Annotated in this window: 42 protein-coding genes and 3 pseudogenes (1 of these 45 running past the window's edge); 25 read left to right on the forward strand and 20 right to left on the reverse strand. The window is 67.7% G+C overall.

What is annotated here, in order from left to right:
* The first annotated feature begins 100 nt into the window (after positions 1-100).
* The 4 genes from AB0C22_RS25975 (at position 101) to AB0C22_RS25990 (ending at position 2975) form a co-directional block, all read left to right on the forward strand.
* On the forward strand, positions 101-796 hold the full coding sequence (locus AB0C22_RS25975) for a C40 family peptidase (protein ID WP_357537551.1): 696 nt from the start codon (positions 101-103) through the stop codon (positions 794-796).
* A 102-nt stretch (positions 797-898) separates the two neighbouring features.
* Positions 899-1876, forward strand: coding sequence for a hypothetical protein (locus AB0C22_RS25980; protein ID WP_357537553.1), 978 nt, complete (start codon positions 899-901; stop codon positions 1874-1876).
* A 275-nt stretch (positions 1877-2151) separates the two neighbouring features.
* Entirely contained in the window at positions 2152-2334 is a 183-nt protein-coding gene (locus AB0C22_RS25985; protein ID WP_357537555.1) for a hypothetical protein, read from the forward strand.
* Positions 2335-2447: 113 nt separating this feature from the next.
* Entirely contained in the window at positions 2448-2975 is a 528-nt protein-coding gene (locus AB0C22_RS25990; RefSeq protein ID WP_357537704.1) for an HAD domain-containing protein, read from the forward strand.
* A 92-nt stretch (positions 2976-3067) separates the two neighbouring features.
* Here the strand turns inward: AB0C22_RS25990 and AB0C22_RS25995 are convergent, their stop codons facing one another.
* From AB0C22_RS25995 to AB0C22_RS26020, 6 genes are all read right to left on the reverse strand, one after another.
* Positions 3068-3331, reverse strand: coding sequence for a DUF1883 domain-containing protein (locus AB0C22_RS25995; protein WP_357537557.1), 264 nt, complete (start codon positions 3329-3331; stop codon positions 3068-3070).
* 279 nt (positions 3332-3610) lie between these two features.
* Positions 3611-4177: a hypothetical protein gene (locus AB0C22_RS26000; RefSeq protein WP_357537559.1), complete on the reverse strand. Its 567-nt coding sequence runs from the start codon at positions 4175-4177 to the stop codon at positions 3611-3613.
* Positions 4178-4189: 12 nt separating this feature from the next.
* A complete protein-coding gene (locus AB0C22_RS26005; protein WP_357537561.1) occupies positions 4190-4384 on the reverse strand; it encodes a hypothetical protein in 195 nt (64 codons plus the stop codon).
* Entirely contained in the window at positions 4381-4821 is a 441-nt protein-coding gene (locus AB0C22_RS26010) for a hypothetical protein (RefSeq protein ID WP_357537563.1), read from the reverse strand. Before AB0C22_RS26010 ends, AB0C22_RS26005 begins: the two co-directional genes overlap by 4 nt.
* A gap of 200 nt (positions 4822-5021) precedes the next feature.
* Positions 5022-5831: a DUF5984 family protein gene (locus tag AB0C22_RS26015; protein WP_357537565.1), complete on the reverse strand. Its 810-nt coding sequence runs from the start codon at positions 5829-5831 to the stop codon at positions 5022-5024.
* A gap of 189 nt (positions 5832-6020) precedes the next feature.
* Positions 6021-8615, reverse strand: coding sequence for a transcriptional regulator (locus AB0C22_RS26020; RefSeq protein WP_357537567.1), 2595 nt, complete (start codon positions 8613-8615; stop codon positions 6021-6023).
* Between the two features lie 291 nt (positions 8616-8906).
* Between AB0C22_RS26020 and AB0C22_RS26025 the strand changes: the two genes are divergently transcribed.
* The 5 genes from AB0C22_RS26025 to AB0C22_RS26045 all read left to right on the forward strand — a co-directional run bounded on the left by AB0C22_RS26025 (position 8907) and on the right by AB0C22_RS26045 (position 15904).
* Complete coding sequence (locus tag AB0C22_RS26025; protein ID WP_357537569.1) at positions 8907-10838, forward strand: Hsp70 family protein; 1932 nt, start codon at positions 8907-8909, stop codon at positions 10836-10838.
* A 152-nt stretch (positions 10839-10990) separates the two neighbouring features.
* On the forward strand, positions 10991-11806 hold the full coding sequence (locus tag AB0C22_RS26030; protein ID WP_357537571.1) for a hypothetical protein: 816 nt from the start codon (positions 10991-10993) through the stop codon (positions 11804-11806).
* A gap of 1232 nt (positions 11807-13038) precedes the next feature.
* Complete coding sequence (locus AB0C22_RS26035) at positions 13039-13248, forward strand: helix-turn-helix domain-containing protein (protein ID WP_357537573.1); 210 nt, start codon at positions 13039-13041, stop codon at positions 13246-13248.
* 3 nt (positions 13249-13251) lie between these two features.
* Complete coding sequence (locus tag AB0C22_RS26040; RefSeq protein ID WP_357537576.1) at positions 13252-14463, forward strand: tyrosine-type recombinase/integrase; 1212 nt, start codon at positions 13252-13254, stop codon at positions 14461-14463.
* A gap of 493 nt (positions 14464-14956) precedes the next feature.
* Positions 14957-15904 (forward strand): HNH endonuclease signature motif containing protein, encoded by a 948-nt coding sequence (locus AB0C22_RS26045; protein WP_357537578.1) that lies wholly within the window; start codon positions 14957-14959, stop codon positions 15902-15904.
* Between the two features lie 74 nt (positions 15905-15978).
* On the opposite strand, the gene AB0C22_RS26050 is transcribed toward AB0C22_RS26045, so the two are convergent.
* The 4 genes from AB0C22_RS26050 to AB0C22_RS26065 are packed head-to-tail and all read right to left on the reverse strand — an operon-like array spanning position 15979 to position 23616.
* Positions 15979-17088: an AAA family ATPase gene (locus AB0C22_RS26050; RefSeq protein WP_357537580.1), complete on the reverse strand. Its 1110-nt coding sequence runs from the start codon at positions 17086-17088 to the stop codon at positions 15979-15981.
* On the reverse strand, positions 17085-18893 hold the full coding sequence (locus AB0C22_RS26055) for a DUF1998 domain-containing protein (RefSeq protein ID WP_357537582.1): 1809 nt from the start codon (positions 18891-18893) through the stop codon (positions 17085-17087). Before AB0C22_RS26055 ends, AB0C22_RS26050 begins: the two co-directional genes overlap by 4 nt.
* Positions 18890-22033: a helicase-related protein gene (locus AB0C22_RS26060; RefSeq protein WP_357537584.1), complete on the reverse strand. Its 3144-nt coding sequence runs from the start codon at positions 22031-22033 to the stop codon at positions 18890-18892. The genes AB0C22_RS26055 and AB0C22_RS26060 overlap by 4 nt, the downstream gene beginning before the upstream one ends.
* Entirely contained in the window at positions 22030-23616 is a 1587-nt protein-coding gene (locus tag AB0C22_RS26065) for an NERD domain-containing protein/DEAD/DEAH box helicase (RefSeq protein WP_357537706.1), read from the reverse strand. The genes AB0C22_RS26060 and AB0C22_RS26065 overlap by 4 nt, the downstream gene beginning before the upstream one ends.
* A 79-nt stretch (positions 23617-23695) precedes the next feature.
* On the opposite strand from AB0C22_RS26065, the gene AB0C22_RS26070 reads away from it, so the two are divergent.
* The 3 genes from AB0C22_RS26070 to AB0C22_RS26080 all read left to right on the forward strand — a co-directional run bounded on the left by AB0C22_RS26070 (position 23696) and on the right by AB0C22_RS26080 (position 26954).
* On the forward strand, positions 23696-24868 hold the full coding sequence (locus tag AB0C22_RS26070) for a sigma-70 family RNA polymerase sigma factor (protein WP_357537586.1): 1173 nt from the start codon (positions 23696-23698) through the stop codon (positions 24866-24868).
* 283 nt (positions 24869-25151) lie between these two features.
* Positions 25152-25592 (forward strand): very short patch repair endonuclease, encoded by a 441-nt coding sequence (locus AB0C22_RS26075; RefSeq protein ID WP_357537588.1) that lies wholly within the window; start codon positions 25152-25154, stop codon positions 25590-25592.
* Between the two features lie 78 nt (positions 25593-25670).
* Entirely contained in the window at positions 25671-26954 is a 1284-nt protein-coding gene (locus tag AB0C22_RS26080; RefSeq protein ID WP_357537590.1) for an ATP-binding protein, read from the forward strand.
* 19 nt (positions 26955-26973) lie between these two features.
* Here the strand turns inward: AB0C22_RS26080 and dcm are convergent, their stop codons facing one another.
* Positions 26974-28938: a DNA (cytosine-5-)-methyltransferase gene (gene dcm / locus AB0C22_RS26085; RefSeq protein ID WP_357537592.1), complete on the reverse strand. Its 1965-nt coding sequence runs from the start codon at positions 28936-28938 to the stop codon at positions 26974-26976.
* Positions 28939-29162: 224 nt separating this feature from the next.
* Here dcm and AB0C22_RS26090 point away from each other — a divergent pair, with 224 nt between their 5' ends.
* The 5 genes from AB0C22_RS26090 to AB0C22_RS26110 are packed head-to-tail and all read left to right on the forward strand — an operon-like array spanning position 29163 to position 36448.
* Positions 29163-31874, forward strand: a complete 2712-nt coding sequence (locus AB0C22_RS26090; RefSeq protein WP_357537594.1) for a Z1 domain-containing protein — start codon at positions 29163-29165, stop codon at positions 31872-31874.
* Positions 31871-32863: a PD-(D/E)XK motif protein gene (locus AB0C22_RS26095; RefSeq protein WP_357537596.1), complete on the forward strand. Its 993-nt coding sequence runs from the start codon at positions 31871-31873 to the stop codon at positions 32861-32863. The genes AB0C22_RS26090 and AB0C22_RS26095 overlap by 4 nt, the downstream gene beginning before the upstream one ends.
* A 59-nt stretch (positions 32864-32922) precedes the next feature.
* The gene (locus AB0C22_RS26100) at positions 32923-34758 is read left to right on the forward strand and encodes a hypothetical protein (RefSeq protein ID WP_357537598.1); all 1836 of its coding nucleotides are present in this window, start codon (positions 32923-32925) and stop codon (positions 34756-34758) included.
* The gene (locus AB0C22_RS26105) at positions 34755-35645 is read left to right on the forward strand and encodes a hypothetical protein (RefSeq protein WP_357537600.1); all 891 of its coding nucleotides are present in this window, start codon (positions 34755-34757) and stop codon (positions 35643-35645) included. The genes AB0C22_RS26100 and AB0C22_RS26105 overlap by 4 nt, the downstream gene beginning before the upstream one ends.
* Positions 35642-36448 carry a hypothetical protein gene (locus tag AB0C22_RS26110; RefSeq protein ID WP_357537602.1) on the forward strand — a complete coding sequence of 269 codons (807 nt, stop codon included), beginning with the start codon at positions 35642-35644 and terminating at the stop codon, positions 36446-36448. The genes AB0C22_RS26105 and AB0C22_RS26110 overlap by 4 nt, the downstream gene beginning before the upstream one ends.
* A gap of 981 nt (positions 36449-37429) precedes the next feature.
* Here AB0C22_RS26110 and AB0C22_RS26115 read toward each other — a convergent pair.
* Genes AB0C22_RS26115 through AB0C22_RS26130 form a run of 4 tightly spaced genes read right to left on the reverse strand, consistent with a single transcriptional unit; the run spans position 37430 to position 44880 of the window.
* A complete protein-coding gene (locus AB0C22_RS26115; protein ID WP_357537605.1) occupies positions 37430-40363 on the reverse strand; it encodes a Z1 domain-containing protein in 2934 nt (977 codons plus the stop codon).
* Positions 40360-41346, reverse strand: coding sequence for a PD-(D/E)XK motif protein (locus AB0C22_RS26120; protein WP_357537607.1), 987 nt, complete (start codon positions 41344-41346; stop codon positions 40360-40362). The genes AB0C22_RS26115 and AB0C22_RS26120 overlap by 4 nt, the downstream gene beginning before the upstream one ends.
* On the reverse strand, positions 41343-42854 hold the full coding sequence (locus tag AB0C22_RS26125) for an ATP-binding protein (protein WP_357537609.1): 1512 nt from the start codon (positions 42852-42854) through the stop codon (positions 41343-41345). The genes AB0C22_RS26120 and AB0C22_RS26125 overlap by 4 nt, the downstream gene beginning before the upstream one ends.
* A 4-nt stretch (positions 42855-42858) precedes the next feature.
* Positions 42859-44880: an AIPR family protein gene (locus AB0C22_RS26130; RefSeq protein WP_357537611.1), complete on the reverse strand. Its 2022-nt coding sequence runs from the start codon at positions 44878-44880 to the stop codon at positions 42859-42861.
* A gap of 887 nt (positions 44881-45767) precedes the next feature.
* Between AB0C22_RS26130 and AB0C22_RS26135 the strand changes: the two genes are divergently transcribed.
* Positions 45768-47000 (forward strand): IS110 family transposase, encoded by a 1233-nt coding sequence (locus AB0C22_RS26135; RefSeq protein ID WP_357537613.1) that lies wholly within the window; start codon positions 45768-45770, stop codon positions 46998-47000.
* 2 nt (positions 47001-47002) lie between these two features.
* On the opposite strand, the gene AB0C22_RS26140 is transcribed toward AB0C22_RS26135, so the two are convergent.
* On the reverse strand, positions 47003-47425 hold the full coding sequence (locus AB0C22_RS26140) for a hypothetical protein (protein ID WP_357537615.1): 423 nt from the start codon (positions 47423-47425) through the stop codon (positions 47003-47005).
* A 278-nt stretch (positions 47426-47703) separates the two neighbouring features.
* On the opposite strand from AB0C22_RS26140, the gene AB0C22_RS26145 reads away from it, so the two are divergent.
* Positions 47704-48657, forward strand: coding sequence for an IS110 family transposase (locus tag AB0C22_RS26145; RefSeq protein ID WP_357537617.1), 954 nt, complete (start codon positions 47704-47706; stop codon positions 48655-48657).
* Between the two features lie 264 nt (positions 48658-48921).
* Here the strand turns inward: AB0C22_RS26145 and AB0C22_RS26150 are convergent, their stop codons facing one another.
* Positions 48922-50079, reverse strand: coding sequence for a poly(3-hydroxybutyrate) depolymerase (locus AB0C22_RS26150; RefSeq protein ID WP_357537619.1), 1158 nt, complete (start codon positions 50077-50079; stop codon positions 48922-48924).
* Between the two features lie 528 nt (positions 50080-50607).
* On the opposite strand from AB0C22_RS26150, the pseudogene AB0C22_RS26155 reads away from it, so the two are divergent.
* Positions 50608-50964 (forward strand): annotated as a pseudogene (locus tag AB0C22_RS26155) (transposase family protein); the annotation flags it as partial.
* On the opposite strand, the gene AB0C22_RS26160 reads toward AB0C22_RS26155, so the two are convergent.
* Positions 50956-51297: a hypothetical protein gene (locus AB0C22_RS26160; RefSeq protein ID WP_357537708.1), complete on the reverse strand. Its 342-nt coding sequence runs from the start codon at positions 51295-51297 to the stop codon at positions 50956-50958. The pseudogene AB0C22_RS26155 and the gene AB0C22_RS26160 sit on opposite strands and share 9 nt — an antisense overlap.
* A 118-nt stretch (positions 51298-51415) precedes the next feature.
* On the opposite strand from AB0C22_RS26160, the gene AB0C22_RS26165 reads away from it, so the two are divergent.
* Together AB0C22_RS26165 and AB0C22_RS26170 are read left to right on the forward strand one after the other, a co-directional pair.
* Positions 51416-52246, forward strand: a complete 831-nt coding sequence (locus tag AB0C22_RS26165) for an IS5 family transposase (protein ID WP_219463508.1) — start codon at positions 51416-51418, stop codon at positions 52244-52246.
* The gene (locus AB0C22_RS26170) at positions 52243-52650 is read left to right on the forward strand and encodes a hypothetical protein (protein WP_357537621.1); all 408 of its coding nucleotides are present in this window, start codon (positions 52243-52245) and stop codon (positions 52648-52650) included. The genes AB0C22_RS26165 and AB0C22_RS26170 overlap by 4 nt, the downstream gene beginning before the upstream one ends.
* Positions 52651-53021: 371 nt before the next feature.
* On the opposite strand, the gene AB0C22_RS26175 is transcribed toward AB0C22_RS26170, so the two are convergent.
* Positions 53022-53624 carry a helix-turn-helix domain-containing protein gene (locus AB0C22_RS26175; RefSeq protein WP_357537623.1) on the reverse strand — a complete coding sequence of 201 codons (603 nt, stop codon included), beginning with the start codon at positions 53622-53624 and terminating at the stop codon, positions 53022-53024.
* Between the two features lie 349 nt (positions 53625-53973).
* On the opposite strand from AB0C22_RS26175, the pseudogene AB0C22_RS26180 reads away from it, so the two are divergent.
* The 3 genes and pseudogenes from AB0C22_RS26180 to AB0C22_RS26190 all read left to right on the forward strand — a co-directional run.
* Positions 53974-54999: pseudogene (locus AB0C22_RS26180) on the forward strand (MMPL family transporter); the annotation flags it as partial.
* Between the two features lie 132 nt (positions 55000-55131).
* Complete coding sequence (locus AB0C22_RS26185) at positions 55132-56127, forward strand: MMPL family transporter (RefSeq protein WP_357537710.1); 996 nt, start codon at positions 55132-55134, stop codon at positions 56125-56127.
* A gap of 94 nt (positions 56128-56221) precedes the next feature.
* Positions 56222-56864 (forward strand): annotated as a pseudogene (locus tag AB0C22_RS26190) (Tn3 family transposase); the annotation flags it as partial.
* A gap of 425 nt (positions 56865-57289) precedes the next feature.
* On the opposite strand, the gene AB0C22_RS26195 reads toward AB0C22_RS26190, so the two are convergent.
* On the reverse strand, positions 57290-57671 hold the 3' portion of the coding sequence (locus AB0C22_RS26195) for an SDR family NAD(P)-dependent oxidoreductase (protein WP_219463516.1). It continues 302 nt past the right edge of the window; only the last 382 of its 684 coding nucleotides appear in the window; the start codon falls outside the window, past its right edge; the stop codon is at positions 57290-57292.

Raw genomic sequence — 57671 nt, forward strand, 5'->3', positions numbered from 1 at the left:
CACCCGCCAGACGCAACCAGCCGAACCACCTATCGCCGCCCCTGCACCAGCCGGGAGCAGGTAACCACCGCTCCATCAAAGCGGGGGGAACTCAATCGGCGTGTTCCAACAACGCCCCAGCCAAGGCTGGGGCAGCCCAGCACAACTATCCGACCCCGCCTACCAGGCCAACGCCTTCTACCACAAACTGCTCACCATCCCCGGCTGGGAAACGATGCCACTCACCCGGGCAGCCCAAGCAGTCCAGGTCTCCGCCTTCCCCAACGCCTACACCAAATGGGCCGACGACGCCTCCCACCTGGTACAACGCCTCACCAGCACACTGACCGACTGCGCCGCCGTCGGATTCCCCGCGCTCCCGCCCGGCTTCACGGTGCCCGCCGACACCCCACCGGCAGTCGCGACTGCTATCACCTGGGCCATCCGCCAACTCAGCACCCCGTACCGCTTCGGCGGTTCCTGCACCGACCCGCACTCCGGCGACCCCGCCAAGCAGTGCGACTGCTCATCCCTCATGCAGGCTGCGTATCGTGCAGCCGGCATCACCATCCCCCGCACCACCCACGACCAACTCCACACCGGCACCCCCGTCACCGGCCCGACACACCTCCGTCCCGGCGATCTGATCCTCATCCCCGGCAGTCACGGCACCCGAACCGCACCTCGCCACATCGGCATGTACCTCGGCAGCGGAGTCGTCATCCACGCCCCGAGCACCGGAGACGTCGTCAAGATCGCGTCGCTGAACAGCTGGACCAACCAGATCACAGCGATCCGTCGCATCCTCCCGCAGTGACGACCAAGCCCCAATAGCGCTCCGACCCGATCCTCACACCTGCTGGTGTGGTTGAAACGGACCCTGCCATCATCGGTGTCTTCTCGTTCAAGCGGAGAGTCGATGATGACGGTTGACTGGTGGCAGTTGCGGCACGCCTACGGCCGGGCGACAGATACTCCGGAGCATCTGCGCGCGCTGGAGTGTGGCGATGCCCAGGCCCGTGAGGCGGCGCTGGGTCATCTCCAGGTGGCGGTTCTGCATCAGGGTTTTCCCGAGACCGCGACTGCGCCGGCCGTCCGGGCCGTGACCGCCCTGCTCGCCGAAGGCCGGGCGCATCCGGACACGGTCGATTCGCTCGTAGAGTTTCTGGGTGACGCAGCCTCGTCCGTAGCCTTCCTAGCGGGGAATTCTCACTTCGCCGAGAAACTCCCCGACGTCGCCGATGCCGTGGCAGCGGCATATCCGGTGGTGCTAGCGCTGTTGAAAACGGCGGTGCCTGACCGCGCCTTGTTCTATGCGGAGCAGCTCGCGGCGATCGCCCGGCTGGCACCACTGGTGGACCAGCGCGAGGACCTCGCTGCCATCGTCAGAGATCAGCTGCAACACGGTCCCGGACCGCGAGCTCTCTGGGTCCGTTGCCTCGGCCAGCTAGGCGTGGATCTGCGCGACCTACTCTCCGATCCAGACCCCGCGGTCCGCCTGCGGGCCGCGCTGGCCCACGAGGACGACCCACGGAGCCAACAGCTGATCCTCGCTGCGCTGGCGGAGCCGCCGCCTCCAAGCCTGCACCAGTTCGAACTCGTCCCCGCAGCGATCCGCGTCGCGCCCGACTTCGACACGATCGCAACGGCCGCTTGCGCGGTTGCCAGGCGGGACGGCTGGACCGGATTCGACGACGTGTGGGGCGCTGTGGTGCGCTTTGCCTTCGCCGAGCCGTACGGCCCGCGCCAGCCATTGACCGACTCCCAGCGTGCGCTCCTTCGAGCTCTCGTCGTCAACGACCAGCTCTGGGATCCGAAGAACGGAGACTGCGGGCTGGTATTCAAGGAGGCCGGGCTACCACGCGACCGGGATGCCTGCCGCCAGCTTGCCCAGTGATGAACTCTCATGACCTGGACGTCCTGATCGGGCACCACGACCGCCCGCGAGGCGGCGGGGCTTTGTAACCTTGCGTAGTGACAGGAAGGCCAACTGGACGCCCAAGCATCGGGCCGGCGGGCGCCGACGTGATGCTGGTTGGCTTGTTCTCCGCCAAGGATAAACAGGTTGAGGCGAAACTTGACCTTCTGGCGGCTTCAGTGGAAGCACGTGGTGGACGAGTGGTTGGCCGGCAGGTCCAGAGGCGGGGTATCTCCCGCGGCGGTGCGAGCAGGATGACGTCGCCGTTCTCCCGGCGCACGCTGCTCAGCTCGGGCAAGGCCCACGAAGTCGCCGACGCATGCCGGTCAGCCGCGGTCGCCATGGCCGTCTTCGTCAACCCGTTGACCGACCATCAGCGGACAGTTCTCAGTGATCTGTTCGGTTGCCCGGTGGTCAGCGGCGACGACCTCACCTGAACATCCGCTCATGCCGTTCTCGCGCCGCTGAAGGTCACCGGCCGCTGGCGTCAGCGGCCCGGACCCGCCGATCGCGGTACGGTTCCGCAGTGCCTGCCAGCGTCAAACAACCGTTGATCTTTGTCGACATCGATGGCGTGTTGATCCCGCTACGGGCTCGACCGCACCAGGTTGGTACTCGTTGGAGCGGCACAGCGGTGGGCGGTGCCGACCACCACGGCAATCCTCTGTTGGACCGTCTCGATCCCGCCGACGGTCAACGGCTACTCGCCCTGCCAGGTGAGCTGGCCTGGGCCAGCACCTGGATGGCCGAAGCCAACGAGGTCGTGGCACCCCGGATCGGTCTTCCCGCCCTCCCCGTCATCGACTGGCCCGACGACGACGGGGAACCACCGCGTGGAGTGCACTGGAAGACAAGACCGTTGGTGCGCTGGGCGGCAGAACGCCCATTCGTCTGGCTCGACGACGAAACCACCGACGCTGACCGGCGATGGGTCGCCGTACATCACCCACAACCGGCACTTCTGCACCACGTCGACCCACACGACGGACTGACCCACATCGACCTCACGGCAGTACGCCGATGGCTGAACCACCACGACATCGGCTGCTACCGCGAGTCGAGCGGTCCGGCCGACTGACCGGACCGCCGACAAGCGATCAACGTGCCGCCAAGCGACCCAGGCGTGGGGATCTCGCGTTAGCGTGCCGACCGAGGACTACGGCCCGCGGCTCAGTCGAAGATCTGGTTGACCGTGACCTTGATGTTGTCGGGGTTGCTGTCGACGATGATCCACCAGTGGTCGTCGTAGGGGACCTCTAGGACCACGGGGGTGCGGTCGTAGAAGCCGCCGAAGAACTCGTACTCGTCGCCGTCGACGTACGCCTGGTACTCGTCGTCGTCCATGAGGCAGACCCGGGCGGTCGACCCGCGTAACCCGATCTCGAACGCGGCACCGCCCGCGCACGTGCCGAGGTTCCAGTAGAGGTGGTCCACACGCTATGTGTAGTGGATGATGACGCCCGGTAGGAAGCGCGAGCCAACGAGAAATATCCGCGCGGCAGAGATCCTGCGGCGCGTCACTGACGTTGCGGGGCGCAGAGAATGCAGGGGGTGTGTCCCCTGTAAGAGCACATCGTGCCGATAGCCTGCGGGAACAGCGGTCAGCCCTGAACAGTCCTGCCTCGGTCGGATAGGGATCCCGGGGAATCACGCGGGATTAGCGAACCGGGCTCGACGACCGGACGGCAGCGCGGTAGCACCTGGCGCGGCAGCTCAATGGCCGGGTTGGCCGGGTGGGGGCAAGGCCGCCTTGCGCCCAGCGATGAGACGGTCGCAGATGGCGGTGAGCCGATCGTCGAGGGTGGGCACCTGGTCGCGCTGTTCGTAGGGCAATGGGGTGCTGGTGTCGCGGTGCGGGCACTGTTCGCCGGCGCGCCAGTCGGGGCCGGTGGGGTCGGGGCGGGGGTAGGCGATCCCGCAGGTGTCGCAGACGAGCAGGTGCTCGCGGTCGTGGTCGTCGCCGAGGTGGGTGGAGTTGGGCCCGCCAACCCATCCTGGACCACACCGCGGCGACCTGGTTGTCGCGGCGGCCCGATAGTCCTCGAGTGCCGCCTGTTGGATCTGCGCCCAGGTGACCCCGGGCGGCTGGTGCAGCACGTGCAGGAGGTGCCTGTCGACGAGCCGGCCGGCGGTCAGCGCGGTGGCGGCAGGGCGCAGCCTCGGGCGTTCGCCGTCGTGATAGGTGACGTCGAGCAGCTGCGAGGTCTTAATGTCGACGGTCGAAGCATGCTGGTTGTGTACGAAGCGGTCCGTCCGGCTGGCCGGCGATATCAACGTCAACAGGCGGCCCGTTCAGGCTGCCTGGCTGCGGGCGGCGCTGGTGCGGAACGGGTGGGTGTACTCGGTGCCACAGCCGGCGCACCAGGCTCGGAACAGCAGACTGGTTGCGGTGTCGACGGGACTCGGTATCACCTCGTAGCGGGTGCCTTCGATCAGGGTGTAGAGGCCCCGCCAGTGGATCGGGCAGAGGCAGGCCGCCGTGCTCATGCCGTAGCCTGCCCGGTGTCCTCGGAGTCGAGGGCTCGCCACTCTCGTGGCTTGGCGCCGGTGGCTTCGGCTACTTGGGCGACGTCGCGGTGGTGGTAGGCGGTGCGGGCGCCGGAGATGGACATCCCGGCGGCTGCGGCCAGGTCGCCCAGCGTGTAGGGGCGGGGCTGGACGAACTCGCGCCCGTAGGCGATCAGCTCGCGGATCCGCTGTTCGGCTTCCTCTTTCGCGCGGCGGGCGCTGGCCAGCGCACCGATCAGCGGGTCCTGATCGCCGTCGTCCCACGCGGCCCGCAGGTTCTCGAGAGCATGTTCCTGGTCTTCGGCGGCTTCGTCTCGCGCGGCGAGGAAGCCGTCATCGTGTTCCTCGCCGGGTTCGGGTTGCGGAATCGGGTAGAGGATCGCGGCCACGTCGGTGAAGATGTCTCGTCGCGTCATGCCCTACATTCTGCACAATCTTTTGCGATGATCGCAAGAGGTTGCGCAACCCGCAATGAAGTCCGGCTTGATTGTTCGATCTTGTCCGAGAAACGACCGCTCTTCGAACAAGATCGAAAACACCCGACTGGCCCGGTCAACGCCGCGCAGACCGACGGAAGGCGGGTTGCGACCGTGGCTCTATGGGGCAAAGGGGGTGCTCAACCCGTTGCGGTGCAGACGCGCCCATCGTCGCCGAGCAACAGTTGGGCACCCTGGCGGACTGCGTTCCAGTCGGTCGTCGGGGAGCGGTCCAGGTTCATGGCCAGCCAATGCCGCCGTTGTTCGTGTTCTCGCCGCAGATGGGCGAGGTCAAGGTCAACCTGAGGTAAGCCGCCGCAGCGTTCCAGCTCGTCGACCCGCTGCCCCATGATGTTCATCAGCTCATGGTGCAGAGCGTGTACGGCCTCAAGGTATGCGGCGGTCGGAACGCTGACCCGGAGGGTGGGGCCTGCGGTGAAGCCGAACTCGCCGTCGTCCTCGTGCCGCCAGTCGATGGTGACCTCGTCGCGGTCGCTGCGGGTGGTGCGCCAGAACCGGAGCTTGGGAGGATGTCGCAGGTATCCGAAGTCCAGGTGGTGCGTCCCGTGCCAGATCGCGGCGGTGACGACGGGGTGGTCGGGCGCGTCCGGGGTTCCGTTGCCCGTCCGTTCATCACCCGGCTCGGCTACGAACTCGAGCGGATCCCGAACCCACTGGACCGGGTGGGAGGCGATAAATGGTTGCAGATCTTCGGGCACCGGGTCTAGCACTTCGGGTGCAAGAGCAATGACGTCTTCCCAGAGCCGGGCCAGGTAGTAGTCAGTGTAGGGATGTGGGTGAACCTGCCGGGAGCGGCGTAGCAGTTCCTGCCCGCCAACTTCGAGCCAGTAGCAGCCCTGGGTGAGCCCGAACCAGTGCAGCCTTGGCTGGTCACCGCCCCAAGGCGACACCTCGTCCAGTGGGTACAGATCGAACCGGAACCTGATCACCGACCCAGTATCCAGTAACGTCCAACGGTCGATCGATGGCGCAACGGATACACCCCGAATTACCACTGAGGACGATGATGGCAGGTCTCTGACCAGTAGCCCCAGATGCAACGCGGCAGATCCCACCTGAACCGTCCGACGTCCGTATCCGGGAATGCCAGCCATCACGATCTCAGCAGCTCGGAGATCTCAATTGCTTAGGTTGGTGCGGAGTTGGGTGGCCAGGGTGATGGTGTCGTCGTGGGGTTGGGTGTCGAGGTCGGTGAGGGCTCTGGTGAGGGCGCGGAGGAGGGTGCGGATGCCGTCGGCGTCGCCGAGAGCGTGGCGGGCGTGCATCGCTTTGACGTAGAGGGCTTCGTTGTAGTGGTCGAGGGTGATGGCTTTGTCGAGCAGTTCGGATGCAGCCTGCGGATCATGATCGAGCAGGTCGTCGGCGAGGAGAAGGTGGGCTTCGGTGCACCAGCGTCGGATGGTCTCGCGGTGTGGGGGCAGCCATTCGTAGTCCTGGCCTTCGGCCAGCGGCGCGGCGCAGAGGTCGCAAGCGGTGGTGAGGAGTTCATGGCGGCGGGGTCCGGCGGCGATGGTCGCGTTGCGCATCAGGTCCCGCAGGGTCCACACGTCGACGTCGACGGTCGTCGGGTCGAGTCGGTACCGTCCGGCGGTTTTGACGACGTAGGCGTTCTTGGTGGCTGCGGTGCCGGCGCGACCGAGTACGTGTCGCAGGTTCGACACGTTGGTGTGGACGCGTTGGTCGGCTTGGCTGAGGCGGGCGTCAGGTTCGAGGTACTCGCCGATTTCGCGGGTGGCGGCCCCGTCGGGGTGCACGGCGAGGTACACCGCCAGTTCGAGGGCTTTGGCGCGCAGCGGCCGTCCCTGCCCGGTGATGCCTTCGATGCGCGGTGGACCCAGCACCCGCAGCCGAGCGCGTCCCGTTGGGACATCGTCGGAGGGCTTTGCGGTGGCCCGGGGTGGTGCAGTGTCGGCGGGTGGCGTGTCAGCGCGGCTGGTGTGCAGGGCCACGGGCACGGCGGGTGCAGCGGCGGGTGGGGTGCCGGTGTGCGCCTCGCGGAGGGTTTGCAGGATCTCCATCGCCGTGGCGGCTTCCAGCACCGGCAGTTGTGGCGGCACCGGTCCGGCGGGCTGCTCGGCCAGGGGGTGGATGTGTCCGTCGGTGTTGACGTCGACGGTGGTGTCGGGTGTCCATTCACCGAGCAGGAGCGCGGACATGTGTAGGCCCACTCCCAGGGTAAGGGCGGTCTTGGTCCGCATCCGGGCAGTGGGGGGTGGTGCGTCGGTGATCAGGACGATCGGTGGCAGGGCTACCGCGTCGGGGGTGGCCGGGTGTGGGGTGGTGTCGAGGTCGGTCAGGGTGTGTTCGTCGAGGATGCGGCTGCGGTGCAGCAGGTGGGTTTCGATCGTGGTGAGTGCGTCGGTGAGGGTGTCGACGAGGTGCAGCCGTGGCCACGGGGCGAGGGTGGTGGCGTCGGAACCGAGGAGGGTGGTCAGGGTCCCGGCGTCGATGACGATTTCGCCGCGGGCGTCAGGGTGGTGGAGGTCGCCGGAGGCGAGGACAGCGACGAGGGTGGCGCGGGCGGCGGCGTGCGCGCCGTCGCCGACGACGCCGATCCCACCACCGGGCAGCGACGTGAGTACGGGGTGCAGGCTCGGTGGCTGCTCGTCGCTGCCCGGCTCTGATGGGCGGGCGGTGACGGCGCGGCGGACCTGGACGACCGGTGCCGGCAGCGCGGTGAGGGGTTCGCTGTCGGGTTCACCGGTGTAGCGGCGGCGACGTTGCAGCCAGACCATCGTGGCGGCGGCGCTGATCGCGGCAGCCAGCGACCACGGCAGCCACTCGGTGACCGACAGCCGTACCCCGTGGTCATCGGTGGTCGTGGTCGGTTCGGTCGGGTCGACGGCCGTGGGTTGTTGCGGGGTGGGTGACGGCGCTGATGGCGTCCCGATGATGGTCGGGGTTCCCGGCGTGCTGCTCGGGCTGGTTGCCGGCGTTTCGGTGGTGGTGTCGGACGGTCGGGTGGTGGGTCCTGCGGGTTGCGGGTCGGCGCTGGCGGAGGCCGGTGGTGGCACCGGACGGTGCGGGGCCTGCGGTGGTGGGGTGGTCGGGGTCGCTGGGGTCGCGGCGTGTGGTGGGCGGGCGTCGGCGGGTAGCCGCAGTTCCCAGCCGGGGTAGATGAGGTCGCAGTCACGCAGGGTGCCGCCGCTGCCGGGGAAGTGCCGGTGCTTGTTCAGCTGGCAGATCTGCGGCCACCGGTTCGCGTCGCCGAGCCATTCCTTGGCGACCTTGGACAGGGTGTCGTGGCGTTCGACGGTGTAGAGGTACCGCTGGTCGGCGACCTGGATGATCGCCGGGCCGGAGGCGGGGGCCTGGCGGGGAACATCGACACGCTCGGCGGTGGCGACGGGGGTCGACGGCCGGTCAGGTGTTGCCGCCGCGTCGAGGGAACCGGCGGAGGTGACGGCGAGCGCGGCGGTGCCGGCCAGGCCGAACACCAGGCGGTGCAGTGGGGCCGGCAGCGTGAGCGCCGGGATGCGCCACCGGGTCAGCGTGGTGACGAGTTCGGCGACGAGGAGCAGGGCGAACACCGCCCACAGCAGCCACATCACCCAGAACGCGGCATCGATGAGAGCGTCGGGGGTGAACCGTCCGCTGGAGCGTTCGAACCATGCCGGAATCTGCGACCACTCCGGTAACCGCCGCAGCGGGTTCCCGCCGGCGAACCACAGCATCGCCGGCACGACCACCAGGAGAATGACGGCGGCGATCACGACCCGGGCACCGGTGGCAACGGTGCGGGAGAGAGGTACTCGGCGGTGGGGGGTGTCGTGGGGTGGGTGGACCGTGGCCCGTGTGCCGTACTCGGCGAGCCTGTCGCCTCTGTCCGGGGACATCTTCGGCACCCATCCCTCCCTGCGACTCATCGGTGAAGCTCTCCGCATACAAGAGAATGCACGTCGCTGGCTATTGCGTCGAGAAGGATTCTCACCATCCGCGCACAAAGGATCACACGGACAATCAGGGTTGACGTCGCCACACCCCCACGGGCCAGACTGCCCCCCATGCCACACGGGGACACCACGGCAGCGATCGATCTCAGCTCCGCCACCATCGCCGCCACCGTCAGCCGCGACGGCGCACGCGTCCCGATCCTCATCGACGGCCGCCTCGTCATGCCCCCCGGTGTCGTCATCGGCCCCACCGGGCACCTCTACGTCGGCGTCGACGCAGCGACGTCCATCCCGGCGGACCACCGCTTCGTCCCCGACCCGACCGCCCTGCTCGGCAAGACAGCCCCCGCCGATGCCACCGATGTCGCACCCACCGACCCGGTTGACCTACTCGCGGCGGTACTACGCCACGTCGGCCAGCACGCCTCCCACCAGATCGGCCAGCCGATCACCGCCCTCACCGTCACCATCCCGCCGAGTTGGGGGCCACGCCGCCGCCAACAGGTCACCGAAGCAGCACACCGCGCCGGACTACCGTCCCCCGCCCTGGTCACCGCACCCGCTGCGCTCGCCGCCTACGCCACGACTATCGGCCACCCCACACCCGCCGGCTCCTGTGTCCTCGTCTGCCAGGCCGACCGGCACCCGGCAACCCTCACCGTCCTGCACACCGTCGACGGCGGCTACCACGAACTGGCCACCCGGTGCCTCGACGACACCCCCGACCTCGACCGCCTCATCACCGACGACCTCATCCACACCGCCACCGAAGACGACGACCCCCTCCGCACTACCGACGACGATCCCGCCACCACAAACGACCACCGCGCCCTCACCGATGCTGTCCGCACCGCCCGGCAACTCCTCGTCACCCAGGAACGCGCCCCCGTCCTGCTCCCCGCGCCCCGCCAACCCGCGATCATCACCCGTGAGGACGTCACCCGCGCCGCGCAACCCGTCTTCGACCAGGTCCCCCGCGCCGTCGCCGACCTCCTCGACGCCGCCGACGTCGACACCGGCCACCTCACCGCCGTCATCCTGCAACCAGACCCTGGCCTGCCCGCCGTCGCCGAGCATCTCGCCCACGCCACCGGCACCACCCCTGTGCTCGTCGACCACCCCCACGCCCTCGCCGACGGTGCCCTGACCCTCACCGCTCACCACCAAGCCGCACCCCGCGCCGCCGCCCGACTTCCCCGCGTCCGGCTACGGATCAGCGACCTCACCGGCACCCTCCTCCTTGGGGCCTGTTCCCTGGCCCTGCTCGTGCAGGCCGTCCTCACCGCCGACATCACCATCCACAACACCTGGGTAGTCGGCGCCCGCACCTCGCTACCGCAACTCGGTATTGCCGGTGCCCTCGCCATGCTCACCGCCATCGCGATCGCCCATCTCGCCCCCACCACCTGGCTCTCCGGCACACCCACCACCCCCGCCGAGGAACCCACCACCGGCAGCCTCATCCGCCGCAGCTACCTCGCCGCCGCCGTCGGCGGCACCATCACCGCCACCCTCTACGGCCTCGCCACCGGCACCGCCTTCTCCTTCGACTACACCTCCTACCTGAAATGGACCCTCGGCGGCGCACTCCCCCTCGCCGCCTGCGCCACCCTCATCGCCGCCACCGCACCCCGCATCCCCGCCCACGCCCTCCCCCACTGGCTCACCCTCACCCGACCCGCCATCACCCACGCCACCACCGCCGCCGCCGGCATCTGGCTCATCCGCGCCGCCTACACCCTGTCCACACCCATCGACCTCACCGGCATGCCCGGCCTCGCCAGCACCATCGGCGCCGCACTCCTCGGCACCGCCACCGCCCTGACCGGCAGCCGCACCCGCACCATCCGCCTCATCACCACACCCGGCCTCACCATCGGCTACGCCCTCGTCATCAGCTACAACACCCACAGCGCCCTGATCATCGGCTACCTCGTCGCCCTCACCTGGTGGGGCATCCGCCTCACCGCCGACACCCTCCGACTCGCCTTCCCCCACACCGGAAACGCCCTCCACCGCCTCCTTGACCGCCCCGGCAACTGACGACCCGAGGAAGCGCAGACCAGCGCCGTACGCTGACAGCCCGATGAACCCGCAAGTCGGATAGCGCGCATTGCTGCGACGACGCCGAGCACGGCGTGGAGAGGTTGCCCGTGATCAGCTGGCTCATGGATGTGTGGTCGCGGACGCACGTCGTGCAGATCGTTGACGGCGGTGAGGACGCGGGTCCCCTGGCCGACCGGGCGATCCTGGCCGAGCTACGAAACCCGTCGACGATCGAGGCGGCATGGAAGCTGACCACGACCGGCCGCTTCACCGGAGACATCTGCCGTTGTCCCGGCGACACCACCATCGCGCTCCACGATGACTCCGGTGTGCTCATCACCAGCGCCAGCCTCCACGGCTACGGCAACATCAGCTGGGAACGGCAACGCCTACACAACGACCTGCACGTGGCAGATCCCGCTGCACTGCATCTGCTCCTGGCCACCCACGGCGTCCCGGACCAGATCCCGTTGTTCCTGACACCACTGACCGACCTGCTGAACCTGCACGAAGGACACCCACAGTTCCGACCCGCCGGAAACGCCGGCAGGCAGCACCTGACCGAACGGGCCGTCCCCCACGTGCTGCACCCGGCCCTGCTGCCCCTCACCGGCCAACAAGCCGGCGCACTGTCCACAACACAACTCGATGCAATGAACGACCAGCTCACCGCCGCCGCACCCTCACCGGTCGACCGCGCGGGAATCCTCCTGTCATGGCTCGGTCGACTCCCCATCCCCGCCGAGGCGTACTGGGGCGAAGGAGCACTCATCCGGCACCTCCTCGCGGACATCCCCCGGGCCGACATCGCCACCGCAGCCCGTCACGCACCCACCGCACACACCACGATGGGCGTAGTCAACCTGGCCCTACACTCCGGCGACGACGGCACCCTCACCACCGCCATCGGACCGGCCCTGCGGCGACTGCTTCCAGCCGTCCCAACGCCCCCACACTCGCACTGATTGTCGAGCGCTGTCGCAATTATCCAGGCGCAACCTCTTTGTCTGACGGAGCGGCGCACCGCCCTCCGCCTACCGGCAGCTACATCAGCGAATTGGGCAGCAATCAATATTTGATTCGTCGACGGAGCACTAGAAATCTGCTCACGTACGAAACGTATCATGCGGAAAAGCGCATCGGCATCCGATAGCACTTGCCGGTCGAGCCCCCTCATGGCAGGCATCTCCTGTGTCGAATCAGGAACCCGCCCACTGCACGAACTATGGGCACTCGACCCTGCGAATATGCGGACGCCGAAGTTCACTTCGGACCGCCTGAATGAGAGCAGGGCACAGTCGACTGACCCCCACCAATTGCGTCATCGCGGTTCGCCTGCACGATTTCACTACCAGAAAGGAAGACACCAGCAGCCAACTACTCCACCTGGAGCCGCCAATCCCACATCTGCTGCATACGGAGCAGGTCCACATCCCGCCGGCTCTCCCCGACCCGACCCCGACCACCGGCCGGTCCACACCGAGCCATGGCAGCGGCGTGAACTCGTCCTACGCCGCCCCGCCCTGGCTCCACCTCACCGCACGACCCGAAGCCGGCCTCCACCCACGGAGATCCGGCCTGCCATATCCAGGTGAGAGTGCCCGGCCACGATGCCAGCTTTCCGCGTCGCGGTCCGACATCAAGGCCACCCCAGCGCCTCACCTCACCTCGCCGAATTTCACCGAAAGGCACCCCTCATGAGAACGCTTCACAATCCTCGGATGCGTATCAACATCGACCGACCAAAGGGAAACGCCCCCAGCGCCGGTTTGTCAAACTGCCGGTCATCCCAGTGTGGCGTGAACGCACCCCACAGCACGCAATCCCCGCTTTCAGTCTGCGCTGATGATGATTCAGTACCGGCCGCCATTCAAAGGGACTGGAACAAGGATTCTCGACAACACGATCAGCAGTGTCGAACAAGCGCATACAGCAGGGTCAGGCTTGACACTTTTGCGCCGCAACGGGTGGATAGATACACACAGCAAATACAGCCGACGATCACGCATCACTGCGGCAGCGCTGACACTTTCCGGCACCCCTCAGGCCGGAATCCCGAGAGGAAATCCGACCCATGCCCGCCTTACCCACCACCCGCTCCCGGCACCGTGCCGTCCGGAACTACCGGCCACCGGCAACCCACCGGACCTGGCAGACCACCACGGCAGCCCGGTCCGACCGGCACGGCAGGTCGCCCATGAGTGACCACACCGCCCCCGAATGGCGGCCCGACCCGCTCCTGACCATCGACGACCTCGCCGCCTGGCTGGGCAAGCCCAAGAACACCCTCTACGCCTGGCACAGCCGGGGCAAGGGTCCCCGCGCCATCCGCGTCGGCAACACCCTGCGCTACCGGCGCAGCGAGGTCGAACGCTGGCTCGACGACCACACCGACTCGGAGCGGTGAGTCATGGCCCGACCCGAACTTCCCATCGGCACCTGGGGTGCCATCCGTACCGAGAAACTCGCCCCCAACCGGTTCCGCGCCCGGGCCCGGTTTCGTGACTACGACGGCAAGACCCGCGACATCGAAGCCACCGACACCACCCGTGCCGCCGCCGAACGGGCACTGAAGGTCAAGCTACGTGACCGCACCACCCCCAACGACGACGAGATCACCCGGGAGACCCGCGTCAGCCGGCTGGCCGAAGTGTGGATCGAAGAGATCACCGCCGAGGAACGGATCGCGCCCCAGACCATCCACCGGTACGAGACCAGCGTGCGTACCGCGATCCTGCCCGCCCTCGGCAAGCTCCGAATCCGAGAGACCAGCGTCGGACGCCTGGACCGGTTCCTCCGCGAGATCGCCAAGGACCGCCCCGCAGCGGCCAAAGGCGTCAAGGTCGTCCTCAGCCAGATGTTCGCGCTGGCCGTCCGTCACGGAGCGATCCCCACCAACCCCGTACGCGACACCGGTCGGCTCCGCAAACCCCGCCGCACCGTAGTCGCTCTCTCCGACGAACATCTCCACGCCGTCCGCACCGCCATCCGCGACTGGCAGCGCCCGGTCCCCGGCAAACCCGGCCCTCGACACACCGGCGACCTGGCCGACGTCGTCGACCTCATGCTCGCCACCGGCGCCCGCATCGGCGAGATCCTCGCCCTGCGCTGGGAAGACCTCGACCTCGCCACCGAACGCCCCACCCTGACGATCTGCGGCACCCTGGTCTTCGTCAAAAGCCAGGGAAATTACCGGCAACCCTGGACCAAGAGCGACGCCGGCTACCGGAGGGTCGTCCTGCCCCGCTTCGCCGTCGGCATGCTCATGGCCCGCAAGATCGACGCCCCCGACAACGTCCACGACGCGATCTTCGCGTCCCGACGCGGCACCTGGCTCTCCCCGAACAACGTCCGCCGCCAGTGGCGTCAGGCCCGCGCCGACACCGACCTCGCCTGGGTCACCCCGCACACCTTCCGCAAGACCGTCGCCACCCTCATCAAGGAAGAAAAGGACACCAAGAGCGCGTCCGCGCAGCTCGGACACTCCAGCGAAGAGGTCACCGACACCTACTACATCGCCAAACCCGTCCAAGCCCCGGACGTCTCCGACATCCTCGAACGGCTCGGCACCCACCGCCAGCACCGTTCCTCACCAGCAACAACCAACGATGCACATGGATGAAAAAACCTGACCGTCGACCCCGGTAAACGGGGGGGTTCGGGGGGCGGTTCAAATCTTAATAGATGAAAATCAAAGCCCTGACCAGCGTTCCCGCTGGTCAGGGCTTTTCGTCTGTCGGGACGGCCGGATTCGAACCGACGACCCCTTGACCCCCAGTAGTTGAGGGTCCCAGCGGCGTGCTCAAGCACGTTCTCCCAGGTCGCCTACCAGCATACTCAGCCGAGTAAAGGAGTTGATCGCTCACCTCGCCGCAACCTCGCCGATGCGAGATGGTTCTGCCGCTACCCCGTGGGCGCGTCGTGTCGACGTCGACCTGGGTGACTCACCCAGCCCGAGGTCCGCAGCCAGTCATCCTCCAACCTCGGTACCGCCGACCGTCAGGCGCGGTCCGCGCGCCTTCCAGGGTGTCCCAACCCTCGGTTAGTTTCTCTCCGTAGGCGTGAAAGGGAGGCAGATTTTGGCCGTGGATCACAGTTCGCCCAGAGCATGGCTGATGCTTGCTGTCGGCGCAGATCGACAGCACGGAGGCAACGACGGGTACGACGACGACCCGGACGTTCACTACAGCTGGGACGACACCGTTGCGAACGCCCGGACCGTGGCTGTCGGTGATCGCATCGTCCTGTGGGACAAGGAGGCGGTTATCGGTGCCTCCCTGATCGAGGAGATCGAGACCGGCCACGCGGAGAAGATCCTCTACCGGTGCCCTTACTGCGGCAAAGCGAACATCAAGAGACGCAAGCGCGATTCACCCGCGTTCAGGTGCCACCCGTGCGCGGACACCTTCGACGTTGCTGCAACCCGGGTGGAACGCGTCGAGACCTTTCGGTCCCGCCACGACGCCAACTGGATCGACCTGGGGCGCTGCCTGGAAGGAGAAACCCTGCGCAACCTCTGCGCCTCACCGAAATCTCAGCTCAGCATGCGTCTTCTGCGCTGGGACGCTTTTGCCGAGGCATTGCAGCGTGCCGGCAGGGGGCGGGGTGCGATTTTCCTTGAGGAGGCGAGCAGTTGGGCCCAGTCACGCCAGGGCGGGCACCGGCACGCGAGGGTGCGCGTCCGTGTGGGTCAGCGTGGGTTCAGGGAACGCCTGCTCGCGGCTCTGGGGCCGGTGTGCGCCTTCACCGGGCCTGGTCCTGCCGCAGTGTTGGAGGCGGCGCACCTGTACAGCTATGCAGCGGTTGGCCAGCACCATGATGATGGTGGGCTGCTCTTGAGACGGGATGTTCACCGGCTCTTTGATCAGGGGGACATCGCGGTTGACCCGCGCACCATGACGATCAGTCTGCGAGACGAACTGGCCAGGTACCCGGGCTACGCGCCTTTGCAGGGGCAGCCGCTCGCCACGAAGCTGGATCGTGGACACATTGGTTGGATAGAGAAGCACTGGACGCAGCACCGCCCTGATTCTCCCTCAGCGACCGCAGCCACCACAGCATGACCGGGGAGAGCTACTAGTGCAGGGTCTTCTCCCTTGGGACTGCTCGGGAAGCGACGGCCCACGCCCACCAGTCCTCAACGCATGTATTGCGACAGGTCGAGCAGGTCCTTCGGCAGCGCGCCCACGAGTGCCGGCTCACCCGATCCCGAGTACATGAAGGTCAGGCATCGCCGTGCCCGTGTGACGAGTACGTACAGACCCATCTGCATGGCGTCACTGGCGATGTCGCCGGACACACTCTGGAGTTCGGGAACGATCACCGAGTCGAATTCGAGACCCTTCACACTCTGCCAGGTGACCAGCTTGATGCCGGGTCCGCTGAAGGCAGGGTCTGAGAGGATCCCGGTACGCCGTCCGCTGACATAGCCCTGCAACGGGTTGAGGGTGCGGTGGTCGAGTTGGTGGTGGTAGTAGAACAGGTCCCTGCCGCGGTGAAGGATCACTCCGATCGTTTCGTTCGGATGCTGCTTCTCGTGTAGAAGCAGGTGCTCGGCCACCTCAGCCTTGTGCGGCACCCTGATCAGGCGAGGTACGGGACCGTCCGGCAGTGCGTCGGTGGTGCTGCCGTCACCGGGGCGGAAGTGGTCGGCGAGGTCGCGGATCGGGCGGCTGTTGCGCACGGTGCCGGGCAGTGCCACGGTTCGATTGGTCCGTACCGCGGCGGCGATTTCCCGGACGGTGCTCTGGCGGAGTCCGATGCGTTGGTTCTCGTCGGCGAACACGGTCACGGACGAGGACAGGGCACCGATGGCGAGGTAGAAGGCGGCCGGCATGTCCTGGCCCTCGTCGACCACGAAGTACGGCCGTGGCTCCACAACGGGTGGGTCACTCATGATGGCTGTCAGGCAGGCCATCCAGTCGACTTCGTACCGTTCGAGCATCGGTGGGTTTCGCCGGTAGTGCTTCTGCCAGAAGGCGTGCAGCCATTTGTGGTAGGTCGTTGCGACATCGGCGGCGCCGATCTGTGCCACTGCGGCGCGGGTGTAGGCGGAGAGCACTTTGCTATACATGAGCATCACAGTCGGTCTACCCGAGCGGTGCAGGGCCGCTGCCCGGTAGATCGCTGTAATCGTCTTACCTGCCCCGGGGCTGCCGGTGATGAGGTGTGATTCCTCAAACGGTAGGGCGAGGACCTCCCGTTGGGCGGGGCTGAGGTCGAGCAGCGGTGGCAGTAGCAGTGTCACGTCGTGCCTGCCTGTACAGCGATGAGCTCGGCGAGGGGGTCACGCAGGAAGCCGTACTCGTCGTCGATCACGAGAGTCCGGTCCAGCAGGACATTGCCCATCGTGCAGCTCGTTTCGGAGACCAACGTGCAGGCGTGGCAGGCGGCCATCGACAAGCCCGAAGGGCCCTGCGATCTCGACTCCCGGCACACCGGGTCAAGCGAGCACCACCGGGCGGCGGCGAGAGTGGCGGCGATGGTCATGACGAGCCGTCCCGCCTCGCCGGAGCGGGCGAGGCCACCGAGGGTGCCTTCGGCATCGCCAGCGGCGGTGTAGATCAGCACCCCGGCCATCGGGGTGTCGGAGTCCGGTGTGCTGGCATAGATGCGTTCGCGCAGGGACGAGCAGGGGTAGCCGGCGTCGAAGGCGAGCTGGCGCATCAGGAGGTGGGCGATGGTGTGCAGCAGGACCAGACGCGGCGTGGGACTGCTCTCGATCCATCTGGCGTGCATGCTGCCGGCGAAACGTTTGCGGAGCGTGGTCGCGCGTCGGACCACGGAAGTCTGCAGTTCCCACCGTCGGAGGTTCTCCTCGTCGAAGACGAGGAAGATGCCTTCGCCGTACACCTCCACCGCCGGTAGGGAGGTGCTGCGGGTTCCCAGATCGGCGGGGATGCGGGTGTCCATGGTGTGGCGACGGAAGCCACGCAGAACCCGGACCTCGCGTAGGCGGTCGACCAAGACGATGTCGGAGATGGCCGTTCTCATCCGGTCGACGACGGGATCCAACCGGCCGTGGCCCGCGGATGCCGGTAAGGGCGTGTGCCGGGTGATGAACCGGTCGTCCGGATGGTGTGCTGCGCGCGGGTTGGTCAGTGCCTGCCATTCGCGCTCGGCCAGGTCCTCGGAACCTTCCGGACCGGCGTCGGCGCCCGTGGTACCGAGGCGGTCGTTCAGGATGGCGATGACCTGTCTCTCGTTGACATTCTCCTGCTCGGCAATCATGCCGATCAAACGCTCACGCAGTGGGCCCTCGGGGTCCTTGTGGAGCAGGGCGAAGTACGCGTTCTGCTCGACCCGGGCAGCGGTACCGCCCCAGGTGACCCAGTCGGAGTCGGGGGGGAGGTCGATAGCGGATCCGGTGTCGGGGAAGTAGACGCTCGATGCACCGCGTTGCAGGACGACGGGCGGCTGATCGCAGCTCACCGCCTCGGTGTCACGCTGCCAGGGCTGCCGCCCCCGGCAGCGGATGTTGATGCGGTTCAGTGCGCGGGGCGACGTCAGCTCAGCGAGGTTCCTGCCGGCCCGGCAGGTCCGACACCGGACCCGGAGTGACTCCAATCCGCCACCCACGGTCGTCAGGTGCTCGAACTGCAGCTCAGCCCGTCCACACTGGCGCTGCTCACGTCCCTGCCCGCCCCCGGAGTGGGCCCACTGCACCCAGGGCACGTCGTCGAGGTGGCCGTTGCCGCAGACCGCCACGAACCTCATCGGCACGAGCTGGGGGCTGCGGCCGCAGTGCTGGCAGCGGGGGATCTTTCCCGGCTGTTCCTGGCGGACGCTCCAGTGCGTCATGGTGCGGCAGGTGCCGCAGAACAACCATTGCGGGAACCGGTAGTAGGGCAGCCTGCCGTCGCGCGGCGCCGGGGGTAGGCGGAGTTCCTCCGCACCGAAGTGGGCCGCGATGCGCGGGGCGGCCAGAATTATCCGCCGCCCCTTCCACCGGGTGACGTCCTCAGCGACGAAGGACTCACCGAGCATGTCCACGATCGCGCCGACGCCGAACGGCGAAAGGGCCTGCATGCGTCGTAGCCGACGGTCCGTCACTGCCCCTCCCCCCGCACCAGCACTCGGGCATCGGTGTCGACGTTGCGCATCGAGTCGAGTGTCGGCCATCCCGGTCCTGGCATGTCGAACTTCCTCAGCAACTGGATGCGTTCGCGCCCTCCCCCGGTATAGGTGAGCCCCCCGAGTGGATGGGCGCGGTCGACGAGCCCGGCCCAGTGTTCCTCGAGTTGTTCGACGTGCCGGGCGACGTCGTCGGCCTCGTCCGGATCCGCAGCCCGCGCGCGGGCGACGAACTCCTGCACCAGGCTCCGCCAGGCGGGATCCTTCGGGTCGAATGCGGCGGCGGCGCGGTCGTCACGCCAGGTGTGCACGTGACGGGCGAGGATGACCAGTCCCGCGTGCAGCGCGCGGGTGCGTGCCGGCACCGAGAACGGTGTCACGGAGGTGGGTTCGACAACGCGGTAGAGGGAGGTGTGGTACGGGATGAACGACTCGTAGTGCGAGCGGTCGCGGGGTTTGGACGGCGAGTAGAGGGTCACCACCAGCCCGGGTTGGCGGCGCCCGACGCGGCTTGTGGCCTGGATGTATTCGGCGGTGGTTTTCGGTTGACCGACGACCAGCATGAGGCCCAGTCGGGGGACGTCGACACCGACGGAGATCATGTTGGTGCTGGGCACGAACGACACCGCACCGGGCTGCCCACGCTCGTGGAACAGCCGCTGGAGATGGCGGGGGATGTCCGCCGGTGGGATGTTGCTGGTCAGTTCCATGATTTCGGCGTCGTCAAGGTCACGGCGGTCGTCCTCGGCGGCCGCGATGACGCCCAGACGGGCGGGGATGTCGTCGTGTGCCAGGGTGACGGTCTTGCCGAGTTCCCGCAGACTGTTGTGGTAGGCGATCAGGGTCCAGTAGGCGTCGGCGGCCTTTGGTCCGAGCGGCAGCTCGACGGGGGCGTTGAGCATTGCCGCGGAGAGGTGGACCATCGCGGTCAGGGGTGTGTGACCCTGCGGCATCACTCCGGCGTAGAGCCGGCCGGGCCGGCCGGGGTCCGTTCGGACGAAGTAGGAGTCCTCGGCGTCGAGGCCGGAGGGCGGGAAGAGGGCGATGGGACGTCCGAAGACGCCGCGGGACTGGGCATCGGCGCGACGGATGGTGGCGGTGGAGGCGACGATCTTTGGGCATGTGCCGTGGTGCGCCATCGCCACGTCGAACGCGGCCTCGTAGAGCCCGACGATGGTGCCGAGCGGCCCGGAGATGAGGTGGAACTCGTCCTGGATGATCAGCGCGGGACCGGGGTCGGCGCCGGTGCCGATGAACACTCCCGCGCGCGGTTCGCGGGTGAACCGGGCGAATTTGTCCACGGTGGCGACCAGCAGCGTCGGCGGGTCGGTGTAGAGGGCGTCGTCGACAGATGAGACCGGCAGGGAGGTGTGGAAGTCGCAGTCGATGTTGGGGCAGTTGATCCGGAAGCTGTTGTTGTCTGCGTGCACTCCCCAGGCGTCGTCAGGTGCGTTGCCGGTCGGGAGGATGTGGGTGCCGCACCACGGACAGCGTTCGACCTGGAAGCTCTTGGTCGTCGGTTCATGGTTGCGGATCGTCTGGAGCAGGTCGACGGCGTCGGCGAAGTTGTTGGGGCTGTTGTTGCCGCCGACCCAGATGCCGATGGAGACCGCCCGCGTTCCCAGTTCCTCCGGGCGTTGCTGTCGGAGGAGTTCGCAGGCGCAGATCAGGGTGGCCGCCCGCTGGAACTGTTGGGCGGTCAGTAGCCGCAGGGTGTAGCGGGTGATGACGGTGGTCCCGGCGCCGGCGTCGCCGAGGGTCAGGCGTCGGTGGAAGACGGTGAAGGCAACCAGACCGAGATACGCCTCGGTCTTCCCGCCGCCGGTGGGGAACCAGATCAGGTCGACGAGATCACGGTCGTCGTGCTTTGTGTCGACGATGGAGGGAAGGGAAAGCAGGACGAACGCCAGTTGGAACGGTCGCCAGCTGCGGTGCGGGTCGTCGTAGTCGGGCGTGGCGGGGAGACGGTCGGTCCAGGCGCGGCCGGTGCCGGCGAACCGGGGCCCGCTTCGGATCATCTGCATCAGCATGGCCCTGTTCGCCAGGACGAAGGCGCGTCGGGCGGTGGGGTCCTGTTCGAGCAGGTGCACACCTTCACGCATCCGGGCCCGGGCGCGGTCGACGCGTTGCAGGAGCCGGTCGGCCGCCGCCACGAGGGGTGCGGCCACGTCGTCGCGGCGGGTGCGGGTCTGCTGCGCCCAGTGGTCGTAGCTGTCGACGAAGGCGTGCAGTCTGCTGATGACTCCTGCGGGGTCCTGTTCGAGCCCGGTGAGGTAGTTCAGGCTCAGTGCCTCCTGGTCGCCCGGCAGTTCGAAGGCGACGTCGGGGACGACGTGGCTGGGTAGGAAGGTCGTCTGCACCGACGTGGCCCTGTCGCCCTGCGCCTGCCAGCTCGCGGCGGCGCCGTGGCCGAGGGCGAAGACGGGGATCTTGCGGTAGAGCAGCGCGAGTTCCTCTTCCTCGGGGTCGGAATGGAGTCGCAGCGTCGACGGGTACGGGGCGATGCCACCCTCGATTGGGCTGCACCGCAGTGTCACCTGCAGCAGGCAGTCGGAAGGATCCAACTTCCCGTGCTCCGACAGTTCCCGTTGGTTGACGAGGGAGACGGTGACCAGCACGCCGTCGCCGAACTCCCGCCAGACGATGGCCACGGAGGCGTCGCCGTCGAACAGGTCGTGTGTGGTCTGAAGGCCACCTGTCGGGGGCTCGGCGATCAGGGCAGCACTGCCGGTGGCGGCCAGTGGCTGACGTCGCCACTTCTGCCGGTCCTCGCGGACGTAGCGTGCGGCTGTCACCTCGATCCGCAGGGCGGAGCGTGTGCTGGTGACGAAGCTCAGTCCGACCGAGCTGGGCAGCAGTTGTCCGGCCAGGGCCACCGGGTCCTCGTCGCTGTCGGTCTCGTCGGTGGATCCGACAGCCGGGGCGTCGTCGACGATGTCGTCGTCATGGGCGTCGAGGGACGCCTCGCCGGGGAACATGATGCCGGCCAGGTACCGGCGGTCGGGTCGCTCGGTGAGGACCTCGTCCTCCCCGGTCCAGGGGCCGACAAGCTGCCGGCGAAGGTAGTCCAGGACAAGATTCCGGTCCTCGGAATCACGGGGAGCGGGTGTGGTGGTCACCGGTCGCCCCCCTGCTGGTGCGTCTGCCCTCCGGTGGCCATCCAGAGTCCGACCCTCGCGCGTGTCATTCCCACGTAGAGGTTGCGGATCCGGCCGGGATCAGCCGGGCCGACGTCGCCCAGGAGGATGAACCGGCTCTCGAGCCCCTTGAAGTCCTCGACCTTCGCGAAGGCGATCCGGCCCCTGGCAGGTCGTCGCAGCGTGTGTAGATCCAGGACGTCGATGCGGTGCCGCCACCGCGCCGGCAGTTCCGCGAACAGGGACTCCTGCAGAGGCAACGGGGACAACAGGATGATGTCCGTGTTCGGAATTCCGTTGTCGAGGAGCCGGTCGAGTTCGGCGGCGGCTGCCGCGGCCCGGCGGGAGCGGTCGGGCTCGTCGACCACCGTCACGTCGGGCCCTTCGCCGGCCGAGGAGACACCCGTGTCCGCCCCGGTCATCTGCTGGGTCGACGTCACGATCTGTCGGGTGTTCCGGCAGTTGTCCTGCAACACCAGAGTGGCCGGCCGTAGGGACCTCAGATAGGCCAGGGCCTCGTCGTCGCAGGAGCCAACCAGCCCACGTTGGTTGTTGCTGTCGAGCAGTAGGTACCAACTGCCGTCAGTGAGGCCGCCGACGAGCCTGTTGTCCAGGCACGACAGGTCGGTGAAATTGACCATGTCCTGCGCCTCGTCGACCACGATGACGTCGAAGTCGGTGTCGGTGCCGGCCATGAGATTGGCGAGGGGGACGACATGTACGTCCTGCATTCCGGGTTGGTGGCGGACGAACCCGGCGACCACCTGGCTGCGGCAGGTGAACAGAGTCCGCTTGCCGCTCGCGGCGGATCTGCGGGCCAGTTCGGCCGCGAGCATCGTCTTGCCCGTGCCTGCCCCGCCCTCCACAAGGAGCCGCGGGTTGGTGGCCCACTGATCGAGCGTGCGGTACTGACCCGTGGTGAGGGCGACGAGGTCGGCTTCCGCATCCGTGACGATCTGGCGCAGGGTGGGGACGGCGTCGAAGTCGGGCCGCAGGGCCTGCAGAATCTCCCGGAGGAGTGGTTCATCGAGAGTGGCCTGACGCCCTCCGGGCTTGGCCCGCCAGTAGTCCGCCATCCGACCCAGGCTGCGTTGCAGTCCATCGGTGCGGTCGAGTTGCCTGCGGTCGATCAGTGTCTCTTCGTCCCACTCGACCGAGGCCTGCTCGGGTAGTTGGCAGTCCGGGAAGACGACGGCGAAACCGATGGGGATGGCGCGCATCGTGTCGCGGCCGAGGCGCTCCTCGAGACGGCGCTGCAGGCTGAACATGGCGGTGGTAGCCTGCGCGAACGGGCTTTCCTTGCGCCGGCGTTCCTGGCCGGTGCGGTCGCGGTAGGTCCAGACGCCGTTGGTGCAGCCGGCGTAGCCGCCCTTGACCTCGATCACGTACACGCCGCGCCGCCCGGCGAGGACGAAATCGATCTCGCTGACACGCTTCCAGACGTGCGCCGGCAGATTGAGGCTGTGCAGAGCGAAGCTCCAACCGGCATCCACGAGTTTCAGACGTCGGTAGATCGCGGCCTCGGCGGCACTCTTCATCAACGGGGAGATCGGGTCAGGAACCATCTGCACCCGCTGGATTGTGCACGATGATGGGGCCTCGCGCCGTACCTCTCCGTGGTTGTCGGCGTCCACAATGGTGGACGTGACGTCTTCAGCCAACCCAGAGGTTGTTCAACTGTGTGTGCAGCTGCTAATGGCGCATGTCCGGGACGGAGCCGTCGGGGACTGGGAGATCGACAGTGTTCTGGAGCTGGCCGGGGACACCCACGCGGCGGTACGGCAGCAGGTCGTCGAGGGGATGGTCGGGCGGGGTGTGGCCGTCATCGCCGCGCCGGATGGCGACGGGCGTGACGGGCGTGGGGCGGGCGGCGACATCGACCCTGCCCAGGTGCAACGTTCGATCGCCGACGCCCGGAGGCTGCTGCGTAGGGACAGGGTCTCGCCGCGGCCCTGGGACCGGGTGCTCACGGCGTCCGAGGAGGTCGGCCTGGCGCTCCTGCTGCGCGGGGGTCAGTACCAGCCGCACGAAGAGGTTCCGCACGGCTTCCGTGCAGGCCTCGACGTCTCGGATGAACGGGCGCGGGCCTTCGACGCGATGGTGCTGCACAACCGGCGGCTCGTGATGTCGGTTGCCGGCGGTCACCTAGGACAGGGACTGGACAGTGAGGATTTGGACCAGCATGGCGTTGTGGGCCTGATGCGGGCGGTCGAGCGGTTCGATCCCACCCGTGGTCTGAAGTTCTCCACCTACGCGGTCTGGTGGATCCGTCAGGCCGTGACGAGGGCGGTCGCCAATGAGAGCCGTTTGATCCGTCTGCCGGTGCACAAGTGGGACCAGATACGTCGGGTGGTGGCGAGCCGGAACCGGCTGTTGACCCGATCCGGAACGGCAACCGTGTCGGAAATCTGTCACGAGCTCGGCTTGGACCCGGCGACGGTCGTCGAATGCCTGCGACTGCATGCCGGGGTGGTGTCGTTGGATCTGCTCATCGGGGACGGCAACGCGGCGCTGGCGGATTTTGTGACCGCAGCCGACGACACTCTGCGACCCGATGTGGTGACGCAGCGTCAGGAGACGTTGACGATCCTCCGCGCCTCCCTGGCCGATCTCCCCGTTCGCTCAGCGGCGATCCTGACCCTGCGGGCCGGCGTCGGCACCGGCGCGCCGATGACTCTCGAGGAGATCGGACAGCGGCTCGGGATCACCCGCGAACGCGTCCGCCAGTTGGAGAAGAAGGCACTGCCGCAGCTACGCGAGCGGATGACGGCACGTCTGGGCGGCGAACCGTCGAGGGGCGATGATCTCGTGCACTGATGACCGGGTTGCGCGGATGTCGGGGCGGTACCCGTTAACGACGCCGACTCGTGCGGGCCGAACAGCACCGACGCGCGTCCCGTCCGACGGTCTGCCGGACGCCCGACGGGTCAGCGCTGTCCAGTGCAACCGTCGTCCCCATCCAAGGAAACCGGACAGAACCGACGAAATATCGGAAATCAGCAAAGGGCGAACCGTCAGGGTCGGCGACATGCCCCCGAAGGCCCCCTCCAGCCTTGAACTGCCGCCGACCGGCAGCGCGGGTTGGGGTACGTTGTCGGCGATGACGCGACGCCCCACCGCTCTCAACCCCGCCGTGTCGGCGCAGATGAGCCGGATGCCGCGGACGCGGACAAAACCAGAGATGTCGCTGCGACGGGAACTGCACCGACGAGGGCTACGGTTCAGGGTGAACCATCCCGGGTTTCCCGGCCGACCCGACATCGCTTTCACACGGGCACGACTGGCGGTGTTCGTCGACGGCTGTTTCTGGCACCTGTGCCCGCAGCACGCGGTACTGCCGAAGAACAACGCCACGTGGTGGCGGGAGAAACTGCACCGTAACGTGCAGCGTGACCGTGAAAAGGACGAGGCATTGGCAGCACTCGGCTGGACGGTGCTGCACGTCTGGGAACACGAGGACCCCATGGCAGTGGCGGAAATCGTCGAACAACTCTGGCGGGCACGGTGCCGATCGGACGCCACAGCATGGCCGGTCACGTGAGGCAGGGTGGGTGTGGCATCCTGGTCCTCACGGACGACGTGAGCGGAGGTGCCCATGCCGGGTAGAGCGTGGTATGACGTGGCGCCCTCAGCCGCACGGCTGACCGGATCGCTGCGCGATATCGGGTACGAGTTCCCGACCGCGGTGGCGGACATCGTCGACAACAGCGTCGCGGCAGGGGCCACCCGCATCGACGTGACCGTCGAGTTCGACGGGGAGGACTCCCGCGTTGTGATCGCCGACGACGGTCACGGCATGTCACACGGCCAGCTGACAGAGGCTCTGCGCTTCGGCACGAGGCGTTCGTACCGGCGCGGCGAACTGGGTCGCTACGGTCTCGGCCTCAAGACCGCGTCACTGTCGCAGTGCCGGACGCTCACCGTAATCAGCCGCAGCAGCCGGTCGGTGGCACGGACGAGCGCCCGGCAGCTGGACCTCGACCTTGTGGAGGAATGGGACCAGTGGGTCGTGGTGGACCCGTCCCCGCAGGATCCGGTGGTCCGCAGCGCGCGGCAGGGGTTGGCCGAAGGCACCGGCACCGTGGTCGTCTGGCAGACGCTCGACCGCGTACTGCCGGAGAAGCGCCCGTCGGGCGGCTGGGCCCGACGGCGTCTGGAGACCCTGGCGGCGCGGACGTCGGACCATCTCAGCATGGTCTTCCACCGCTATTTGGAAGGATCCGATGGGCTCGCCCCGCTGGTGATGTCGGTGAACGGGCAGAAGCTGCGGCCGTGGAACCCGTTCGCTCCAGAGGAGCCGCACACCTCTGAGCTGCCCCGGCAGCAGTTCGAGATCGAATTGGCGGGCGGCGTCGGGCTGGTTCAGCTCAGACGGTTCGTTCTGCCGCCGCGTGACCGCTTCACCTCGGCCACCGAATTCGAACGGCACTCGGGTCCGCTGAACTGGAACCGGCAGCAGGGTCTGTACGTGTACCGGGCCAACCGGCTGGTGCAGTGGGGCGGATGGGGTGGGATCCGCGGTATCGACGAACACACGAAGCTGGCTAGGGCAGCGCTGGATTTCGACAACGACCTCGACACCGCATTCAACATCAACGTCGCAAAGATGCGCGTCAGTCTGCCGGCCCAGTTGCGCCAGATCCTGGAGGCGCCGGTCAATGAACTGTGTGTCCTGGCCAATGACGCCTACCGCAGGACCTCACGGGGTTCGGCACGGCCCGTGCCGGCGGACGTCAACGCATCACCCGAGGTGCGTGCCGCCACCCACGCGGCCGCCACCGCCGGTCTCGCCCTACGGATGGCCGCCATGCAGGCAGATCAGTGGGTGGCATGGGAACGCATCGAGGAGACCCTGCGCGCCCAGTCGCCCGAGGTGGCGCAGCTGCTCGGACTGGACCGCTGAGCGGGACCGACGCGGACAGTCAGAACAGCTGGGGGCGTTCGATACGCGCCCCGGCGCACTTCTTGACCAGCGGACATTCCTGGCACAACGGCTCCACCGGCCGGCACAGCGTGTTCGCAAGTTCGATCAGGCCCAGGTGTGCGGCGCGGGCGTCGCTGTCGATACCGATCATCCGGGCGACCTCCAGCCGGCCGTCGGTCAGGCGGTTACGCCGGTCGACGGGATGACCGCTGAAGCGGGCAGCCACCCGCAACACACCCTTGGTGACGAGAACCGGCTCTTCCGACTCGTCCTCGGTGCCCGCCGGAACGACCAAGACCGCCAGGTCGGCAATGGATTCGTGGAGACCGGGCACCCGCCGTAACGCGTCATCGTCGCGCAGTACCCGGGGATCATCCGCGAGTTGCCGGGCGAGCTCCACCACCGTCCCGGCCCGGTTCGCCCGGGAGATGAACCCGCCGGTGCGGCGCAGGTTCTCCTCCGCTGCCACCGTGTCCTGCGGCTGGCGCCACGTCCGCAGCAGGATCCAGACCTGGCGCATCACATCCGGGTGGGCGCGATCGAGGAGGATCTCCGCTTGCAGGACCTGCCACCGTGTCTCCGCGCGCAGCCATGGAATGCCGCTGACCTGACCCGAGGCGAACCAGCCCGCGAGCGTCGAGGCCACCTCCCGCGTCGACACATGCGCCGGACGGGGATTGTCGAGCGCCCGTCGTGCAGCCCGGGACAGGTGCTCACCGAGCAACGGGGGTACCGCGTTGCCGATCTGCTTGAACGCGGCCGACGGCGGCCCGGCGAAACGGAACCAGTCGGGGAAGGTCTGCAGCCGGGCTGCCTCCCGCACAGTGATCGTGCGGTTCTGGCGTGGGTGGATGTACCAGTAGCCGTCCTTGGCGATGTGCGCCGTGATGGTGCGCGACAGGTCGTTCTCGTCCAGACGTTTGTACTTGTCGTCGAAGATGTCGTCGCGGTACCGCTTGACGTCGTCCGGTAGGTCCGAATACCGGGTCGTCGGGCCCATCATCTCGAACGCCCGCAGGTCGTCCTCGCGCACGGGGCGGGTGATGTGGTCGAAAACCCGGTGCGTATCCGATTGCGGCATCTCCGCGCGCATTCGCTGCTGGAAACCTGTCGCGGGAGCGTCGTAGGGGGTCCAGCCCTCCGCTCCCCCTTCGGGACGCCAGCCGCCCTCGACCTCCGGCAGGTCGCCGATCGCGTTCCACACGGTGACCCGCTCGGGCTGTTCCTCCGGCCAGTCGAACGCGAGGCCGTCGCGGAGGCCGACCAGGATGAGCCGTTGACGGAACTGTGGGACGCCGTACCGGAAGGTGTCGACCGCCTTTTCCTCCACCGCGTAGCCGAGGGACTCCAGCTCGTGCACCATCGTCCGGAGGATGAACATCTCCTTGTCCAGTGCCATGTCCGTCACGTTCTCCATGAGCACCGCCGGCGGCCGGGCCAGCCGGATGACCTCGAGGAACGACCGCCAGAGGTCACGCCGTTCGTCGTACGGATCACGCAGACCGTGGCGCACCTTGTGGCGGATCATCGACCGGCCGGCCTTGGAGAACGGCTGACACGGGGGCCCGCCGGCGAGTAGCTCGACGCCTGCCAGGCGCACGAGGTCGGCGACCTCCCGGATACGGGCCGGGTCACCCAGGTCCCAGTCCACGCTCAGACCACCGTGGTGGTGCCGGTGGGTCTCGACCGCTTCCGGGTAATGGTCCACCGCAAGGACGACCCGGTAGCCGGCGTTCTGCATCCCGAGGCTCAGACCGCCCGCCCCGCTGAACAGATCAGCCGCCAACCGGAACCCGTCCTTGCGGGCTTCCTGGGCGTACCGCAGCAGCTGCTCGCCATCAGTGACGGCGTCGGCATGGGGCGCCAGCTGCACGAAGGGTCCACGCACCAGTCTGACCTTGTACTTACCGCGACGGGCGGTGGGATCGGGTGCGGTGGGTTCGGCATCGGCGCGGTCGGTCACGTGCACGAACGTTACCGGTGACGGCGGCCGCAGCCCAGCACGCCCCGGCGGGGACACCAACGTCGCAGCGGGGTCGACCACCGGGGCCGAAGGACCCGGCACCCACGTCAAGATGTCCCGTCACTGCGGCCTCAAGGACCCGGCCGACCGTACAACGGGACGGTCCTGACGGACGGTGACTTGCGCCACCCATGCTGTATACGTGGTTACCGAACATCGCTCTGATGGCCGTCTCGCGCTCACCGAGACCCACCCATAGGCGCCATGACGGAAGGGCACGGATGCACCGGATCAGCGACGAGGACCTCAACGACCTGGTCGAACAGATCGCCAGTGCCGTGTACGGCAACAGCACGATCGTGGCGATCCGTCGTCAGCTGGGCAGATTCGTTCCGGCCGACATCCTCGAGGCCGCGATCACGGAGTACCAGTCCCGGGCCGGCCGACCCCGGGACCTGCACGAGCCCCGTTCCCTGACCGACCCCGCGGCACAACTCGAGCCGTGGTACATCCCCCGGTCCGACGACGTCTTCTGGCCGTCGGTGCGCCGCCGTCTGGAGGGCACGGGTCTCGACGAGGAGCCGATCAAACGGATCAACGACGCCTCAAGCAAGATCGTCTCTTTTATCCCGCCGCCCGGGACGGAGCGGTTCAGCAGCCGCGGACTGGTCCTCGGACATGTCCAGAGCGGCAAGACAACCAACTTCATGTCCGTCGCGGCGAAGCTGTGCGACGCCCGCTACCGGTTCGTCGTGGTGCTCTCCGGCATCACCGACAACCTGCGGTCCCAGACGCAGCAGCGACTGGAACAGATCCTCGTCGGCGACGACCGCGGCCGTTGGCACCTGCTGACCGACCGTGAGACCGACTTCGACGACAGACAGTCCCGCAATGCGGCGAACCTGCTGAGCAACCCCGATCAGCGGCTCCTCGCCGTGGTCAAGAAGAACCCGTACCGGCTGCGGAAGCTGGCGCGTTTCCTCGAGGCCGCCGGCACCATCCTGCAGGACTGCCCCATCCTCGTCATCGACGACGAGGCCGACCAGGCGAGCATCGACGTGGGCAACAGGGGCCGGCAGTCGACCATCAACTCCCTGATCCGTCGCATCCTGAGCAAACCGAAGGTCGCCTACGTCGCCTACACAGCAACGCCGTTCGCGAACCTGCTCATCGATCCGACCGTGCCCGACGATCTCTACCCCGCCGACTTCATCGTCGACCTGCCCCGATCCGACGACTACTTCGGCGCCGAACGGATCTTCGGACGGGACCTGCTCACCTACGAGACCGGGCCGGTCGACCGAGGCCTGGATGTCGTACGGACAGTCCCTGACAACGAGGTCCCCCAAGTGCGGCCCCCCGGTGCCCGCGCCGGCTTCGGCGACTGGCGGCCCACCGTCACCGACAGCCTCAGCGAGGCCATCCGCTGGTTCATCCTGGCGACCGCCGCCCGCCGCTGCCGTGACGGGGCGCCGGCCGACTCGACCATGTTGATCCACACATCCATGCGCGCCCCCGCACACCAGCGGACCGCCGAGGTCGTCCAGACGTACCTGGGGACTCTGCGCAGCGGCTGGTCGACCCCTGCGGTGCGGGAGCGGTTCCGGCACCAGTGGGAGCAGGAGACGACCCGGGTTCCCGCGACCGACCTCGGACTCTCACCCCTGCCGTGGCCGCAGGTCTGCGACCAGATCCCCGGTGTCATGGCCGACGTGGGCGTGGTGGTCGACAACTACCAGTCCGACGTGCGACTCAGCTACGGCGAGGAGCCGGTCACCGCCATCGCGATCGGGGGTAACACCCTGTCCCGCGGGTTGACCCTCGTCGGCCTGGTGTGCAGTTACTTCGTCCGGGCGGCCTCCGCCTACGACACCCTGCTGCAGATGGGGCGCTGGTTCGGCTACCGCCACGGCTACGAGGATCTGCCCCGGATCTGGATGACGGGCGAGCTCGCCGCATGGTTCGTGGACCTGGCGACCGTCGAGGCCGAGATCCGGCAGCAGATCCGCCGCTACGAGACCGAACACAAGACGCCACGGCAGTTGGCGGTGATGATCCGCAAACACCCGTCCATGGCGGTGACCTCGGCCGCCAAGATGCGCGGGGGCGTCACGGTGCGCTACAGCTACGGCTCCCAGGTCATGCAGACCATCAAATTCCACCACCGCGACCAGGACTGGCTACGGCACAACATCGACGCCGCCGACCGCCTCCTCAGCGCCGCCCGTGGCCTGCCCGGGGTCCGGGAAACCCCCGTGCGGGCCGGACGCAGCGCACTGACCGGCGTGCCGGCCGCACGGGTAATGGCCTTCCTGCGCGACTACCGCTTCCACGAGCGCAGCCCCAGCCTCCGCCCGGAGGCCCTGTGTGAGTACATCGCCAAGCAGAACGACTACGACGCCCTGCGCACCTGGAACGTCGTCGTCATCGAACAGGGCAGCGACCGCCTCGGCACGATGGAACTGGCAGGCCGCAAGTACCACCGGATCAACCGCAGCCGGCTCACGGTGCCGGCGAACTACGCCGACATCAAGGCACTCGTGTCCACGATGGACCGCGTGGCCGATCTGCCCGCGTCCATCAGAATCAGCGACATGATCGACGGTGATCCGACCGACCGCAGGCTACGGGAGCTGCGCGACGGACAACTGGGAGGCACCGGACTCCTGTGTCTCTACCCGGTCAGCAGGAACTCCACCGTCGAGCGCAGCAGCACCCGCGGCTATCCGAGAACCGACCTCGCGGCGGTGGAGGACATCCTCGGGATCGGCCTGTTCTTCCCCGAGGCCCGCGGACCGGAGGACCGTGACTATGTCGCGGTCGACCTGTCAGGCCTCGCCCCAGCCGACGAGGAACTCGAGATCGTCGACATCGACGAGATCGACGCCGCCGACGAACGCGCCGGCGAAGCCGTGACCGATGGCGCCGCATCATGACAGGCGGCGCCGAGGAGATGTTCCGCCGTCTGGAAGCGACCGACCCGCCACAGCAGATGCGCGTGCTGGACAGCCCGGTCGAAGTCGCTGCCGGACCGGTCGCCATCGGCATCGACGCCGCGGGTCACCGGCATCTGCTCATCCCGCTGACCGACCGTCACCCCGGCGTACAGGACAGCGTCAGCCGCGGCGTCACCGTCACCACCCGGGGACTGGAGGACGACTCCCGTCAGTCACGGCGATACGCCGACGTGGTGTGCAACCTGCCTGAGCTCAACGACATCTTCGCAGCATTCTCCGATGACCTGTGCCAACAGTTGCAGACCCGCCCCGGCAACCCGGGGCGGGTCTGCCTGGAAGTCCTGCACCGGTGGCGTGACCTGCTCTCTCCCGCACCGGGTCCGACACTCGGACCGGAGGCGCTGCTCGGCCTGCTCGCCGAACTGCACTTCCTCGAACTGGTCGGCGGACGTGGGGGCGCGCCACCCCTGCATCTGTGGACGGGCCCCCGCAGCGCGCGCACGGACTTCACCTCCGCCACCGCTGCCGTCGAAGTCAAGGCCACCACGCACCGTGACCGCCTAGTCGTCGACGTGCACGGGGCCGGTCAGCTGGAGGAACGCCCCGGCACCGATCTCTACCTGTACGTCGAACAGCTCGAACGCGACAGTGCCGGTGACAGCGTGCCCGACGCCGTCGACCGGCTCCTCGCCACCGGGATCGACCGGCGTGTCCTCATGGGGGCCCTGGATGCGGTCGGATACCGCAGCGGAGACGCCGAGACCTACCGCCGGGACAGACACCGGGTGAGGCGCGTCGCCGCGTACCACGTCAACACGCCCGAATTTCCCCGGGTGACGTCGCAGCAGCTCGACGCACCACTACAGCAACACCTGGTCCGCCTGACCTACAGCATCGATCTGTCAGCTTTCGACAACCACCTCATCGACCCCTGCGCGGCAGCCACCGCGCTACTGGACCAGCCATGACGCGCGCCTTCAGGTACGCCGAGCCCCTCCCCGCCTCCGGAGGGATAGACGCGCGGTCGGTGCGTCGGACCCTCGGCACGTACTCCATGGACTTCTGGGAGCTGTTCCTACGTGAGACGCTGCAGAACAGCTGGGACGCCGCCACCGGGGAGCGACCTGTCCACTTCTGCGTCGACGGTTGGCGTCTGACAGCGGCACAACTGCAGAGCCTGCGCCTCTTCCTTCCCGGGGCCGACTTGGACGCACCGGAGCTCAGGGTCCTGACGGTCACCGACAGCGGGACACGCGGGCTCGGCGGACCCACCCGTGCCGACCGGGTGGGTGAGGACGACGACCGGGATTTCGTCGACCTCGTCCGTAACATCGGACGGCACCCTGACAAGGGATTCGCGGGGGGAACCTATGGCTACGGCAAGGCAGTCCTGTTCGAGGCGAGCAGCATCGGCACGGTGGTGATGTTCACCCGGGTCAGAACCACCGCGGGTATCCAGTGCCGACTGATCGGCATGTCCCTCACCGACCCCTACCGGATCGAGGGACGCCAGTACACCGGACGCCACTGGTGGGGGGTCCCCCACAACGACGTCGGTGTGGAGCCCGTCACCGGCCCGAGGGCGGAGCGGATGGCCCGGGCCATCGGAATCACCCGACTGCCCGATGACGCCACCGGCACCTGCATCATGGTCATCGCTCCCCGCACCGAGCAGGAGCGCCTGGCTGAGGTGATTGCCGTGATGGCCGATACCGCGACCAGGTATGCGTGGGCCAACGTCGTCGCTCAGGGCGACCAGGGTCCCGGCCTCAGGTTGCAGTTCACCTCCGACGGCTCCTGGATCGATCTTCCGGACCCGGGCACCGATGCGCGGCTGCGGTTCTTCGTTGAGGCGCACCGGTACTGCCGCGCCGTGTTCCGGGGCACGGCAGACGAGCCGCCCTGGCCCTGGACGGTCCAGGAGATTGTCGGCAGCCGTCCGGAGCAACGTCTGGGGGTCCTGGCATGGCGGATGTACCGGGCAGGTGCCTCGGGTAACCACGCCCGACCACCCGCTGAGATCGCTCTCCTGCGCAGACCCGGCCTCGTCGTCGAATACCGCACCGTCACGGCGGACCCGTTCGGGCGCGCCATCAGCGGTGTGTTCATCGCCGACCCCGACCTCGATGAGGACTTCGCCCGCGCCGAACCACCGACCCACGACAAGTGGCAGCCGCGGCTGGCACAACGGCAGCGCTACGCCCGCAACCCGGTCAGCCAGGCCCTCCAACGTATCGACCGGATCTTCAAGGACCGTCAGACGGGAGCCGCGGCCGCACCCACCACCGAGGCCGTGACAGGGGTGTCACGGCTGGCGAATGTCCTGGGCGCACTTCTCGACACCCAAGCCGGCGGCACCGACTCCCGTATCCCGGTCGGGCCGGCCAACCCGGTGCCCCACCCGCCGTCGACCCCACCGGGAACACCGGGGCCACCGACCGACACGCCGACGCCCGGCACCGGAGGCAACGGCCCGCAGCAGGGTCCCCAGGGGCAGGGCCGGAGACCGCGCCCCGCACGGGGTCTGACCCTGATCTTCCATCCCCGGGCCCGGCCGGCCCTGCTGGCCGACGGTGCCCGCGCGGTCGAGTTCGACATCGATCTCACCGGAAATCCCGGCGCACCGCTGGCCCTCACCGCCCAGCCGCTGATCGCCGTGGCGGACGGCGCCCCCGAGCCGGCCGACGAGACCACCCCCGTCGACGTCCTGCACTGGCGTGACCGGGACAGCGGCGTCCTCACACCAGGTCCACGGCTGACCCTGACCGCCGGGATGTCGGAACACTGGACTGTCACGCTCACCCAACCGGCTGATGCCGCCATCACCGTCCGGGTGAGCCAGGAGGAGGTGGGACCGCGGTGAGCGCCCCGATCAGCACGGGTTACCTGACCCCGGCCGAGGAGCGGATCCAGTCGGGGATAGTGGCGGTCACCTCTCCGCAGGGCACACCCGTCGCGGAAGGTCAGCCGGTACCGGACTGGGACTACTTCACCGACCTCACCGCGACCTGGCCCCTGCATGTCGACCTGCCCGGGGTGCTGCAGGACTGCGGCCTGTCATCCGACGCCACCGTGGCCTGCCTCGTCACCTGGCACAGCAGCAGCACCAACCGCCGCGGCAACTCCCCTGCGGCCAGACTCGTCGACGGCGGGAACCAGCTGGCCGTCGTGATCCCGGGAACCGAGATCGGCGGGAACCTCACCGTCACCGCCCGGATGGTCCTGGCCGCCCCTGATCCCGCACCGGTCTCCCCGCTCGCCGCCACCCTGCCCGGCGCCATCCTCTGGCAGGCCCGACGACGCTTCACCCTGGAAGGCAGCGGCAGCCGATTCCCCGTCGTGGCCACGAGCTTCGCCGACAGCGGGCTGGCCGAGGGACGCCGCTCGCTGTGGTACCTGTCCTGCACCCCGGACCTCGACGGCTCCGACACCGGCAGCATCCGGCTGTACCTCAACACGGACCACCCCGCGATCACCACAATGCTCAACCACCCGGACGCGGAGACCTCCCGGATCCTCGCCGACATGCTCCGCCACGATGTCGTCCGTCAGCTCATCCAGACAGCGCTGCGGTGCGAGGACCTCCAGGACGACCACGACCACGGCGAAGGCACACTCGGAGAGCTGTTCATCAACCTGACACGCCGGTACTTCCCCGACCGATCACTCACCGATCTACGCAGCCAACACCGCAGTGACCCGGGCGAACTGGAGGCGGTCCTGCAAGGCCTGGACCGGGTCCTCGCATGAGCCGGCTGCACGTCTACCCCCGGTTGCCTGCACACATCGCGGAACAACTGCTCACCGCCCACACCGGCCGGGACCTTGTCGGACTGCGGCGACTGTCAGCCACCGCCGACCCCCGCACCACCTGGTACCCGACTGCGCCGTACCGCGTAGCGGAGGATGACCTGCGCGCCCTGCAACAGACGGTCCGCGCCGTCGCAGCGGACGCAGACTGGCCAGCACCGTTGAGCAAGACGAACGGCACAGCCTTCGACCGGCTGTTGGCGCCGACCCTGTACCGGCAGATGACCATCGTCCCCGCCGATGCGGCGAGCGAGGAGGTCTGGTCATTCCTCAGCCTGGTCGTCCTACCGGATGTTGCGCTCTGGCGATGGCCCAACCCGCTACGCCGGCCGGGATACGAACGCATCATCGGGCGCCCCCGCAACGTATTCCGACGCCTCTGGAACCGCATCCACAGTCTTGGCGAGAACCTCGGAGGCCAGCTTTACGAAGACGAAGCCGTCGCGATCCTCGAACGCCCCACGCTCGGCGCGCATCCACGCGTCGCCCGCGCCATCACCCACGCTCACCTGGCCACCGCCGGGGAGGCCTGCGCGGCACGGACCGAGATCCTGCGGATCACCGCCCGCAGACTCCGGCGACTCGCGGTCGTGGTCAGCCTAGAATCGCTCGACGACGCTCGACTGATGGAGCTGGTGGGGAGGTACACGAGGGAAGCCATCGACCAGTTGCAGTCCGAGCGAACCCTGAGCACGTACGGCCCCGTTCCTCCGCAAGTGCAAGCGAGGTCAGGAGCAAGGTAGCCACCAGGAAGGGAACTGGCTGCTGCAGGAGGCGATCTTCGTACTGCCCGTACGGTCCTCGATGGTGGTCTATTCGAAGGTCGAACAGGACGTGTGCAGGTGCCACGCTGGCGGGCATGGCGAGCGAGCAACGGCAGCAGTGGGTCCTCATGGCACGTGCAGCGTTGATCATCGCCGCGATGCGAAGGTCGCTGCTCACCTGCGGTGAACTGGGACAGGCCATCGGCATGGCCGGCATCGATCTGCGGAATCAGATGCGCCACGTTTTGGCCCAGGTTGCCGAGGAGTGCATCGCCGCCGGGGAGCCGTCGGGGCTTGACCCCCCGCGCTGGTTGTCAATGCTACCACCGGGCAGCCGGGCGCCGGCTGGGTCAACGGGGCGGTCCGCTGGCACGCGGAGGTGCAACAACTGTTCCGGCACTGGAACCCACCTCGTTGAAGCGGCACGCCGCCGACGCGGAAAGGTGGCGTCGGGACGCGCTGGCCCCAGCCCTCCACCGGTCGGGCCGACGCACTCCGCTCTTGCAACCGAGGAGAAGGCCGCCTCCTGGGGTTACGCCCGCATCAGCGGCCATTGTTGCCGTCCGCAGGCATCCCGATCATGTCGATGATCACGTGAACAGGCGCCCAGCTGTACAGACGCCATCAAGCAGTGGCGCCTCGTCACTGATCGCCGACGGCAGCCGGGGTCTCCGAGGGCAAACCATGGGCAGGCCGACAGGGCAGCGCGGGGTTCCACCGCGCCCCGCTCCCCCACCGTGGGGGACATCCCGTCACCAGATGAACAGCCCGCCTACGGCGCCGGGATGGGGTTCGTGCCGGGGGGAACGCAGGATGGGCATACCGGTGGGGGAACGCTCGGGCAACGACCGGTCCGTGCACGATGCCGCAGTTCGAGCAACTCGCAAGGGAGTTGGTGGCGGAATGTCCGCTGAGCGCGTGCACCCTGCCAGACGCACAGCTCCGCCCTATCGGAACCCGCTATTCAGCATCGACAACGATGGCCGATTCATCGACACTGTTGCGTGTTTGCCACTTTATGAGCTTGCCGCTGGATGGCATCGTGCTCATGGGCGTCACAAGCTGGAAAGCCATGGTGACAAGGCCATCGTTGACAGACTGCACATCCGGAACGTCCGCTTCGAGTGTCGGGTAGACGATCATGGCGCCGGTGGCGGGAGCGTACAGTCGATCAGCCTCCGGATCGGAAACGGGGGTTCCGAGTCCCGCGATTCTGCTGGCAGCATTGCGGTGCCTCAACTCACTGACGGCGCTGAGCGAACCAGTCGGCGTCCTGACCCGCTGGAAGATGCTGAACGGTCCCTGATCATGGATCGTCCGGAGGCTTTCTTCCGAGACTTGGTGGGGAAAGATGATCAACCAGCGTTTCAGCTGCTCAGGGCCGAGGCCGCTGAGCCACGTCAGTTCCGGCTTGAAGGTGTCCGCAGAAAGCCACCTCAGAGATTGGAGCACCTCGACAACTTCACGGTGATCCATTTCCGCGATGCGCGCGGAGTAGGACTTTCCGGTGTCCTGAATCGTTGACACACCGGCGACCTTGGCCGCGCGCACGGTCTTGAACCGGACCGTTGTCGTGGCGGCGGAGAGTACGGGGAGCCACGCCGCAGTGTTGGCGCGGGTCTTCTCATCCCCCGCACGAGAGCCCGGGTTCGGGTGTGCGACCGGCTCCATCGGTTCGCCCGGCGAGCTCTTCTCGACCAGCGTCGCATTCCACATCTTGTTCCGGCCGGTCGGTCTGAGGTCGGGACGGTGCTGTGCGATGAGCGGTGGAATCTGCCGCGGAGTGATCTGTCGTTCTCCGTCGGTCGGTTGTGAGTATCGCCGCAGTTCCGCTCGGAGATACTCCTCGTCCTTGCACGCCGCGGCGAACATCTCGTGCAGTTCCTCTGTCGTGTAGATGCGGATGAGGTCGCGGAATCCTGGCCGGAAGCCGAACCAGCGACCCATCTGCATGAGGGTGTCGACCTGCTTGGTCACGCGTCGGTAGTAGGTGACGGTGAGGCCTTCAACGGTGAAGCCGCGGGCGAGGCTGTTGCCGCCGACGAGGATCCGCCAGATCGGCCTCATGTCGAAGTCGAGGCTCTCCTGCTGTCGTTCGAGGTCCTTGTCGCTGTTGACCACGATGACCGGTCCGCTGCTTTGATCAGGTGGGCTGATCTTGTCGAGGGCGGCCGCGATGTCGGGCCGCAGGTCATCGAAGTCGGCCGGCGTCGGCAGGTCGGTACCCGATGCGGCGCTGACGGGCAGGACATCGGTTTCGTAGAGGGCCCGCAGACGAGCCAGACCCGCGGGTGCGCGGTACTGGCCGCTGTTCCACATGGCGTTGATGACGTCGGCGGTGTCGCGGTGCACCGCCTTGGACATGGCCTCGTGCACGAGCATGGTGTGGTGCTGGTAGAAGGCGTGCCCGTGGCGCTGACGGTGGAGCTTCACAGCACCTGTCAGCAGGTACATGTCGAGCGGGGCCCGCAGGTCCATGTCCTGCGGCTCCTCGTCGAGCAGCCGTACGTGCCGCAACTCCTGGGAGTTCTCGAGCGTGCGCTCCGACAGCGGGATGTCGGTGTCGAAATCGTGGAAGTCCTCGGCGCCCATGTAGGCGACGGGGCGGGCCAGTGAGACGAGGAAGTCCCGCGGGAAGATGTCCTCGACGTCGGACGGATCAACGAAGACATTGGCGTACGGCGTCGCGGTGTACCCGACGTACTGGGCGCGCGGCATCATGGACAGCAGCTGACCGATGAGCCGGTTGATTGCCGTACGGTCCTTGCTGTCCTGGGTCCACTTCTTCGGGCTCGTGGTGTTGACCGAGGCCTGGTCGGACTCGTCGTCGATGATGAGGACCGGTACCTCGCCGAGCCGCTCCCTGATCCGACCGAGGTCCGCGACGAGGTCCTGGAGGACGGTCTTGTTCTTCTTGGCTACCACGAGCCGGGCGTCACTGGTGTAGAGGTTGACCGGTGCGTACAGGGGTTGGGTGCGTTCGCGGCGGGGGAAGTCCAGTGCCATGAATCCCTGGCGTAGGCGCCGGTAGTCCCATCCGCGGGTACTGAGGCGCCGGATGTCGGGGTATCCGATGTCCGACGGGCGCCCACCGTGACGGACGAAGCGGTCCTTTTCCCAGTCCGTGTCGTCCTGGTATTCGTGGCCTCTGCTGTCGTGAGCGGAGATCTCCTGCTCCAGGTTCTCCCGGCCCACGAGCTCGATGTCGAGACGACGCTGCGTCTGGGCGCGCAGCATGTTGGTGGTACCGGTGAGGACGATGACGAGCCGGTAGCCGGCATCGACGGCTTTCGCGATGACGCCGGTGAAGTTCGCGGTTTTGCCGCTCTGCACGTACCCGACTACGAGGCCCTTGGCCTGGTAGGCGACCTCGCGGGTCGGGTCGGACAGGCGCCTGACGACATCTTCGGTGGCGTGGTCCAGTCCAGCGACGACGCCGGCGTCCCAGCCCTTGTCCAACAGGTACCTGCGGTAGTGCGACCAGTAGAAGTCACGTTCACCCCGTCGCTCCGTGGTGCGCCATTCTTCCCAGTCGTCAGCGATGACGATCGGCGCGGTGGCGTGCGGGAAGAGGCTTGCCACCAGGTGCTGCGTCGCGGGGTCCAGCTGCAGCGTGGAAACGATCGCTGAACGCCGCTCCGAGGTGTTGCGTGCCGTGCCTGCGGCCCACACCGCATCCGTGTCCACGTGGTCCCAACCGGCCAGTACCTGCGCGAACTGCTGGCGTAGCGCATCCTCGGGGCCGGCCGACTGCAGATGCGCGAGCAGGGCCGCTCCGTCGGTGAGGCTCTGATCGTTGCCGAACATCGCGGCGACGGGATGGATGGGCATCGGACCGCTGCGCTGCATGCCGTCGAGGGCTGAGCCGTAGGCGAGGGTGACCGTGTCGCTCATTGCAGCTCCTGTCGTCCTGCCAAGACCGCGATCCGCAGGGGTTCGGGGGCGGGGTCGGTGCTTCTGCCGGTCAGGTCGAGTCTGTACCGGATGTCAGTTATGCGGCTGAGGTCCACACCGGCGGCCCTGATCAGGTCCCCGGTCAGCCTGGGGAAGGTGTCGGCAACCCTGTACAGCGCAGGATCGGAACGGAGCCTCCAGCGTTGCAGGGGTCCCGAAGCGAAGCGGCTCCGCCACCCAGCCCGCCGTACAAGGGCTTCGAAGCTCTCGCGCAGACCACCCGGCGGCATCATCTGCCGTACGCGGTCAACCAGCTCGGCGAGGGTTCTGCCGCCGCTACCGGCTCCCGTGATCTGTTGCGACAGCAGCCAGAGCGGTCGGCCACCTGTCGGTTGCAACTGGCCGACCGATGAGATCCGGTGCATCCGTCGCTCCGACGCCGTGGTCTTCACCTCGACATCGACATCGGACAGGCCGAAGTCATGTTCCTCCGCACCGCCGCGCCAGGCCGCGATCGCCGCGTCGGGTGAGCTGGTGGCCGCCAGCCCTGCGACCAGGCAGAGCTCGCCAATGAGGCCTGTCTCCACTTCTCTCGTCAGGGCGTCCTCGGGCCTGATCAGGTGGCCGATGTGACGCAGCGTCTCGACAAGCGCGGCGCTGAGAGGCAGCCCGTCGAGCTGCGCCCGGTCGGCCACCCCGCACAGCACGGGGTAGGCATCGGCGAAGAGGCGGGGATCATGGACGGCGATCTCGATCAGGCGGGCGGCGCCGTCATGCACGAGGGTCGTGCTGACGTGCTCCAGGCCGGTGGGAGCGGGGGTCTCGTTACCGCGGGCGGGGCCGCGGAGACCGATCCGATGGTTCGCCGGATCAGTGAATAGAATGACTCTCGGCGTGCCTTCGACGGGGTGCTCCATCGGCACCCCGGTCGCTACGTATGCCGCGAAGCCCTCACCACTCAGATGCCGGTCCGGGCTGCTCACCCACGCCCTCCGAAGGACGCCAGTTCGGCCTGGGCGGCGGCGGTGAGGATCTCCTGCCACAGGTCGATGTTGTCCTTGTCCCGGGAGCCGAGGTGAGCGCCCTGGAAGACGTTCTCCATCAGCAGGAACATCAGGGCCTTGACGAGGGGGGCGTCGTTGAGACCCCCGCGGCGGCCTCCCAGAAGGGCGGCTCGGTAACGCCTGTTGAGCAACAGGGTCATGGTCTCGCGCTCAACGTGGAACAGGTCGTTGTTGTCGAACTTCACCCAGAGGATGTTGAGCGGCGACTCGTTGAGCTGCGGCAGTTCGTCGATGATCTCGCGGCTCACCCGCGGGTTGATACCGCGTCCGGGCGGGATCACCGGGCGGCGCCGGGCAGTCTCGCGTTGATTGCTGGTCGCCCACGTCTGCTCTGCAGCGTGGAGGAAGTCGGTGACGGTGCTGCCGTCGGCCGCGCGGGCGGCGCCGACAGCGCGGGCGAATCCCGCGCCCGCGGTCACCCGCGACTTCTCCGGGTTCATGATGAAGAGTCCGGCAACGTCGCCGTCGATGTCGATGGCTGCCCGCGCGAGCTGCAGCTTCTTGTCCGGCGCGTGGATCCCTTCCCAACCGCCCGCATGCAGGAGCCGGTCACCTCGGTAGAAATAGAGGCCCTGCCGCAACTCCGCGCCCCCTGGCAGGCGGTATTCCGCGTCGTTGGACTTGCCGGGCCAGATGTGGCACTGGATGGACAGAGCGACGCCGTCGAGGTCTGTTGCGAGCGTCTTCGGCCAGCCAGCCGGCGCATTGCGGTAACCGAACGGGTCGAGCGGGCGGACCTCAGCCGGGACACCGACGCCCTCGTCGACATCCTCCACATCGACGGTGACGCTCAGCTTTCCCTTGGCCAGGATGCGGTGAAACATGAGCCCGAGATGTCCCCGGAGATGGTCCACCGTGCGCGACAGGAATGTGCCCACCAGATGCAGGTCCTCGGATGCCGGGAAGCCCCCTACCTGGTCCCACCGGATCACGGTGCCCGACGGGGAGGTGCTGAACGGCCACGTCCGGTCAAGCTCGGCGACGGCGAAGTCCCCTGGGACCACATCGCAGTGGAAGCCATCGCGGTTCTGTCCCTGCAACCACCGCCGACCGACCGCCTCGTGGCCCGATGCGCGCGACAGGACCGTCAGGCTGGCCGCCTGACTGAAGGATGCAGCTTTCAATCCGATACCGAAACGGCCCAGGTCCGTCGCCCGGTAGTCCCGTCTCCCACCCAGCGTCAGGGCGGTGTCGATGGAGCGGGGTGTCATGCCGTGCCCGTCGTCGACCACGTACAGGCCGATCAGTCGGGCGTTGCGTTGGATGAAGCGGATCAGCACACTGTTCGCGCCGGCGTCCACGGAGTTGTCGACGAGGTCCGCCAGCGCGGTCTCCAGGGAGTGGTTCCGCCCGAGGGCATCCAGTGCGTGCGGATCCGGGGGCAGCTCAACCGATCCGACGACCGGCACGTCTTCACGCCACTGCATCATCTCACCGTGACCCTGCCGCGAAGGAGCCGTCTTCAGGGACGCCACCGCCGCCCGTTGGCCTGAATCCCCGACCCCGTGCGACGTCCATCAGTACCGATGCGGCCCGCAGGTGCTTGCCTGCCGGGGTGTACCCCTGCTCGAGCGCCTGGGTGATCTCTCTGATGACGCTCCGCTGGGCCGCATCGAATGAGCCGGTGGTCTCGCCCCACACCGCGAGGTCACGCCAAGTGCGCGGTGGCGTCGTCTGCAGGGTCTCGATGTCAGCCGGGTAGGCGTCGAGCTCGACCAGCTCAGCCTGGAGCTGTCCCGGGACCATCCAGGCGATCTCCCGTATGGCTTCCCAGCACTCGTCCCTCTTCGCCCACTCACCGACGTGCGTCCGCCCCGCGGGGGGCGAGGTGATGACCTTCTGCACGAGTGTCGACAGCTCGGCGATCGCCTCCCTCGTCGCCGGCGAGAGGTCCTGGGTCCGCCAGATCCGGTCGAGGTCCAGACGACCTCCCGTCATCTGGACGAGCTTCGCCACTGTGTAGGTGACGACGTTGGCCTTGTATCCACCGAAGTTCTGTCGGGCGACGATCTTGTCCGCGCGGCGGAACAGGATGGCTTTGGCCACGAGGTTCTGGCAGTACGATTTGTCGACCACCGTGAACGTCTCGTCGAGGCCTTCGGAGAACAACGTGAAGTTCTTCTCGGCGCCGAGGCTCACCTGCTGGGGCCGCATCGACCAGGACATCTCGAACTTGGCGAGCTCGGACTTGGTGAACTTCTGATCGGGCGGGTTCATGGTCTTGAAGACCTTCTGGCGCGACCTGGTGAGCTCCGCGGTCACCGCGTTGGCGTACTGCCCCCGGGCCCGTTCGTAGAACCAGTGGGTGTCGCTCTCGTGCAGCGGTCCGGGTGGGGCCCAGAGCGTACGCATGATTCGTTCGATGTCGACGTGGAAGCTGGCGTTCGCCTTGAGGTCGGAGGCCCTGACTTTGTTCTGGGTGTTCGAGTATGCGGAGATCTTCGGGACGATCTCGTCCAGCCGCTCGGGGGATACGACGGTGAGTTTCATCTGGACGAGCACCTGACCGATGTCCGTCGTTCGCCGCGCGTGGTGGATCGACGCAGTGGTCTGCCCGCCGTTGACGATCTGGAGGTCGTGGATCCGGCGGATAACCCGTTGCCCGCTGTCGTCGGTGTGGAAGTCCACCGCGGATGCCGTGGCGGCGATCCCGTTGTTGTAGGCGAGGAACCGCTCGGGATGGTCGCGCAGGGTTCTCTGGATGCCGCTGTTGACGGCGCCCTTGACCTGGAGGAACGACCGCACGTTGAGCTCGAGTAGGCGCGCGCCGTGGCGTCCGTACAGATCGGCGAGATCGTTGCCGGGCACGATGGCAAGGAATACCGCATAGTCGGAGCTGGTCTGCGGAGTGCCGAGACAGGGCAGTCCGTCGGGAAAATCTGCCACGATCGGCTCGGCGCGGCTTCCCGACGCCGTCCAGTTGGCGAGGCGGCGCAGGTCCCAGACGTCCCGGGCGATCTCGCGTCCCTGAAAACGTAACGGCGGGAGCGGATCCCGGACGACGCTGCGGGCATTCGAAATGTAGATGAAGCGGACCCTGTCAACCTCGGCGAACTTCTCCGCGACGGTCGACACCATGCCGGCGACCTCGGACGACGGCTCGTTCCGGACGACCGTCCCGGCGAGGCAGCGGGACAGGAAGTTCTCGAGTCGGCGGAACGCGGTCTCGGCATCGCTCCGATTGAGTTTGTGGTCCTCGTCCGCTCGGGGACTATAGCTGGTGATGAAGAGGTCCAGACATCTGTCATCCGACGACAGGCCGAAGCCACTCACCTCGACCCCGTGATCCTTGAAGCGGACGACCACGGGATCCTCCGTCAGGCCGTAGCCCGACAACTGCTCAAGGACCAGCCCGGCGAACGCCTCCTGCGGCTCTGAGTCGTTCACCTCGCTGTACGCCCGGACATCCTCGAGCAGGCTGTAGGCGCAGAAGTCGAGGTCGGACTCAGGCACCGGCGATCCCCCCCGGAGAAGTCGCATCGCCATGCGCAGGACCTAGCGTGACTGGGGAGTTGGTCTGGGTGGTCATGGGTTTCTCCGACGCTGATGTGCGGCTCGAGATCGGACCGCGCGGATCCGGCCGGTAACCGTGCCTATCTTGCAGCATAAGGGCAGTAGACGACAGAACCGCAGGATGATCGACTAGCTGGGCATCCGGCCGTCCGAGTCCCTCCCGACGCCTGATCCTTTTCCGGACGTTTCGTGATATGGAATGGGCGGACGCCGGCCGTTCCATATCCGGCCGATCCCTAGCGACCGGAGCCCTTCGGGTGCGAGGGTGCCTGCACCGTAACGGTCAGGCGTCGCTGCGGCCGGCGACCCGACCCACGGACGGGTCGTGCTCGATCGAGCGGATCTACCCCGGCAAGGCCCCTGCGCGTGAGTGACGCTGTCGACGGTAAGCCCCCGTTACCCCCGCTACCTAATGAATCCCGAACGGCCCGTCGCGGCTCGCGGGATGCCTGCCCGTTACCCGACCTTCGAAGGTCTCCAAAAAGATCGGCAGCGTGGGTGGCGACGGGTCGTTGGCGGTGTTCCGACTCGTCGAGTACACGCCTGCACACCTCTGGGCCGGTGAGGCCTCGTGCAAGACCGGCGGGCCGGCGTGTCCGGATCACCTCTGTGGCTTGAGGCAGCATGTTGATCGTGGTTGTAGCCCGCCCGCACGGCAGACACCTCGCGAACCGGGAGCCGACGAGCTCTGACAGCGAAGACCGGAACCGTGCGGGTCGCTGGGATCGCGAACGGCCCATCGGAGGGTAGGCCACAGAGCCTCGTCATTAGGGCGCCGCGCGTTCCCGCCAGGGTCCGCAACCAGGTCACCAGGAAGGAGTAATAGATTGAAGGTGTTCTGCGGCATCGACTGGTCCGAGCGGCATCACGATATTGCCCTGGTCGACGAGCACGGCCAGTTGATTGACAAGCGCCGCATCGGCGACGACCTGGAAGGGTTCGCCGTGCTGGTCGACATGCTCGCCGCCGCTGGCGACAACGTCGATGAGCCGATTCCGGCGGCGATCGAGACACCACGTGGGCTGCTGGTCGCGGCCCTGCGCGCGACCGGGCGCCGGGTGTACTCGATCAATCCGATGGCGGTGGCACGTTACCGGGAGCGGTACGCGGTCTCGCGGAAGAAGTCCGACCACATCGACGCGATGGTGCTGGCCAACAACATCCTGCGCACCGACGCCCACGCGCACCGGGCGCTACCGGCCGACAGTGAACTCGTGCAGGCCGTGGCGGTGCTCGCCCGTGCTCATCAGGACACCACGTGGCGGCGGACCCGGGCGTCGAACGAGCTGCGGTCGCTGCTGCGGGAGTACTTCCCCGGATTCCTCGCCGCGTTCGCCGGTAGGAAAGGGTACCTGACCAGCCCGGACGCCCGCGCGGTGTTGGCCATCGCGGCGACGCCAGCGGGCGCGGCCAAGCTGTCACGCACCCGGATCGCGGCGGCGTTGCGCCGCGGAGGCCGGCAACGCGGCGTCGACGAACTCGCCGCCGAGCTCCACGAAGCCCTGCGCCGTCCGCAGTTGCGGCAGTTGCCCATGGTCGAGGCCGCGATGGGCACCCAGGCCCTCGCGCTACTGGCCACACTGAACGTCGAGTGCGCCAGCGTCGACCAGCTCACCGAGGCCACCAGTGAAGCGTTCCGCCGCCATCCCGACCACGAGATCGTCACCAGCTTTCCCGGCCTGGCCGACGTCACCGGCGCCCGCGTCCTCGCTGAGATCGGCGACGACCGCACCCGGTTCGCCGACGCACGGGCGTTGAAGGCATACGCCGGATCCGCACCCGTCACCCGCGCGTCCGGCCGCAACGTCTCCATCACCCACCGCAAGGTCAAGAACGACCGCCTCGCTGCCGCCGGCTACCTCTGGTCATTCGTCGCGGCCACCCACGCCGAACCCGCCAAGCAGCACTACCAACGCCGCCGCGACCACGGCGACCGCCACCCGGCTGCCCTCCGCAACCTTTTCAACCGGCTGCTCGGTTGCCTGCATCACTGCCTGGCCACCAACCAGGTCTACGACCCGGCCAGGGCATTTTCCCAGCTGACGCCTGCTCGACCCTGAGATCAAACGGACAGCGTATCCGCGGTCCGGTCAAGCAGGTCTTGGGCACCAACGCCGACCGCCGAATCGGCGTCAGTCAGCAACCCCTGCAGCACAGCCTGGAAACGGGCGCGATCCTGCAACGTGGAACGAGTCAGCTCGAACAGGACAGCGCTCAGCGCACCACTGAGATGATCCGCCGTCTCCGGCTCCGCCACGTGCCAGGCCCGAGCGAACAGACGCAACGCGGCCGCGTCCCCGCGCCGCAGTAACGCCTCGGCGGCAGCGTCCGTGACAGCCGTATCACCAGGATCAAGCAGAAGGGCCTGCATCACCGCGTCCACCGGGTCATGCCCGACGAAAGCGCTCAGCTCCCCGCCAGCACGCGCCCGATCCGACCACACATCCGACCGCGCCAACAGCAGAAAACGCTCGTACACGTCCACGGATGAATCATGCCCGGCTCTTGACCGTTGCAGAGATCGGAGGTCTTTTTGATCGTCCCCAGCCGGGGACCCTCGGTCGCTCGGCCCGGTATGACTTTCTGCCCCTGTCGTTTGGATGATCCGGGGGGTGTTGTCGCCGGGTCGGGTGGCGTCGGCGGACCGCGGATAGGGACACGGCCACCCCGTGTTCGGGGTAGGTCTCTTCGTAACGTGGCTGCCGGCAGTCCGACGCCCAGACTGCGGCCGAGGCCACGAAGAGATGCGTGGAGGCGGGTGCGGTGCACGACGGATACGGCGTCTACCTCGGCTTGGACGTCGGCAAAGAGGGTCACCACGCGGTTGGGCTGGGCCCGGACGGCAAGCGGCTGCCCGACGCGCCGTTGCCGAACACCGAAGCCCGGCTGCGGCAACTGTTCGACAAGCTTGCCCGCCACGGCACGGTCTTGGTGGTGGTTGACCAGCCCGCGTCGATCGGTGCCTTGCCGATCGCGGTGGCTCGGGCAAGCGGCCATCAGGTGGCCTACCTGCCCGGCCTGGCCATGCGCCGCATCGCCGACCTGCACCCCGGCGCGGCGAAGACCGACGCCCGCGACGCCTACGTCATCGCCGACGCCGCCCGCACCCTGCCGCACACCCTGCGGCGGGTCGACGTCGGCGACGAGGCCCTGGCCGAACTGGAAGTCCTCGTCGGCTTCGACGACGACCTCGCCGGCGAAGCCACCCGCGTGTCCAACCGCATCCGGGGCCTGCTCACCCAGATCCACCCCGCCCTCGAACGAGTCCTCGGCCCGAAAGTCCACCACAAGGCGCTCCTGGAGCTGCTGTCCCGGTGCGGCGGCCCGGCCGGGCTACGCAAAGCCGGCCGCCGCAAACTGACCTCGATCGCCGCCGTCCACGCACCCCGCATGGGTGAACGGCTCGTCGAGCAGATCATGACCGCCCTCGACGAGCAGACCGTCACCGTCCCCGGCACCGCTGCGGCCGAGACGATCCTGCCCCGCCTCGCCGACAGCCTCCGTGACGTCCTGCGACAACGCGACCAGGTCGCCGGCGAGGTCGAGAGGATGCTTGATGCGCACCCTCTTGCCCCGGTCCTGACCTCGATGCCCGGCATCGGCGTCAGGACCGCCGCCCTCATCTGCCTCGCCCGACGCCGCTGCGACGTCCTCCACGCCATGCTCCGCGACAAAATCCCCTACCAACCACACCCCACCAGCCCCGTCCCCGCTTGACCAAACCCATAGGGACACCCCCCAACCCGGCCACCGCATCCTGGAGTCGGCGCGGCCACGGGCATCAACGCCGCTCTCCTCGCCGAACTGACCAACCCCGGCGGCACGGTCGTCACCATCGAACTCGCCCGGACGTCTCCGACATCCTCGAACGGCTGGGCACCCACCGCCACCGCCGTTCCGCACCACCGAATCCCAACGATGCACATGGATGACAGAACCTGACCGCCGACCCCGGTAAACGGGGGGTTTTCGGGGGGCGGTTCAAATCTTCATAGAAGAAAGTCGAAGCCCTGACCAGCGTTCCCGCTGGTCAGGGCTTTTTGTCTGTCGGGACGGCCGGATTCGAACCGACGACCCCTTGTTCTGGGTCGAGTTCGGCACGTCCACGCAGCGGTTGGACTGCGCGCCGACGATCTGCTGCCCGGTTGCCGGCGGCGGCGTCGTGGGTGGGGTGGTGGTGGGTGGGGTGGTGGGTCCGTCGGGGCTCAGTGAGGTGATGAATCTCCACACCTCTGCCTGTGTCCAGGATTTGGCGCCGGGTGCGTAGGGGTCGGCCGAGCCGTCGACGGCGTTGGGGGCGTGTGGTCCGTCGAAGGCGCCCCAGACGACGGGGTAGCCGGTGCGGCAGCCCGTGTACCAGGTGACGATGTGGGTGAGGCTGCCCTGGGGTGGCTCGGGCGGGTTCTGTCGGGTGCAGCCGTTGTTCTGGACGAACCGGTCGCGCATCGACCGTCCGCCGGAGATGGGGAGGGTGCCGTCGCGTAGTCCGTGGATGCCGAAGTAGGCGATGGGATCGGTGCCGCCCTGGCATCCGCTGAGGACCCCGCCGGAGTAGACGATGACGCCGCGGAAGGTGGTGGCGCGGGCGCAGGCGATGGCGTAGGTCATGGCGCCGCCGTAGCTGAAGCCGGAGGCGAACAGCTGGGTGGTGTCGACGCACAGGCCGCCTTCGATCTGCCTGATCATGTCGTCGACGAAGGTGAGGTCCTGGCCGTTGGAGTTTCCCCAGCCGTTGTTGATGCCCTGGGGGGCGACGAAGATCGTGTTGCCCTTGCCGTACTTGTCGACGCGCAGTCCGTAGTAGGACCATTCGATGCCGCTGGTGCTGCCGTTGTCGACCTGTTCGGCGGTGCCACCGACCCAGTGGAAGGAGAAGACCAACCGGTAGGGGTGGTTGCTGTCGTAGTTGTCGGGGATCCGCAGGATGTAGCTGCGGTTCTGTCCGCCGCTGGTGATCGTGCGTTTACCGCTGGTCAGGGTGGGCGCCTTGCCGCACCCGGCGGTCGCGGCCAGCACACCAGCACCAGCGGTGGAGGCTGCGGAGGCGAGTCCGCCGCTGATGGTGAGGCCGGCGGCCAGGGTGAGGGCGACCGCGGCGGCTGCCACGGATGCCAGGGTTGCTCTGTGTTTCACGACCATTCAACTCCTTCTATCAGGAACATCCCGCCCCCGGTTTCGGCTACCCGCCTGCCTGGGTGGTCGGGTTTGGCTGCCCGTCCCACGCCTCGCCGTGGCGGCAGGGCTCCCGGCCCCGCCGGGCGGGAGCCGCACCTGATCCGCCGGCACCGACCCGGGACGGTACGGCGAGGACCGGCCTCCCGCTGTCGGCCCACCGCCGCTGTCGGCGTACGACCCGCGATCACGGACGGCCGCGATCACGCCGAGGACGGGTGAGCCGGACGTGGCGGCGTGGACGGGCACCGATGGGCGACTGACCGCGTACGCGGGGCATGCTCAGACAGGTCTCCGCAGGCTCGACGAATCGATTCGCCACACCGTACGGTCGGCATCACCGGACCGTCAAGTGATGAACGTCAATGCATATGCCGAGGTGCCGACCAGCGACGGCAGGCGCTGTCGCGTTGGCGGATCGGTGGGCACGCCGAGCCCCGCCAGTGGGCGCTGGTCAGATTGCTCCGGCGAGTTCGGTGAACGCGGAAGCCACCCGTAGAGAGGGCTCGGACTCCTGAAGGGACGGCCGCCTGTCCGGACTGCGCGGCCGTGACGGACCGGGTGCACGGGTATCACCAGTGGAGCCTCGCGGACGTGTCGGTCGATGCCCGGCCAGTGGTGCTCCGGGTACGCGTACGTCACCTGGCATGCCCGACGCAGGGCTGCCCACAGACGTTCCGTGAACAGCTTCCGGCTGTTCTGGAGCGTTACCAGTACCGCACACCCCGGTTGATCTCCCAGGTCGCTACGGTGTTGCGTCATCTGGCTGGCCGGGGCGGCGCTCGCCTGTTGTCAGTCCTGGCGATGGTCGTCATGTCCCGACACACCGCCCTGCCGGCGCTGCTACGCATACCGCCGACTGAGCGGAGGGTGCCCCGCGTGCCGCATCTGCGCCTGGTTGTCGGTGTCGTAGGCGAGTTCCACGAGACCGACGGGCTCGGCCGGCAACTTCGGGTAGAGCGGGGTGAAATCGAAGCCGGAGGCGCTGGTGCGCAGCAGTTCCTGCCCATCGTCGATCGCTTGGGTGAACCGCAGCATATCGGCCCGGTCGCGGTTGATCGAGTCGAGCAGGTCCCGCACCTCGCCGGCCACGCCCTCCCGGATCTTGATGAAGTATCCGCCGCGCAGGGCCGGGTTCGCGCTTGCCTCGACGTGAGAGGGCGGTCCGAGGATGTTCGAGTTGATCTATGGCTTGTATCCGGTTGAAGGGCTTTCGGCAGGTTCGTCGGTGATCGCTACCACTCGATGCGTGGAAGGTGAATCCTGGTCGTGACCGACGGGCGGTAGTGGCGTTAGGTCGGTCATGGGTGATCGAAAGCCGTACCCGAGTGACCTCACCGACGAGCAGTGGGCGCTGATCGGGCCGTTCCTGCGGGCGCGGAAGACCAAGCGGGTCTCGGTGTCGGGCCATCAGGGTGACTACGACCTGCGGGAGATCGTGAACGCGATCTTCTACCAGAACCGGACCGGGTGTCAGTGGGCGTACCTGCCACATGACCTGCCCCCGAAGTCGGCCACCTACTACTACTTCGCTCTCTGGCGCGACGACGGCACCGACCAGACGATCCACGATCTACTGCGCTGCCAGGCTCGGGAGAACGCCGGCCGGGCCGAGGACCCCAGCGCGGTCGTGCTGGACACCCAGTCGATCCGCGCGGCGAACCATGTCCCGGCTGCCACGACCGGCAAGGACGCGGCGAAGAAGGTACCGGGGCGTAAGCGGGGCCTGGCCGTGGACGCCCTGGGTTTGATCATCGCGGTCGTGGTGACCGCGGCGTCGTCCACCGACAACGCCATCGGCGTTCGACTGCTCGACAAGGTCGCCACGCACACCCCGACGGTCACCCGCGCCTTCGTCGACGCCGGGTTCAAACAGGACGTGGCGCTGCACGGCGCCGTGCTGGGAATCGACGTCGAGGTCGTCAAACGATCCGACACCCGGCCCGGGTTCGTGCCGATCCGCAAACGGTGGATCGTGGAGCAGGTCAACGGCACGCTGATGCTGCACCGCCGCCTCGTGCGCGAGTACGAGAGCCGACCGGAATCGGCGGTGTCACGGACGGTGTGGGCATCGACGGCAAACATCGTGCGCCGGCTGACCGGGACCACCACATCCTCCTGGCGACACCGGTGAACCTTCCCACGCTGCTCGACCTGATCGCCGAACACGAGGCCACCGCACGCCAGGCCGCCGACCGGCTCCGCGAGCAGATCACCACACTCACCACCGAACTCACCCGCGTCGAGGGCGAACTGGCCGACCTGAAGACCACCCGCACCACCCTGCGTGCCCTCGCCGCCGCCGAGTTCACCGCCGACGACCCGACGATCGCCAGCGCCCCCTACCAACAGATCCTGGAAGTCCTCACCACCGCCCCGACCGGCATGCGCGCGAAAGGCATCTGCCTCGCGCTCGGCGTCGAGCCCTCACCGAAACACGTCGAAGGCGCCCGCGCGAAGCTGAAACGCATGGTCACCCGCCAGGTCCTGACCGAAGACGAACCCGGAGTGTTCACCCTCGCCCCGAAACGGACCTAATGTTCCGAACCGTCCTCTGATAGGACCGGCCGGCGCAAGATCCCTCACCACGGCCAGGCCGCCGCGACCAGGGCGGACGTAGTTCTCGGCACCCACAGCGTCGACGGGTAGCGGACAAGCGCGTGCTGGCTCTGGTCAAGGCGTTCCTCAAGGCGGCATCCTCACCGAGGTCGGTGGTTGCGCGGACACCCATACCGGAACGCCGCAGGGGTCTTTATGCTCAGCTGAACATAATGAACCCTATGAACAGTGCTGGGTTATGCGCAGCGGTGGTCTGTTGGTCCTGGTGAGGCGGACAGGGGAGGCAGGGTCTTCTCGCGAGATCGTCACAGTGACCTCTTCGGCACAGCCAGCAGAGTATTTGAGTGTTGTCAGCCTGCCCACCGGTGCGGGCCCGGGCCCGCGGCTGTGGCGTGGGTCGTGGACGCGGGCACGCTGAGGACGGCGCGCGCGGCGGCGATGACGAACGATTTCTCCTCGGCGGTGAGTCGGCGTCGCTGATCGAACGACGTTCGAGGGGTGCCGGCGCATCGTTCTGCCGTGGTGCCGGTCTCCGCCGCGGTCAGCACGCCGGCGTGGATGACACCCACGACGCATCGCCCACGCAGTACGGCGGCTTGGTCGGTGCCTCCGCCGATGGCCTTTTGGAGGGTGAGCACGCGTTCGGGAAGGCGCAGTCGCCGCAGCTCGCGGGCCACCGACGGGTCTCCGAACAGCGAGCGCAGCAGCGCGGCGTGCTCGTCGAAGATGTCGACCAGGCGGGCCAGGAGGTCGGTGGTCATCGTTCCCGCGGCGTTGAGGTCGGCGACGAACGCATCGTGTTCGCCCAGCGGGGGTGTCATCAGGGCGTGCAGCAGCTCCTCCTTGGAGGAGAAGTGGTAATACAGGGAACCCTTGGTCATCTGGACCTGCTCGGCGACATCCTGCACTGACGTGCCGGCGTATCCGCGCTCGACGAACAGCCGTCGGGCCACGTCCAGGATCCGCCGGCGGGTCTTCTCCGCCGCACTTCCCACGGTCCGCGCCATTGCCACCTCCCGTACTGCCATCCGAGCCTGGGTGTTGATCCGATGCCAGACCGTGGCCGACCGGCCGTGGCCACGCGCTCAGCAAACCGGCTGTTCCCCGGCGACGCAAACCGCCTGATCGCCGCGTGCGACCGTCCGCCGTCGGAGCGAACGCGGTCTCAGCCAGTTCACAGGAACGTTGGTTACCTTGCGCGCGAACATACCGACCGTTTGATTAAAAAGGGGGTCCGGCATGGCAGGGGTCGCACGCTGGTGTTTTCGTCGACGGCATGTCGTCGTGTTGCTGTGGGTAGCGGTGCTGGTCGGCCTCGGAGCGCTCAGCCAGGCCGCGGGAAGCGCCTACTCCAACAGCTTCTCGCTGCCCGGCACTGATTCCAGTAAGGCACTCGACCTGCTCAGGTCAGCCTTCCCGGCGCAGGCCGGCGACTCCGACACCATCGTGTGGCGGGTGTCCGCCGGGTCAGTCCGCGACCCCCAGGTCCAGCAATCGATCACCGTGATGCTGGACAAGGTCGCCGACGCGCCGTCGGTCGCCGCCGTCAAGAGCCCTTACGTCGCCGGCGGCGCGGCGCAGATCAGCCCGGACGGGCATACCGCGTACGCCACGGTGAACCTGGAAGGACTCGCCTAGGAAGTCCCGAAGGCAGATGTCGAGAACGTGATCTCGTTGGCCGAGTCCGCGCGCACCGATAACGTCGCGGTGGAACTCGGCGGCAACGCGATCCGTCAGGTCAACAAGGTCTCCACCTCGGTGTCGGAGGTCGTCGGTGTCGTCGCCGCGGCGGTGGTGCTGCTCATCGCGTTCGGTTCGTTGCTGTCGATGCTGTTGCCCCTGGTCACCGCGATCGTGTCGCTGTTCGTCAGCATTCTGAGCATCGGCCTGTTGAGCCACGTCGTCACCATGAACGACATCGCGCCGACCCTGGCCGTGCTCATCGGCCTCGGCGTGGGCATCGACTATGCGCTGTTCATCGTCTCCCGGCACCGCAGCGGCCTCAAGGCAGGGCTCACCGCCGAGGAGGCGACGGTACGAGCGCTGAACACCTCGGGCCGAGCCGTCATCTTCGCTGGCCTCACGGTCTGCGTCGCCATGCTCGGCATGCTCGTGCTACAGCTGTCGTTCCTCACCGGCATCGGCATCGCCGCGGCGGTGATGGTACTCATCAGCGTGGCAGCGGCGACGACCCTGCTGCCCGCGATGCTCGGCATCATCGGTCACCGGGTGCTGAGCCGGCGGGAACGGCGCCAACTCGCCGCCGAGGGCCCGCGCGACGTATCCGGCCAGGGCTTCTGGGCCCGCTGGGCCACCTTCGTGCAGCGGCACCCGCGGCTTCTCGCACCGGCCGCGCTGGCCGTCATGGTAGCGCTGATCATCCCGGTCTTCTCGCTGCACCTCGGCTCCTCCGACCAGGGCAACGACCCGGCCGGCACGACCACCCGCAAGGCCTACGACATGCTCGCCACAGGGTTCGGGCCAGGCTTCAACGGGCCGCTACAACTGGTCGCCGCGACCTCCTCCCCCGCCGACCAGCAGGCGCTGGCCGGCCTCGCGAACACCGTCAGCAGGACGCCCGGCGTCGCGGCGGCCATCGCACTGCCGGCACAGCCCGGCGCGAAGCTCGGCATCATCCAGGTCATCCCGACCACCTCACCGCAGGACTCCAAGACCAGTGACCTGATCACACACCTGCGCAAAGACGTCATCCCCGCCGCCGAGGCGGACACCGGGCTGCGCGTGTACGTCGGCGGCCAGACCGCCATCTTCGATGACTTCGCCGACGTCATCACCGCGAAGCTGCCGCTGTTCATCGGTGTCATCGTCGGCCTGGGCTTCCTCCTGATGCTGCTCGCGTTCCGCAGCGTCGTGGTATCGCTGACCGCGGCGGTGATGAACCTGCTCGCGGCCGGTGCCTCGTTCGGTGTGGTGGTCGCGTTCTTCCAGTGGGGGTGGGGCTCCGAGGCGTTCGGAATCGGCAAGGCCGGCCCGGTGGAGGCGTTTCTGCCCGTGATGATGCTCGCCATCCTCTTCGGGCTGTCCATGGACTACCAGGTGTTCCTGGTCAGCCGGATGCACGAGGAGTGGGTGCACACCCGCGACAACCGGCGTGCGGTCACCATCGGTCAGGCCTCCACCGGCCGCATCATCACCGCTGCGGCAACGATCATGATCTGCGTCTTCCTGGCCTTCGTCTTCGGCGGCCAACGGGTCATCGCCGAATTCGGCGTCGGCCTGGCCAGCGCGGTGCTCATCGACGCGTTCGTGCTGCGGACACTACTGGTGCCAGCACTGATGCACCTGCTGGGCAAGGCCAACTGGTGGCTGCCGACATGGATCGACAGGTGGCTCCCACACGTCTCGGTCGAACCGGCCGACGACGCCGCTTCGGCCACCGGTCAGACACCCGCCGCAGACCCGACGCACCAGACGATCCCGGCGGCATCGGCCTAATGCCCCTGAGCCGGTCGTCGGCCTCAACCTCGTCACGCGAAACCGGATCCCGCAGGCGCGACCGAGCGGGATCCATACCGCAACGGCACCGGGCGAGGCCGCCGACGCGCTCGCGGCGGCTGATGACGATCTGCACACCGCCCTCGCAGACCTGCAGGCCCAACTCGCGAAGGGCAACCGGGCGACGTCCGGATCACCGACGACGGCGAGCTGATCATCCCGCCTCTGACGGCTGAGGACGTACCCGCCGAGACCGACGCGCTGCGTGCCGAGCTGGCCGGGATGCTGCCACGGGCGCCGATCGCGTCGGTGCTGGTAGAGGTCGACGCCCGGATCGGGTTCACCGACCACCTGGTGCACGCCGGTGAGAAGTTCGCCCGGCCGGCGGAGCTCAAGCGCAGTCTGATGTACGTGGTCATCGCGGAGGCCACGAACCTGGGCCTGTCCGCGATGGAAGAGTCGTACGACGTGCTCGCCTGGACCGCCGAGTGGTACCTCCGGCCGGAGGCCCTGGAGGCAGCTAACGCCACGGTGGTCAACTACCACCATCGGCTGCCGCTGACCCGGGCGTCCGGCTCGGGCACCCTGTCGTCCTCGGGCGGGCAGCGGTCCCGGTCAAGGGCAAGAGCATCACCGCCCGGCACCTGCCGCAGTACCTCGTCCACGGGCAGGGCATCTCCACCTACACCCACGTTTCCGACCAGCACTCGACCTACGACACGAAGGTGATCCTGGCGCACATCTGGCCGACCTACCACGAGAACGGCACTTCTACGGCACCGACTCCGTCGACATCGACGGCGAACTCTCCCAGCTCGACGCCGACGGCTACCGGCCGCTGCGCCTGGCCCAGGTTGCCACGGCAAGTGGCTGACCGGACTCCGGTGACGGACGATGCCCGCCGACTGGTAAGTCGGCGGGCATCGGTGTGCCGGTGGGGCGCTCACGCGCAGCAGCTGCCGCGGGCCGACTGGTTGAGGGCTGTCAGGCCGGTAACGGGGCCTGCAGGGTGCCGGGCTGTTCGGTCAGCGCGGCACCCTGCAGGCCGGCGTCATCGCAGCCACGGATTCCGCCCCCGGGGCCCTGCAGAACATGCGCTGCATCTTCCTGGGGCAGCCTCCGTCGTCCCGCCGAGGGGCGTATGCAGATCAACGGCGTGTACTCAGGACGCGGGTTGCTCGCTGGGGAAGAAGACCTTCTCGACCTGGTCGTGGTGGGTGTGCAGCTCCCAGTACAGCGGCGCGATCTCTTCCGGTGCGGTGGCGCCCGGCTGGCGGCCGAGCCACGCACCGATCGCTATGTGACCGACCTGTACTCCTCGAGGAGCGGCGGCGGCGTGCAGACCATGGGCCCAGCTGCGTAGCCACGCCGCGGCCGGGGCGACGTTGCCGAACATGTCGTGACCCATCTCGGGGCGTACGGAGGAGGCGCCGGTGGTGAACAGGATCGTGCCCGAGCCTCGGGCGAGCATCTCCGGCAAGACCTCGTTGACCGCTGCCACGGCGCCGTGCACGTAGAAGTCGAGCTGGATCTGCACGTTGTCG

It is taken from the genome of Micromonospora sp. NPDC048894 (genome assembly GCF_040649765.1).
Classification (GTDB): domain Bacteria; phylum Actinomycetota; class Actinomycetes; order Mycobacteriales; family Micromonosporaceae; genus Micromonospora; species Micromonospora antibiotica.

Coding starts and splice junctions, on each gene's coding strand:
- AB0C22_RS26185 (WP_357537710.1), top strand. CDS start 55,132: ATGCTCGCCACAGGGTTCGGGCCAGGCTTCAACGGGCCGCTACAACTG.
- AB0C22_RS26065 (WP_357537706.1), bottom strand. CDS start 23,616: ATGGTTCCTGACCCGATCTCCCCGTTGATGAAGAGTGCCGCCGAGGCC.
- AB0C22_RS26165 (WP_219463508.1), top strand. CDS start 51,416: ATGGGTGATCGAAAGCCGTACCCGAGTGACCTCACCGACGAGCAGTGG.
- AB0C22_RS26040 (WP_357537576.1), top strand. CDS start 13,252: ATGGCCCGACCCGAACTTCCCATCGGCACCTGGGGTGCCATCCGTACC.
- AB0C22_RS26110 (WP_357537602.1), top strand. CDS start 35,642: ATGAGCCGGCTGCACGTCTACCCCCGGTTGCCTGCACACATCGCGGAA.
- AB0C22_RS25985 (WP_357537555.1), top strand. CDS start 2,152: ATGACGTCGCCGTTCTCCCGGCGCACGCTGCTCAGCTCGGGCAAGGCC.
- AB0C22_RS25980 (WP_357537553.1), top strand. CDS start 899: ATGATGACGGTTGACTGGTGGCAGTTGCGGCACGCCTACGGCCGGGCG.
- AB0C22_RS26095 (WP_357537596.1), top strand. CDS start 31,871: ATGACAGGCGGCGCCGAGGAGATGTTCCGCCGTCTGGAAGCGACCGAC.
- AB0C22_RS26025 (WP_357537569.1), top strand. CDS start 8,907: ATGCCACACGGGGACACCACGGCAGCGATCGATCTCAGCTCCGCCACC.
- AB0C22_RS26005 (WP_357537561.1), bottom strand. CDS start 4,384: ATGAGCACGGCGGCCTGCCTCTGCCCGATCCACTGGCGGGGCCTCTAC.
- AB0C22_RS26045 (WP_357537578.1), top strand. CDS start 14,957: ATGCTTGCTGTCGGCGCAGATCGACAGCACGGAGGCAACGACGGGTAC.
- AB0C22_RS26150 (WP_357537619.1), bottom strand. CDS start 50,079: ATGGTCGTGAAACACAGAGCAACCCTGGCATCCGTGGCAGCCGCCGCG.
- AB0C22_RS26035 (WP_357537573.1), top strand. CDS start 13,039: ATGAGTGACCACACCGCCCCCGAATGGCGGCCCGACCCGCTCCTGACC.
- AB0C22_RS26115 (WP_357537605.1), bottom strand. CDS start 40,363: ATGAGCGACACGGTCACCCTCGCCTACGGCTCAGCCCTCGACGGCATG.
- AB0C22_RS26090 (WP_357537594.1), top strand. CDS start 29,163: ATGGCCGTCTCGCGCTCACCGAGACCCACCCATAGGCGCCATGACGGA.
- AB0C22_RS26010 (WP_357537563.1), bottom strand. CDS start 4,821: ATGACGCGACGAGACATCTTCACCGACGTGGCCGCGATCCTCTACCCG.
- AB0C22_RS26125 (WP_357537609.1), bottom strand. CDS start 42,854: ATGCAGTGGCGTGAAGACGTGCCGGTCGTCGGATCGGTTGAGCTGCCC.
- AB0C22_RS26075 (WP_357537588.1), top strand. CDS start 25,152: ATGACGCGACGCCCCACCGCTCTCAACCCCGCCGTGTCGGCGCAGATG.